This is a genomic window from Mesorhizobium sp. M7A.F.Ca.US.008.03.1.1, assembly GCF_003997495.1.
In the GTDB taxonomy this organism is placed as follows: Bacteria; Pseudomonadota; Alphaproteobacteria; order Rhizobiales; family Rhizobiaceae; genus Mesorhizobium.
In genome coordinates this window covers 110614-164631 of record NZ_RZRU01000013.1, presented here as the reverse complement: position 1 = coordinate 164631, position 54018 = coordinate 110614, and the positions used below count along the sequence as shown (strand labels likewise).

Here is a 54018-nt window from a genome sequence, read left to right as displayed (position 1 = left end):
CCGCTGGTCCAGCGTCATCAGCGATGAGCCGCCGGTGGTGATGTTGATCACCGCATCGGTCGCCTGTTTGATGCGCGGCAGGAACTGCATGTAGACGTCCGGATCGGCGGTCGGGCGGCCATCTCTGGGGTCACGCGCGTGCAGATGCAGGATCGAAGCGCCGGCTTCTGCCGCGGCGATCGCCTCAGTGGCGATCTGGTCCGGCGTCACCGGTAGATAGGGCGACATCGACGGCGTGTGCACCGAGCCGGTGACGGCGCAGGTGATGATGACTTTTCTCAGGCCCATTCTTTTGCCCCTCAGCCTTCGACCGGCAGGTCGAGTTCGGAGGCCAGAACCTCCAGCGAGTCGCCGATGATGGCGATGATCTCGCTGACCTGTTCGCGCGTGACGATCATCGGCGGCGCGACCATGAAATTGTCGCCATCGACGCCGCCCTTGACCCTGCGGCCATAGATGATCAGCCCGCGCTCATAGGCGAGGTCGAGCAGCCGCTGCGTGGCTTTCTTGTTCTGGTCGATCGGTTTTAGGGTCTCGGGATCGGCGACCATCTGGGCACCGGTGAGCAGGCCCTTGCCGCGCACGTCGGCGATGAACGGAAAGCGCTTCGCCAGCCCCTTCAGTCCGTCCATCAGCACGTCGCCCATGGCAGCCGCATTGGCGATCAGGTCGAGCCGGTCCATTTCACCGAGCACGGCCAGTCCGGCGGCGCAGGCCAGCGGGTTGCCGGCATAGGTGTGGCCGTGCTGGAAGCCGCCCGAGTCGAGCAGCGGTTGCACCAGGCGCATCGGGGCGGCCAGCGCGCCAAGCGGCGCATAGCCCGAGCCCAGCCCCTTGGATAGCGCGACGATGTCGGGCTTGCAGTTCCAGTGGTCGCCGCCGAGGAATTTGCCGGTACGGCCGGCCCCGCTCATCACTTCGTCATGGATGAGCAGGATGCCGTAGCGGTCGCAGATCTCGCGGATGCGCGCATAGTAGCTGTCGGGCGCTACCAGCGCCGCGGTCGCCGCACCCCCGATCGGCTCCATGATGAAGGCGACCACGCTCTCGGGGCCTTCGGCCAGGATCTTCTCCTCCAGCATGTCGGCATAGCGGATGCCGCGCTGTTCCATCGAAAGATTGTCGCGGTCGCGCCAGGCATTCGGCGCCGGCACGGTCGGCATCACCCGCATCATCGGCTCGAACGTTTCGGCCAGCGCATCGTCGCCGGTGATCGAGAGCGAACCCAGCGTGCCGCCATGATAGGAGGGAAAGCGCGTGATCACCTTCCAGCGGCTGGCCTGGCCGGTGGCGACCGCCCATTGCCGCGCCAGCTTGATGCAGGATTCCGTCGCTTCCGAGCCGCCCGAGACGAAGAAGATGCGGTCCATGCCTTCCGGCAGCTTGCCGGCAAGTTCCCGCGCAAGCTCCTCGGCCGGTTCGTTTTCGAAATGCAACCGGTAGGCAAAGGTGGCGCGGTCCATCTGCCGCTTCATGGCATCCAGCACATTGCGGTTGGAATGGCCGATATTGGCCACCATCGGGCCGCTCGAGCCGTCGATGAAGCGGCGGCCGTCCTGCGTCCACATATAGATGCCCTCGGCGCGGTCGATCAGCGGCCGGCGCAGGCTGGACAGATAGAACAGATGCGACTCTCGCCGGGCGTCAGTGTCTTGCGTGGCGGTCTGGACTTTCGACATGTCAGGGCTCTCCGAGGTAACGATCGAGGACATTCTTGGTGACGCGTTCGACCATCGGGTCTTGTCTTAGCAGGCCGGCGACCCATTCGCAGCTTCCGGCGTGGAACACCTCGCCCTTGCCACGTGGGAAATTGACGATCATGCCGTTACCGCGTTTGACCTTTTCCAGATTGGCGTCGCTCGCCTCGCCGAACAGCGTTTCGGCGGTGAAGCGGCCATCCTCGTCGGTGAGGAACTGGTCCTCGATCGGGATATCGGCGCTTTCCTCGACCTGGGATGCCATGCCGACCGCGAGAACCTGCAGGCCATCAGGCGCGCCGCTATCGGGCGTGGGGTAGGGCAGGCCGCCGCGTATCTCGAACTCGAGCCCGTCGACCTCGTAGCCATACACATGGCTGTCGGCGCCCAGCAGGTCGCCATAGTAGATGCCGGTGCCGGCAAAGGCCCAGTGCTCGGGCCGGTAGACCGGAAAGCCACGCACGCCGCGTGGTGCGCATCCGCCCCAGCCGGCATAGAGGCCGCGGGTCGCATTGAGCCCGAAGGTCGCCGAACCCGGCCGGCCGATTTCCGGTGCTTCCCAGGAATTGGTGGCGCGGGTGACGTCACCGCCTGGAAGATAGGCCGGGTCTTCGGCACGCGAGCGATATTTGTAACAGACCTGCCGGAGGCCCTCGTCCTCGAGCCGTGTCTGCCACATGAAATTGCCGGCAAAGCGCGCCGCATGGCCGCCGCGCTCGACATATCCGTCGACGGCATCGCGCATCTCCCAGGTCCAGTATTCATCATGGCCGACAAACACGGCACAGTCGTAGCCGTCGAGAATTTCGGGCGAAAAGTGCAGATCGTGCTGGCTGGCGAGATCGACTTCATAGCCGGCTCGTTCGGCGAAGCGGAAGAAGTGGCTGTCATAACTGGCCCAGCCCGACGAGGCGTATTTCTTCGAATGGCCGGTAGCGAGCGCCCACTCCATATGCGGGTAGCGCGGCACGGTCTTGGGCGGCACGGCGACTTCCAGCGGCACGCGCGGCGCATCCTTCGGCAGCACGACGAAGCCACGGCACCAGGGGCGCTGCGTCGACACGATGGGCGAATACTGGTTGCGGTCCGGCCCGGTGATGCCCTGGTAGTGGTTGGAACCGCCCCAGGTGTTGTAGGCCAGCCATGTGCCCGTCGCCGCCACCTGCAGCACGCGGCCAGGCTTCTTGCCGGGCAGGGGCGCCACGATGAACAGATGGTGGGATTGGATCGGCTTGCCGTCGCGGCCGTCGGCGGTCAGCGTCACCCGATAGGCTCCGGACGACCAATCGTTGCCGACACGGAATTCGAACGAGGCTTCCCAGCCGCAGCCTTGAGCCGAGCATTGGTCCGGACTGTCCTGCCAGCGCGCCGCGATGCCCGATTTCTCGAACACTTTGGTTTCGCTGCCGCCATCCCTGGTGATTGTCATGCCGAACGTCGGAGCCGTCGAACTGACATGCAACGCCACCGTTTCGCCGGCGCGATAGGAAAACCGGTCACTGTAGCACCAGATTTCGCCGCGCTCACCATCCATGCCAGGCCATTCGTAATAGTGGCCGCGCACCGCGTGCCGGCGCTGCTCCGGCGTCAGTCCGAAATCGGGGAATTCCGTGTTTGGTCTGGTCATGGTCATACTCAGGCGGAAAGATATTTCTTGAGGAAGCTGCGCGTGCGTTCCCTCTGCGGCGCGCGGAACATGTCGGCAGGCGGGCCTTCCTCGACGACAACGCCGCTATCCATGAACAGCACCCTGTCGGCCACTTCGCCGGCAAAGCGCATCTCATGCGTTACGATGAGCATGGTCATGTGTTCGGCGGCAAGCTGTTTCATCACCGCGTTGACCTCGTCGACCAGCTCCGGGTCGAGCGCCGAGGTGGCTTCGTCAAACAGCATCACCTTGGGCTGCATCGCCAGCGCACGGGCAATCGCCACACGCTGCTTCTGGCCGCCCGAAAGCCGCGAGGGATAGGCGTCCATCTTGTCGGCCAGCCCGACCTTGGACAAGAGGCTATGCGCCAGCGCATGCGCATCACTCTTGGTCATGCCTTTGAGGATGATCGGTCCCATGGAAATGTTCTCGAGCACGGTCAGATGCGGGAACAGATTGAAGTGCTGGAACACCATGCCCATCTGCTGGCGCACCTTGTTGATGTGCCGCTCGAAAGCCTGGCCGTGCAAGGGCTGGTTGACCTGCACGCCATCGAGCCAGACTTCTCCGCTGTTCAGGGATTCCAGATGGTTGATAGAGCGCAGCAGCGTGCTCTTGCCGGAGCCGCTCGGTCCGATGATCGCCACGATCTGCCCGCGGTCGACCGACAGATCGATACCCCTCAGGACCTCGACGGCGCCGAACGATTTGCGCGCGCCGCGAACCTCGACCATTGGCCGCTGCGTGCTCATCGGGAAGCCTCCACATGTCTTTCGAACAGGCGCAAGGCCGCCTCGAGCACAAGGTTGAGAATGTAATAGAGCGCCGCGGCCGTGATGTAGAACTCGAACGGGCGGAACGTTTCGCTGATCGCCAGCTGGGCCGAATGGACCAACTCCGCGATACCTATGACCGAGACGATTGAGGATTCCTTCAACAGCGCGATCAGATTGCCGCCGATCGGCGGCGCGGTGTTGCGGATGGCTTGCGGGATCACGACATGGCGCAGCGTCTGCCATTTGCCGAAGCCGATGCTGCGCGCGCCCTCCGTCTGGCCGACATCGACGGCCACGATGCCGGCGCGGATGATGTCGGCGTTGTAGACTGCAAAATGCAGGCCAAGTCCGACAATGCCGGCGGCAAGGGCGGGAATGTCGATGCCGATCTGCACCAGGCCGAAATAGATCAGGAACAGCTGCAACAGCAGCGGCGTGCCCATGAACACCCACATACAGGCGCGCACGGGATAGGCGACGATGTTCGGAGCGTAGAGCACGATGACCGCGAACAGGATGCCGCCGACGAAGCTGAGCGCGCCCGCCGAAACGGTCAGCACCGCGGTCCACCAGGCGCCGATCAGCAGAAGATCCCAGTACGGCGCGACGACGGTGAAAGCCAAACCTTGCATCGTGCTCTCCGGTCAGATGATGGCAAAGCGTTTGTCGAGCAGGTCGACGACCCGCGCCACCGCGTAGACCATGATCATGTAGAGCAGGGCTGCAACGCCGAATATCTCGAACGGCTTGTAGGTGGAGCCGATGAAGCGCTGGGCGGTGTAGGTCAGTTCGACCACCGAAATGGTCGACACCAGTGCGGACCCCTTCAGCAGAGCGACCGTATTGACCCCGAGCGGGCGGATCATCAGCCGTGCGGCCTGCGGCAGCACGACCTTTCGCAAGGTCTGGAAACGGCTGAAGCCGATTGTGCGGGCGGCCTCGGTCTGGCCCCGGTCGACCGCCACCAGCGCACCACGGATCGATTCCGCCATATAGGCGCCGATGTTGAGGCCAAGGCCGATGACGCCGGCGGTGAACGGCTCCAGATTGATGCCGATCTGCGGGCCGCCGAAATAGAGCACAAAGAGCTGGATCAGGCACGGCGTACCGCGAAACAGGCTGACATAAAGCGTGCCGATGGTCCGCAGGATTGCCGACCTCGACATCTTGGCGGCCGCGGCCAATGAAGCAGCTGCCAGACCCAGGATAAGAGCCAGCACCGTGATCTCGATCGTCACCGAAGCGGCTTCCACGAAGAACGGGAAGACACGCTGCATCAAGGAGAAGTCCATGAAACGGCCCAGCAGGAGTGAGGCCCGGCTTCAGGCGGCTTTAGCCGCCTGAAGCCGGGAGGGATCAACGGATGTCACTGCCGACCCATTTCGTCGAGATCTTTTCATAGCCGCCGTCGGCCAGCATGTCGTCCAGAGCCTTCTGCATGGCAGCCTTCAACTCCGGATTGTCCTTGCGGATGGCGATGCCTATGGCCACAGCGCCGCCTTCGATATCGGGCGTGTTGAGCTGGCGGACCTTTTCGCCCGTCTCCTTGACGGCAATCTTGACCGGAATGTTGTCGACGACGATGGCATCGACGCGGCCGGCACTCAGCTCCAGCAGCAATTCCGGCAGGCCCTTGTAGGTGCGGATGTCCCAGCCACCCTTTTCGCGCGCCCATTTCTCGTGCGTCTCCCCCAGCGTCACGCCGATGGTCTTGCCTTTGAGGTCGTCGAGGCTCTGCACCTTGGACGCCTCGTTGACGAAGACCGCGCGGCCGGCATGGTAGTAAGGCCCGACGAAATCGACCACTTTTTCGCGCTCGGGCGTGATCGTCATCGAGCCGACGACAGTGTCGTATTTGTTGGCGAGCAGCCCGGCGATGATGCCGTCCCAGGCGGTGGTGATGATGGTGCCCTTGACGCCGATGCGCTCGGCGATGGCCTTGCCGATATCGGCATCGAAGCCGACGACTTCGTTCTGGTCGTTGACGAAGTTGAAGGGCGGATACTGGCCGCTCATGGAAATCTTCAGCTCGCCCGCCGCCTTGATCTTCTCGAGGTCGTCGGCCCTGGCCGAAACGGCCGTGAAGGTCGACGCAAGCAGCAGGGCCGCAATGGCGATGCCGGAAAATGCTCTGTTCATCTGACTTCCTGTCCTCTGGATGGCGCAAAAGGTTTGTTCTTGGGAGGCGTGCAGACGCTTTCCTGTCATCAATGATTGCCTTTGCGGTATCATTGCGCAAATAGATAATGGGAATAGGGAGCATAGATATCAGGAATGGCTTTGCCGCGCCCCGAACGGCTGGTCTGGGATCTGGACTGGAACCTTCTGCGGACGTTCGTCGTCATCGCGGAAGTGAAAAGCATCACGCGCGCTGCCGAGCGGCTGAACCTCAAGCAGCCCAGCGTCAGCAATGCGCTGCGGCGGCTGGAAGACCGGGTCGGCCGACGGCTGGTCGAGCGCGATGCGACACGCTTCGAATTGACCGAGGTCGGGAGGCTTCTCTACGAGCAGAGCGTCGAGGTGTTCGGCACCATATCGCAGTTGCCGCTGCTGATGCGCGGCATCAGCGACGACGTCACCGGTCATGTGATGATCGCGACGGCGAGCCATGTCGTCTCGCCATTGTTCGATCGGGCGCTGGCGGAATTCCACCGCAACTACCCGCGCGCCAGCATCACCATTTCGGTCGCGGCAAGCACCGAAGTCGCCAAGCAGGTCAGGGAGCGGCGTGCCTCCTTCGGCATCTGCCTGGTCAGCCAGCGCGATCCGGCGCTGGAATATGCGATGGTCTACCGCGAGTTCTTCGGCTTCTTCTGCGGTCCGCAGCACAGGCTCTACGGGCGAGCCGGATTGACGCTGGCCGATCTTCGGGATGAACCTTCGGTATCGTTCCAGACCGACCATATTTCGGACGCGTTGCGGCCGGTCGCGCTGCTACGCAGCGAAGCCCGGCTGAACGCCGATGTCGTCGGCGTGTCCTCCAGCCTGGAAGAAGTGCGGCGCATGATCGTTGCCGGGCTCGGCATCGGCCCGCTGCCGCTGCACGTCGCGCGGCGCGATGTGGCGGACGGCACGCTTTGGCGGCTGCCGCCCTACGACGCGCCGCCGGCCATCGACATCTTCCTGCTGGTCAACCCGGACAAGACGATGAACCGCGCCGAGAACGCGCTGCTGTCGGGGCTGCAGACGTTGATCGCCGAGACACCGCTCGACGACCGCATCTACCAAGGCTGACCGGCCGAGACAGGCCTATTCGATCAGCAAGGCGGTCGCACGGTTTCGCATCGGCTCGTCCAGCGCCACCGAGGTGCGCGCGGCGAGGTCGAAGCGCACGCTGGTCGTCCGGCTCGATGCCCGGACGATGCCGTCGAGCGAGCCCGACGTCACCTGTTCGAAGGTGATGGAGGTGCGGCCGATCTTCACGACATGCGAGCGGATGGTGATGAGCGCACCGGCTTTCGTTTCATGGCGATAGTCGATTTCGGTGCGCACATCGGCCCATCCGATTTGCGATGCCTGGTTATCGTCCTGTCCGGCGATATGGCCGAGAAGCTGGAAGCTGGCATCGTCGAACATCGCCGCGTAGTGACGCACATTCACGTGCCCCATCACGTCGCACATCCAGGGATGAGCGACGCCGACAAAGGTGACGAGAGATTTGCTCATGGGGATTTGCTCCGTGGCCCTCGACGACTGCGCAGACGCAATATCGAAACGCGCGACGACAGGCAAACGCTCTGCTGTCCCTGGCATCTTCGAACCGAGAATAGCCTTCGGGCTTCGTATTCGTTAGCCGCGCCCTTGGCCGGCTCCATCAAACGGACTATCTCAGGGGAGGCGGCGTTTCCGCCACGGGGGTCGGCATGCTCAGAGTGCAAAAGGTCAAGGTCGACGAGATCTACGTGCCGACGGCGCGCAAGAAGACGCTGCATCCCGAGACCGTCCGCCATCTGGCCGAGGACATCCTGGAAAATGGCATGAAGACGCCGATCCAGGTCCGCCACGACGGCAAGCGCCATATCCTCGTCGAAGGCCTGCATCGGCTCGAAGCGGCAAAATGGCTTGGGGAGACCGAGATCGAGGCCTATCTGGTGCAAGCCAAGCGCCACTGACACGTCGACAGAACATCCAGCTTCTCGATCAGATATGCTGCTTTGATAAGCCGAATGCCTCGGCGTTTGGCGGAAACGCGCCCATCGCTTCGTCATCCTCGGGGCTGCGCCGCATCGCTGCGCTCCTGTTTCGCCCGTGGATGACGAAGGTGGGTGACGCCTCGGGCCGATCTACGGTGTCGACATTTTTTGCGGCCGGTGTCGGTTTGCGGCTCATCGGCTCGTCCTTGGGACGGAAGCCAGATCAAACGCAGGATGCCATCATGACCACCAAGCTCGACATCGCCCCCACCAACGACCGTGAACTGGTTCTCGCCCGCATCATCGATGCGCCGCGCGAAAACGTCTATCGCTGCTGGACCGACCCGAAACTGGTGACGCAGTGGTTTGCGCCAAAGCCGTGGACGACGCCGCGCGCCGAGATGGATGTGCGCGCCGGCGGCTCGAGCCTTGTCGTCATGGCTGGCCCGGACGGCAACGAGTTCCCCAACCCAGGTGTCTTCCTCGAAGTTGTTCCCGGCAGGAAGATCGTCTTCACCGACGCCTACACAGAGGCTTGGCAGCCTTCGGAAAAGCCGTTCATGACCGTCGCGCTGACCTTCGAGGACGAGGGCAACGGCAAGACCCGCTACATCGCTCGGGTCAGGCACTGGAGCGTCGCCGACCGCGAACAGCATGAGAAGATGGGGTTCCATGGGGGTTGGGGACAGTGCACCGATCAGCTCGAAGAACTGGCCAAAACGCTTTGATCCGCATGACGCTTTGATATCGACAGGAGAGGAGATCGATTTGTTCAAAACCCTGTTTTTTGCCATTTTTGCTTCGGCCGCAGCACTGCTTGCCTGCCCGGGCACCACCAATGCAGAGGAGACAAAACCTGCCATGACGACTGAAACGAACGCACTGCCGAAGCCGGAAAAGTCCGGCCTGCTGCCGATCGACGGCCTGAATTATTATTATGCAATCTATGGCAAGGGCGAGCCCCTGCTTCTGCTGCATGGCGGCCTTGGCACCACGGATATGTTCGCGCCGATCCTGCCGAAACTTGCCGAAAACCGCACCGTCGTCGGCGTCGACCTGCAGGGTCACGGCCGTACCGCGCTGGGTGACCGACCATTCACCGTGGAGGCGATGGGCGACGACATGGCCGCCATTGTCAAGGCGCTCGGCTACGACAAGGTCGATGTCATGGGCTATTCGCTGGGCGGCGGCGTCGCCTTCCGCATGGCCGTCCAGCATCCCGAAGCGGTGCGCCGCCTCGTCCTGCTATCGACCGGCTACGCCACGGACGGCTTCTATGACGAGATGCGTCCGCAGCAGGCACAGGTGAGCGCGGCCGCGGCTGAGTTCATGAAGGACACGCCGATGTACAAATCCTACGTCGCGGTGGCGCCGCATCCGGAGGAGTTCCCGAAGCTCCTCGATGCGCTGGGCGGCTTCATGCGTCAGAACCGCGACTACTCGGCCGACGTCGCCAAGCTGAAGATGCCTGTCATGCTGGTCTATGGCGACAGCGATATGTACAAGCCCGAACACGAGATCAAGTTCTATCAGATGCTCGGCGGCGGACTGAAGGACGCCGGCTGGATGCGCGAGAACCTGTCGCAGAACCGCCTGGCGATCCTGCCCAACCGCACCCACTACGATACCTTCTTCGCGCCGGAGCTGACGGCCGCGGCGCTACCGTTCCTCAACGGCCATACCAAGGTCAAGACCTGGGACGAGGTCGTCGGCGAAACGGAGTGAATGCCAAGGCCGCCGGCTGTTGGCGGGCAGCCGGCACTCCGTGGAAGCCATGACGGCTTTCGGCGTCATGGCTTCACCCCACTCGCATCAGCATAAGCGATGACGTTGCATCAAAGCTTTTCAATTGACCCAATCGGCCCCGCCGATACCCTGCGCGCCTATTCTCTCCCACCAGTGGATCCAGACAATGGCAAGATATGAGGGCGGATGCCTGTGCAAGGCGGTGCGCTACCGCGCGGACGCGGTCCCCATCAACGAACGCGTCTGCCACTGCCGGGTTTGCCAGAAGGCGATCGGCGCCGCCTTCAACGCGCGCGTCCTGTTTCGCATCGACGACGTGATGATCGACGGGCCGCTGGCGACTATAAACTCTTCGCCGGATCTCAAGCGCGGCTTTTGCCCGAGCTGCGGCACGACGATGTTTTCCCGGCGCGATTCCGCTGATATCATCGGCATCACCACCGGTTCGCTCGACGATCCCACGGTTTTCAAGCCGCAGATGCATATTTTCACGGCCTCGAAGCAGCCCTGGCTGGTGCTTGATGACGGCCTGCCGAAATACGAAGGCGCCCCTCCGCCAGGCTAATTTTTCCCTTCTCCCCTTGTTGTGGAAGAAAGTGGACCGACGCGCAGCGCCAAGGGCGGGCGAAGAGCGCAAGCATGGCCAAAATTTAATCCAAATCAACACGAGATAGCCGGCAAAGCGTCATTGGCGAGCCATCTTTGTCGTCCTATTTAAGGGTCGCGGGTACGGCATTCGAGGAGACGACGGATGAACGACAGCATCAGCACCCTGGACGAGCTTTTGAGCGATCCGATGGTCCTGCTTGTGATGGAGCGCGATCGTGTGCGTCCCGAACAGGTGCGCATGCTGCTCGAACGGGCTCGCCGGCCTTCGACGGATGAGCCCGAAGTGCCGCCGGCGCATGTGATCGCCAGGACATGCCAGAAACTCTGGCTCTGCCCGTAGTCGCTTTGCGATTTTCCCTGTGTCCTCAAGCCGGCCTCCAAGGAGCCGGTTTCGAACGGCGTGCACCTCGGCGCGCCAGCTTACAAATCCGTAAATTGATTATCCGGCCCATGACGATAAGGCTTGCCCGGGATTGACCGATGGTCGATCCACGCAACTCCGATCTCTCATGCACGGAATTCGATTTTGGCCGATATCTGCACACAAGGCCTGGATACGGGCTTCGTCGGCCTGGGGTTCGCCAAGGTGGCGTTCCTCGGCGTGGTGCAAGGCATCACCGAGCTGCTGCCAATTTCCTCGACCGCCCATATGCGCATCGTGCCGGCCGTGCTCGGCTGGCAGGATCCTGGCTCGGCCTTCTCCGCCGCCATGCAGCTCGCGGCCCTTGCCGCGGTGGTCAGCTATTTCTGGAGCGACGTCAGGGACATCCTGTTTGGGTCGCTCGACGCTTTGGCGCGACGCGATTTCGCCGACCGGCATTTCAAGGTGGCGCTCTGGATCGTGCTGGCGACGATCCCCATCGTCATTGCCGGCGTTGCCCTGTCGGGCCTGCTCAATGCCTGCAATTCGCCGCTACGCAGCCTGACGGTGATCGGCTGGGCCTGCATCGCAATGGCGATCCTGCTGGCGCTGGCCGAGATCTTTGCCCGTCACCGGCGCAACATGGGCGATGCGTCGCTGACCGATGCGCTGCTCGTCGGTATCGCCCAGATCGGCGCGCTTGTCCCCGGCGTCTCGCGCTCGGGCTCGACCCTGACGGCGGCACTGGGGCTCGGCTTCAAGCGGGCCGAGGCGGCGCGCTTCTCGTTCCTGCTCGGGTTGCCGGCGATTGCACTCGCCGGCCTCAAGGAACTCTGGGAACTGCATAAGGTCCATCTCGACGCCCATGGCTGGTCGGTCCTTGCCGTCGGGCTGGTCGTCGCCTCGATTTCCGCCTTCTTCGCCATATGGGGGCTGATGCACGTGCTGGAGCGTTTCTCGGCCTGGCCGTTCGTCATCTATCGCGGCCTGCTCGGTGTCGTTCTGCTGCTGGGCGTGGCGATGGGATGGCTCGTCTAAGGCAGTTCCACAGTATCGCTTGAAACGGGCTATATCCGTACCGAACTCGAACTTCGATTCCGGTACGCACATGGATTTTTTGACCTTCCTGCAATCACTGCCGTTGCTGCTGGCGTTGGCCAAGGGCGCACTGCCGTCGGTGGCGGCATTTGGCATGGGATTTGGCCAGTGGGCCGCTTCACTGCCGCCATGCCGGGACTTCACCTTCGAGGCGACCAGCTATCTCGTTTGCGAGGTCGATCCGAAACGATATCAGGTCGAGCTGTTCTGGAAGGATGCGGCGGGCAAGCCGTTTCAGTCGCTGCACAATCTGCATGCCGCGCAACAGGCGATCGGGCGCACGATGTTGTTCGGCATCAATGCCGGCATGTATCACCCGAACCTCGCGCCGGTCGGTCTCTATGTCGAGCGTGGCCAGGAGATGGCCTCGGCGAAAACGGGATCGGGAAGCGGTAATTTTTCCCTGCAGCCGAACGGCATTTTCTACATGCGCGACGGTAAGGCCGCGGTTCGTGCCACTCGGGATTTCGTGAAGAGGCGCCCGACCGTCGACTATGCGACGCAATCGGGGCCGATGCTGGTGATCGACGGCAAGCTGCATCCGAAATTCCAGGCTGACGGCACTTCGCGGAAAACCCGCGACGGTGTCGGGGTGCGAAAGGACGGCGTCGCGGTCTTTGCGATTTCGAACGGCACGGTGACCTTCCATGCCTTCGCCCGGCTTTTCCGCGACGCGCTTGGCTGCGACAACGCGCTGTTCCTCGACGGCACGATAGCAAGTTTGTTTGCGCCTGCCATCGGCCGCAAGGACGACTATTGGAATCTGGGGCCGATGATCGGCGTTTTCAGAAAATCCTAGCCGGTTTCCATCGCGCTTACCCGCACGCGGTATGGCCGAAAAAAACTTGATTCAAACTTTATTGGCAATTTCTCGTTCATAACTGATCCGGTTTGTCCGTCGGCTGTCGTTTTGCCCTCGGTCTGTTGTGTTTTGAGTACAGGTCCAGATGCGGATTCCGGGCGTCGTCAGTTTTTTGATAGCATCGCTATGCCTTGCCGGCTGCTCGTCGACGGCCGGCGTCGATGCGCTGGATTTGCAGAAACCGTCCAACGAGACCACCAGTTCCGTGATCCGGCCGCCGGCACCGATCGCCGCTGCTCCGGCGGCAAGGGGTAACAGGGCGGCAAGGGCCGGATTGGCTCCCATGTCTGACAACGGTCCGGGGGAAAAAACGCGCCCGTTCGGCTTGGCGGAGGAGGAAGAGACGGGGGTGTTTGCCGCGCCCGACGTGCCCGACCCCCAAGTGCCTGATGTCGGCGGACTGCCGGTCGAGCCGGCAGCCTTGGTGTCGCCGCCCAAGCTGTTGACCCGCGCGGCACCAGCCATGCTTGCCGGGCCGCTAACCCGTTACGGTTTTCGTGATGCCAAGCCTATCAATTTCGGCAAGGCTTCGCCTCGCCGCCTTGCAGTGCACGGCGTCGATGTCTCGCGTTGGCAAGGCAACGTGAACTGGGACAAGCTGCGCGCCCAGGGCGCCAACTTCGCCTACATCAAGGCGACCGACGGTGGCGACCACCTCGATCCGATGTTCATGAAAAACTGGCGCAACGCCGACGCCGCCGGCTTGAAGCGCGGCGCCTACCATTTCTTCTACTGGTGCCGCACGGCGGGCGAGCAGGCGGACTGGTTCATCCGCAACGTGCCCAGGGTCGAAGGCGCGCTGCCGCCGGTGATCGACGTCGAGTGGAACGGCGAGTCCAGCTGCAAGCGGCGGCCGTCGCGCGAAAAGGTGCTGGAAAAGATGCAGGTGTTCATGGACAAGCTGGAGCGCCATTACGGCCAGCGGCCCATCATCTACACCGCGCCCGATTTCTACCGCGACAATCTCAGGGGCGAATTCCTCGACTATCCGTTCTGGCTGCGTGCCGTGGCCCAGCATCCGTCAAAGGTCTATCCCGGCCGCAAATGGCTGTTCTGGCAGTATTCCGGCTCTGGCCTGTCGCACGGCGTTACCGGCCGCATCGATCTCAACGTCTTCCACGGCGACGAACGGCAATGGCGCGCCTGGGCCGGCGGACGGCAGACCGTAGCCGACGCCAACTGAGACAGCCGTCAGGTCCGGCGTGCTTCGCTCTCCCTGATGTCTGCCGTCTGGGCCAGCACCCAGTCTCGGAACACCTTGATCTTCGGTGTGTTGCGGCGGCTTTCCAGGTGCCTAGCCAATAGCCGTCGCCGTCCGAGCCGAGGACTTCGAATGGCTGTATCAGTTGACCCTTTACCAGCAAGGCACTGTAGATGTTGCGGCTGAGAATTATCGGACTGCTCGATGGACACGCTTCCTCCGGCAGCATTCGCTGAGCAAAGTGTAAGGCTCTTTGACCGACATGGACTCATGGGAGGAAAAGATGGGTGTGTCATCGGAGGCTCTGGCACAGGGCCGTCAAACGATCAGCGCTTACGAGAATTATGCGGAACAATATGATGCCATCGTGCGCCATGTTCCCAACGAGAGGGAGCAAGCATCGCTGAAGCGCCTGGTGGCGATCGCCGGCACAGGCGGCCAGATTTTGGAAGTCGGATCCGGAGCCGGATACGACGCGGATTTTCTGGAAAATTTGGGCGTCAAGGTTCGGCGCACCGACGCGACCAAGCGGTTTCTCGAGTTGCAGGCCGCGCGTGGCAAGCATGGCCAGCTGCTCGATCTCATCACCGATGATCTCGGCGGGAGGGGCCAGGTCTATGCCTTGACCGGCGGCGGCGCCGAGCAGTTGAATTCGCGCGAAGCGACACCGGCGCCGACAGGGCTGCTCTTGCCGGATTTCGGCGTGGCCTTTACCGAAGGAGCCGACTTCGCCAATGCCAATCCAGACGGCTCCGCATGGGACGCCTTTACCTTGACAGGATGCAGCGATGAATAGGGCGCGATCGATCGTCTGGGCCAGCGCCCTGCTTGCATCCGCGACGACATCCGCCGTGGCGGACGAACCGGCGCCGTCGCGCCCGCCCATCGATAAATGCGTCTGGGAAAGGCTGACGGACAAAAATGTCGGGCTGGCCGCCTGGGCGCAGCGCTGCGACTTCGGCTTCCGCCAGATCCATTTCGAATTCACTGGCAACACCCTTGCTGTCAAATACAGTGATGGCGGCGCGGCCGATCCTCTCGTCGAACTGTTCGACATCATATCAGGTGAAACCGCAGAGGCTGCCTTGCAGCGCCTGTTCCTGGAAAAGACCGACAAGGCCGTCAGCGCCCGCTGTGTGCTGACGCCTTACACGCAGGGCACGGAGCCTGCCGGCGTCAAACGCTACACATTCAGCCCTGACGCCGCCTATGCGAAAGAGCTGAAAGCGCTTGCCATCTCCGACGAGGTTCCCGAACCGCCCTGCGGCGACTGGGGTGAAATGCCTGACGGCATCCAGTATTTCGAGGTGCCGGCGGGTGAGGGGCACAGCCTGCTGTTTGTGCGCATCGGCCAGGACGAGCCATTGTTTGACGAGCAGACGCTACGCGTGTTGCCGAGGGGGTGAGAAGCGCTTTCTCGCCAGGTCAGGCGGATTCGGTCACGGCACCGATCCGCCGGTAGACGAATGTTTCTTCTCTCGAAGGAACTGCGGCAATGCGCTTGGCTTCGTCGATCAGCATTGCCATGCGAGCATGGATCGGCGATTTCGCGCAAGCCGGGTCCGTTGCAGCGGCATCGCCCGCGATCGCCATCGCCTGACAGCGGCAACCGCCCCAGTCGATCTCGCGCCGGTCACAGTTGCGGCACGGCTCCTGCATCCAGTCAGTGCCGCGAAAGGCATTGAACGCCGGCGAATCGGCCCAGATCGAGGACAGCCTGCGTGGTTCGAAACGCTCGAAGCTGAGCGACGGGATCGTCTGTGCGGCATGGCAGGGCAGTACGGTGCCGTCAGGCGTCACCATGAAGGCGTCACGCGCCCAGCCGCCCATGCACGGCTTGGGATAGGTCGCGAAATAGTCCGGCGTCACAAAATCGATGTTGATGATGCCGGCCAACCGCTCCTGTGCCTCCGCGACGATCTCCGCCTGCCTGTCGACCGCTTCACGCTCCGGCATCAGTTGATCGCGATTGGTCAACGCCCAGCCGGCATACTGCACATTGGCGATCTCGAGCCTCTCCGCGCCCAGCGAAAGGGCGAGATCGATGAATTCCGGCACTTCCTCGATGTTATGGCGATGGATCGGCGCGTTGATGGTAAGAGGCAGACCGGCAGCGCGCGCGCGGCGTGCCGTTTCCAGCTTCTTTTCGTGGGCGCCCTTGTGGTTGCCGATGCGATCGGTTGTTGCCGGCCGCGCGCCCTGAAAGCTCAGTTGCAGATGGTCGAGACCGGCTTCGGCAAATGCCTCGATACGGCCCTCGACGATGCCAACCCCCGCGGTAATCAGATTGGTGTAGACGCCGCGCCCCGCAAGCCCGGCGATCAATTGCTCAAGATCGCGGCGCAGTGTCGGCTCGCCTCCGGACAGATGAACCTGGAGCACTCCGAGATCGGCGGCCTCCGAGAACAGGGCGAGCCAGGTCTCTGTGTCGAGTTCGCGATTGGCCTTCAGCAGTTCGAGCGGATTGGAGCAATAAGGGCATTGCAGCGGGCAGCGATGCGTCAGTTCCGCCAGCATGCCGATTGGAGGGAGGAGGGGCGTGCTCATAGCCTCACCAGCAACTTGTCCGACCATTCCTGCAGGAAGGCGATGACGTCGGTCGCCACGGCCTCCTGTTCAGCCTCATAATCCGCGGCAAGGCCGGCAATGATGTCACCGACCGTGGACCGTCCATCGCAGCGGCGCAATATGTCGAGACTGACATCGTTCGGCCAGAATATCTTTTCCGGTGAAAGCACGGCGAATGCCTGCCGCACGGCGTCGTATTGTATGCGCACGTGCTTTGGCAGCGAAGGTGTCGACCGCGGCTGCACCACGGCTCTTTCGCGCAGCGCCATCATAGGGCTGCCTCGGGCTGGAAGGCGCCGGGCGGTATGTTTCCCTGCTCGCCATAGGCGTGTTGAAGCGCGTCAAGCATGGCCCAGAGTATATCGCATTTGAACACCAGTGCGTCGATTGCCTGCTGCTGGCGCTCCGCCGTATCGGCGTGGCTGAGCACGTAGGAGAGGGCGAAGCCGGCGTCACGCGAGGCCTGTTCGGGCCGTTGCCTGAAATAGGCCAGCGTATCCTCGGTGATGTAGTCGTATTTGGCCAGCATTGCCGGCACCCGCTCGCCGATGATGAGTGGCGAGAACATCTCGGTCAGCGAGGACGCGACCGCCTCGAACAGCGTCCGGTTTGTGCAAAAGGAGAGGTAAGCGCCCACCGCGAAGCGCGTCGCCGGCAGTGCCAGCCTTTCGCTCTTCACGGCCTCGGCGTCCAGGCCGAGCGAAGTTGCCAGATGCAGCCAGCGCGCGATACCGCCGCTCCAGCCGTCCTCGCCGTCATGATCCTCGATCCGCTTGCGCCACGCGGCGCGAAACGCTGGATCCTCGGCATGCGCGAGTATCATGGCATCCTTGCGCGGGATGACCGCCTGATAGCAATAGCGGTTCAGCGCCCAGGCCTTCATCTCCGCCTTCGACAACGCGCCGCTGGTCATCCTGTGGTGAAAGGGGTGGCGATTGTGATAGCGCTCGGCGCCAACCTGCCTCAATACGGCTTCGAGAGCGCTCGTGGAGAGTCCGCCTTTGGCTGCATCGCGGAAGTCGCTCAAAATTCCATCTCCATACCGTCGCTTGCGATTTCCCAGCCTGCCGCCTTGACCGCCGCGTGCTCGGCGGAATTCTCGTCAAGGATGGGATTGGTGTTGTTGATGTGGACGAAGACACGACGGCCGACCTTCACATCGGCCAAGCCGGCGATCGAACCCAATTCTCCCGAGATCGCCAGATGCCCCATGCGCGCGCCGGTTTTCTGACCGACGCCGGCGACGATCATCTCGTCGTTGGTATAGACCGTGCCGTCAAACAAAAGACAGGCGGCATCGGTGAGACGCGCGCGTAAGCGCGCATCGATGCGCGCGCAGCCTGGGATATAGAAGACGGAGCCGCGGCTGCCGATCCCGGCAATTCGGACTCCGATCGTGTCACCTGTGTCGGAGCTGAAATTGGCATCCGGATGGTCTCTATCCTCCAGATAGAGTGCTATCTTCCCGGGCACGGGAAAGGGCTCGATCACTACGCCGGTCTCGCGGCCTTCTGCGTCGCAGATGGCCAATTCTTTCGCCGGCGGCAGGATGCGCCGCGGCACAAGCGCTGGATCGAGAACGTTGAAAATCGAATTCGCCTCCAGCGTCGCCAGAACCTGCGCCGTTGCATAGATGGCGAAAGGCTGCCGCTCGCGCAGGCTGAGCAGTCCGGCGATATGATCGACATCGGCATTGGTCAGCACCACCGCGCGAATAGGCGTCGAGCGCAGCGGCGCATCGCGCGCGGGCTGCAATTCAGGTGTTGCAGCGATTTGCTGGCGGATGTCGGGCGAGGCATTGAAAAGAACCCAACCCAACCCATCCGGCGAGGCGGCGACACTTGACTGGGTCCGTGAATGCACGCTCGCCATGCCAGCGCGAGCCGCACGACTCAGACGGTAGTTGCAGTTCCATTGCGGAAAGCCGCCGCCCGCCGCCGATCCGATGATCCTCAAATGCATGAAAATGCCCGCGCGCCGGCTTCTCTGACCTGCAGGCACTTTGCAGTCACAAAAAACGCTTCGCGCGCTTTGCGTGCGTCAAAATCTTTCACGAAAATCCCATGCGGCGAGGGGATGCGCGCCCCTGTCGCCAGGGACGCGCACCTCTGCGGCCTACTTCTTGGGAGTAATTTCAGCAGGCAGATACCGTGAAATTTCGAAGCCAGCGGCAACCTGACACATGGTCGGTTTTTTCCAGTTCTTCTTCATGACATTTCTCCTCTTATACCAGCCCGAAGGGACCGATCCTGTCGTTAGTCAACCATTGCAGGGCACCGACGCAATGGCTCGTCCATCAAGTCTCAAAATGGACAAATGAAACAATAGGCTTTGAAAAATTGAAAACAAACTATCGAGAATAATTGCAGTCCTTATTTCAATTGTTCGTGGCGTAGGGTTTCTTTTCCTCCAGTGGAAGGTTTGCATCTTCCCACCCATCAGCGCCGAGCGGATACCAGATTACTGAACTGTAGCCCCACTGGACGGCCCGTTTCGCCGCATTCCACGACATCCAGCAATTCGTCATGCAGTAGAACAGAATCGCGCGCGACTTGTCCGTCCCGGCCTTGGCCGCGAGGCCTTGGCGAAAATAGCTGGCGGTCTCCTGCGAAATAGCGCCGTATCCCACATTGGCCAGCCATGTGCTGCCTGGAATGTCCTTTCTGACCTTGTCTCTCCATATCGTTCCTGCCGGCAAATTGGCCGGCTTGGGCGTGTTCGGCATCACGTCGAAGAAGATCGCCTTTTTCGCTCGCCACAACGCTTCCGCTTCCACCGTCGTCACCACTCTGGCGCCTTGCAGCGTCCGCGGCACCGGCGCCCGATAGTCGTCCATCCGGAAACCGCTGGGTTCGGCGACATCGCCGGCCCATGTCGGCTCGGTCAGACCCAGAAGGTTCGCGGCGACCAGCAAGAAAATAGTCTCCCTTCCATTCATTGGGTAATCAGGTTGTCGTGTTCGTCGATCAGCGGCACGTTGTAGCTCAGCAGGATCCTGGTGATCTCCGCCTGGTTTTCCCTGATCACCCGGTTGAGCGTCCGCTTCCATTCCTGGTCGGACGGACGTACGCCCATGGTGATGCGGTAAGACATGCGCGAGCCGGTTTTTTCCTTCACCAGTGGGACGATCGTCACGTCAGCTCCGAGTTCCTTGGCATAGTAACCTGCCATCGGTCCCCACAGCACCGCCGCATCGATCTTGTGTGCCAGCATGTCCTTGATCATGACCTCCCCCATGGATGGGGTGACGCGCGTATCCACCGCAAGCGGATAGATCTTGGCGGTCCGCAGAAGCTTGTTGGCGGCCATGTTGGCGGTTGGCGGCGTGCTTTCAACGACGCCGATCGTCTTGCCCGTGAGTCTGGGATCCTCGATCGTTTCCACCCCCTCCATATCGTTGCTTTTCGGATGCACCAGTACATAGGCGGAGCGATAGTAGGCGTTGGTGTTCTGCACCAGCTCGTCGCCTTGGGCATAGCCCATGATGATGTCGCATCGGTTGGCCCCCAGCGTATTGCGCACGAAGCCGGTGATCGTTGGAAACCAGGTGTAGGAGACGGACTTGCGCCCGGTTTTCGCGGCAACCAGCTCGGCCAGCTTGTTTTCGAAGCCTTCGCCGCTCTTGTCGGTGAAGGGCATATTCGAGGGATCGGCGCAGACGCGCAGAATGTCGGGGTCGACCAGTTCTCCCGCCGCGCCAAGGCCGGCGCCTTGCGCCTGCGCGTTCGACGGCAGCAAGGCGAGTGTGCCGAGGATCGGCAGAACGACGCGCAGCTTCAATGCATCGCGGCCAATCATGTCATCCACCCATGCAGGATGCTTCGGAATCCTTCGCCGCCTGGGCCTTGTCTTCGTGCTTGGGCGGCCGTCCGCGGGGCGCCGCGCCATCTGCGCGCGCGCGCAGATAGACGTAGAGATCGTCCAGGTAGCAATAGACGTTCTTGTTGTCGCCAAAGGCAGGCATGACGTTTTCCTTGCCGCCGCCGACATTCTTGCGGCCTTCGGCGACGATCGAGAGGAATGTGGCGTAATCCATGGTTTTCAGGCTGTTGACCAAAGCCGGCGCATAGCTCGAACCTGTCGCGTCCTGTCCGTGGCAGACATGGCAATCGGAGTGATACCGGCGGTAGCCGCTGAATGTGTACCAATCGACGGTTCCGTTTTCGATCTTGTAGGTCGGATTTCCATCCGCATCCAAATACTTGCCGCCTTCTTCCTTTACCGCCTTGGCTTTTTCCATGCTGTCGTCGGCCTGGGCGAGGCTTGAGCTTGCCAGAGGCAGCAGAGCCAGGACCAAAGCCGAAATTACAATGCGAACGGACATTCAAACGCTTCCTTCATTTGCCACTGGACACGGTTTTGCTGTCGCGACCGGCATTGATCGGTTTTTGGGTGCGTAACCGAATCGAGAGCCCGGCCATGGCTTCCGGATGATCCGGGCTCTCGTTCTTCAAGCCTTTGGTCTCACAAGACCCGAGGCGGGCTCAAGGTTCCCAGCGCATCAATCCGGGAGACCGAAGACAGTGAGCTGACCGCCCAGCGTCGTGTAGTCGGCAAGTGCCGCGTAGCCGCCGACGGCACCAAGACCAGCGGTGCCAACGACCGCGGCCTCGTCGCCTTGGGCACGGCCCTGATCGACGGCGCCATGCCAGGCAGCGGCGTTATCAGGCGAAAGCAGGCCGCCTGCCAGGCCGATACCTGCCCAGCCACCGACGCCGGACAGAACGGCGATGTACTGTTTGCCGCCCTGCTCGTAGGTCGTGATGTTGCCGATGATGCCGGACGGGGTCTTGAACTTGTAGAGTTCCTTGCCGTCCTTATCGACCGCCTTGATGTAGCCTTCGAGTGTACCGTAGAAGACGACGTCGCCATCTGTCGCCAATGCGCCCGACCACACCGAGAACTGCTCGGGCTTCGACCAGACGATCTCGCCCTTGGCCGCGTCCCAGGCAATGAAGTTGCCCATGCTGCCGTCGCCGCCAGGTGCGGGATACATCGACACGGTGGCGCCAACATAAGGCTGACCGGCGGTGTAGCTCACCTTGTAAGGCTCATAGTCCATGCAGACATGGTTGGTCGGGACATAAAACAGCCCGGTCTTCGGCGAATAGGCCGCCGGCTGCTGGTCCTTCGTTCCAAGCGCCGCCGGGCAGATGCCCGTCGAGTTGGTGTCTTCGCCGTTCTGCTGGGTCGAATATTTCGCCACGACCTGCGGGCGACCATATTGTTCGCTCTTGGGGTCCATGACGACTTCCGTCGCCCAGTTCACGGCCGGATCGTATTTCTTGGCGACGAGAAGGTCGCCGGTGGCGCGATCCATGGTGTAGGCAAAACCATTGCGATCAAAATGCACCAGCACGTCGTGCTTGGCGCCGTTGACCTCCATGCCATCGACGAGGATCATCTCGTTGATGCCGTCATAGTCCCATTCGTCATGCGGGGTCATCTGGTAGAGCCATTTGGCAACACCCGTATCCGCATCGCGGGCCATGATCGTCATCGACCAGCGATTGTCGCCGGGGCGTTGTACCGGGTTCCACGTCGAGGGATTGCCGGTGCCATAGTAGACCAGGTTCAGCTTGGGATCATAGGAATACCATCCCCATGTCGTGCCGCCGCCGGTCTTCCACTGCTCGCCTTCCCAGGTGTTGGTGCCGGAATCCTTGCCCACCGGCTTGCCGAGATGCGTGGTCTTCTCGGGATCGAGCAGGGTGTCTGCGTCCGGACCTTCCGAATAGGCTTTCCAGGCGAGTTTGCCATCTTTCAGATTGTAGGCGGCCAGCCAGCCGCGAACGCCGAATTCGGCGCCGGATACGCCGATGAGCACCTTGTCCTTGACGACGACGGGGGCAGCCGTACCGGATTCGCCTTTGCCGCCATCGGTTTGGTCGCCGTTCTTGACCGACCAGACGACCTTGCCGGTCTTCGCGTCGAGAGCGACGACCGTGGTGTCGGCCTGATTGAGAATGATCTTGCCGTCACCATAGGCAACGCCGCGATTGACCGTATCGCAACACATGATCGGAATGACGTTGGGATCCTGCTTGGGTTCATATTTCCAGAGGATCTTCCCGTCATTCTTGAGATCGAGCGCAAAGACATTGTTCGGGAAAGGCGTGTGAACATACATCACATCGCCGATGATAAGCGGTCCACCCTCGTGGCCTCGTAGCACGCCGGTGGAAAAGGTCCACTTGACCTGCAGGTTCTTCACATTGTCCGCAGTAATCTGGTTGAGTTTGGAATAGCGGGTGTTGGCGTAGTCACCCGTCTGCATTGCCCAGTTCTTCGAATCCGAAGCCAGCTTTGCAAGGTCCTCGTTAGCCGACGCCGTAAAGGCCGCGCCGAGCGACAGAAACGCCGCAGTGGTTAGAATATAGGTAGCTTTCGTAAGTACACGCATCCGAATTCCTCCCGAGGTTCATAGTGATGAATCATTTGCTGAGCCCACAAGGGCTTGCCCAAGCGATTCACGGGGGGGAAATATTTCCGGCAGCGTGTCACGACCTAAGCCAGATGTGCAGAGGGCACCGTTACTGCCCACCTCACCTTGGCCTACGAAAGACTGTCGCCGCTCCCTAATGACGGTGACGCCCTTGAAGCCGGAAACAGGGTGAGGCTATGTCATCGCAAAACGCTAGGCAAGCAAAAAAGCCCGGGTGTTTTTTTGCACCGCAATATCGTAAATGATGCGGTGCAATATAAGGAAATAAGTAGGGAAGTATTTGTTGGGCGAAGTATTTATTCTCGAGAAATAACGACGGGCCGCATAAAATTTGATTATTTTTTGAGTTTTACATTTCGCCTAAGTGTGAATTTTATTTGGAGGTATTCAATTCGATGTCTCGGCCTGGCCATGTACGCGCCCCATTGGGAATCGATAGTGAGCCAAGCATGAGATGATCGTTGGAGTTGGGGCATGGAGCGGGCCATGGGGCCGGCATGCGGAACCACGGTCGACCAGCACCGCATTCCTCCTTTGGTCGTATACGGAAGCCATGGGCGCTTGACTGACTCTTCGGCACGTTGCCAACTGCCACGGTGATCCGACTGGGCGCATTGCGCCCAGGCCAACCGGAGGTTTTCCCGTGATCAGATATGTTGGATTTTCGACTTTGCCGCTGCTCCTTGCCGCGCCGCTGGCCTTCGCAAACCCGGCGGGCGCCGCGGGAGATTACCCGACAGCAACGATTGCCGATTACGTGCTCGGCTGCATGCAGACGAACGGCCAGACACGTCAGGCGCTGGAAAGCTGTTCCTGCTCGATCGACGTCATCGCCTCGATCCTTCCCTACGACCACTATGAGAGAGCCGAGACTTTCAAGAGCATGTCTTTGACTACAGGGGAAAACGCGGGGCTGTTTCGCGAAAGCGCACCGGCGAAGGCAGCCCGTACCGAATTGAAGCGCGCGCAGTCGGAAGCCGACGTGCGCTGCTTTTAGAGCCTGCTCAATCCGGAAGCCGGATGGAGTTCCATCCTTTGTCTGGACAGTATCTTCCCGAAACAAGCTCCACTTTCGGGATCAAGCTGGCAAGCCCCCGGCAGTCCGGCGCAAGATATCGATACTTCAGAGTCCCGCGGTCTCCAGCGGCCACTGATTGCGAAACGTTTTGCCATCCGTATCGATCGCTTCAACCTGGATTTCGCCGTTGCCGTGCACGGTGAAATCGAATCGGAAATTGGGGTCTTCCGAAATCGATATTCCACCTTCCATGGAGAGGATCGGCTGGCCGGCTTGGGAGATCGACAGTTTCTGGACAAAATGCGCTGGTATGAAATACTGGGTCAGCGGATCCCGCTGCAGCCCCGAATTGTTAGGGTGCCGGATCATCAACTGCAGTTCCTCAGTCTTGGTCATCGTCTCTTTGGGCGGGAACTGGCGCAGCTTCATCTGACCCATCGTCGCGTTGGCCTCGTCCTGGTTCTTGACCGCAGGGGCGGAGCATCCGCCTGATGCCTTGACGAAGGTCTGCGCCATATGGAGTTGGCCGCCCTGCGTCTCAGCGATCGCACGCAGATAGGAATAGTCGTTGACGCGCACGCGCGTCGACAGATGCGTCACGCCGGCATCCTTGCCGAGCTGGAATGTTGCCGCCACCGGTGCAGGGTTGGCGTCGATGATCAGGGTAACGGATTTGATGCCGTCCGGCGCCTTGGCTGGATCGAGATAGATGTCAACGGGCACGATGGCGGCATCCTGCGCCCGCTTCGGCGCTTCGATCCGGACGACGCCGGTATCGACCAGAATTGCCCGATCGCCGAACACGTCGCCCTTCAAGTCATGCCAGATCCTGTCCGAGGACGCGGTTGTTTGCTGTGCGTTGGCGGCTCCCGAGGAGCCGAGCAACGTGCCGATGGTCAAGATGATCGCGGCGAAAACGGATGCGAGCGGCAAGGCGAGCTGCCGGCCCGAGTAAGCGTGGTTTTGCATTTCGATGCCTCCACCAATGCAAGAGAGGTGGTGCCCAGGCTGGCGTTGAGGATAAGCCTTTGGCGACGCCTTGGCAAATCGCCGTGCCTTACAGCTGTCTGGCGCATGTCGGCGTCGTCTATTCCCATTCGAGTTCGGCGAATGCGGCCGTTGCGTTGCGCTCGTTGTAGTCGTCGAACAGATGCCAATTGTCCCGTTCGCTTTCGCCAGCGGTTTTGACTGCTTCGCGCAGCGGCGTTCCGTCGACGATCGCCTTGCGGATATCGCGCGCCAGAACCTCGAAATAGCGTCGTTCCCCCGCCAGCGCCTGTGGCCAGTCAGCCGTTATAGGGCCATGACCTGGAACGACGCGCGCGGCGTCGATCGCGGTGAGCGCATCCATCTGGCGGAGCCATCCAAGCAGTGATCCGTCGAGCGTCGGCAAGGAGCCCATGAACACGAGATCGCCGGCAAAGAGCGTTCTGGTCACGGTATCGAATACGGTCAGGTCGTTGTCGGTGTGCGCCGCCTTCCATGCCCGCAGTTCGATCATGCGCCCGCCGAGGTCGAGTTGCAGGTGATCGTCGACAAGCATGGTCGGCGAGACGATCTCGACCCCCTCCATCAGCGCCTCGCCAAGCTGTTCGCGATAGTTGTGCAGATAGAACGCGCCACGCGCGTCGAGGGCGCGCGGCAGATTACGGTGACCGACGATGGTCGCGCCGATTTCCCGGAATGCCGCATTGCCGAAGATGTGGTCGGGGTGCATGTGGGTGTTGACCAGGAAGCGAACCGGCTTTGCTGTTACCTTTCCGATCGCGGCGAGAAAGGCCTGCGCCTCGATCAGGCTGCCACCGCTGTCGATGACGGCAACAGCATCGGTGCCGACGACGGCGCCCAGATTGCAGATCGCACCGTCGTTGGCGGCGGTCATCAATTCATCCGCCCCCTGGAAGGCGAAGAGGCCGTCGGCGATTTGCCTGAGCGAGAACCGAGAACTGCCGCCTGCGGCCAGAACGGCTCGTCCGAGGCAGCACGGCAGCAAGGCGGCGCTGGCGGCGGTACAGGCGAAGCCACTCACAAGCCTGCGTCTTAGCCGATCGATCGACATGAAGGCCTCCGATATGCATTTCGCCTGCAGGCGATCAGGTGACGTCCGGAAATCTATGATGGAACGACCGCAGAAGGTCGCTCATCACCTGCGAATTGCGCTGTTGCCGTGGCAACCGTACGTCGAACACGCCGAGCACATGGGTTGGCCGCGGCGCGAGCACGATGATGCGGTCCGACAGCATCAGTGCCTCGCGTAGATTGTGCGTCACCATCAAGGCGGTCGTTGGCCGTGCCGACCACACGGTCAAAAGCAGATGCCGAAGCCGCTCGGCGGTCTGTTCGTCGAGCGAGACAAAGGGTTCGTCCAGGAAAAGCACCGCCGGCTCCGTGGCGAAAGCCCTGGCAAGCGCTGCCCTGCGCGCAAGGCCGAGCGACAGTTCGGCAGGATAGAGCGAGCGCATGCCGGCGAGGCCGAGCGTGTCGAACAGCCCGTCGAGATTTTTTGCTCTCAAGCTTTTCGGCAACGCCAGCCTGACATTCTGCTCCACCGTTCGCCACGGCAGCAGAGTCGGTTCCTGGAATACGGCGGCGATGCGGTTCGAACCTCCTTGCGGCAACTGGAAGGAGCCGGAAAAGTCTTTGTCCAAGCCGAGCAGGATACGCAGCGTCGTGGTTTTGCCGCAGCCCGATGGTCCCAGCAAGCAGGCGAATTCGCCTTGCCGGACCTCGAAGGAAAGATCCTGAAGCGCCGTGATCGAGACGCCTCGCGCGGATCTGAAGATCTTTTCGGCGATGTCGACCTTAAGCGGGACGACGGCGCCAACGGGTTGCATGTCGTTCAACGGGCTGCACCAGGAGAAGTTCGATGACAAGCATCACCGCCACGAAAGCCAGCGTATAGGCAAGAATGGCGGCGACGTCGAAGAGCTGGAAATAGAGATGGATCTGGAAGCCGACACCGTTCGAGCGGCCGAGCAGTTCGACGACCAGGACGATCTTCCAGATGAGGGCGATTCCGGATCGCGACGCGGCGGCAAGATAGGGCTGCAATTGCGGCAGCAGGATATGGCGGATTCGATCAAGGCGGCCGAAGCGATAGACGGTGGCCATTTCGGCGTAACTTGGATCAAGCGTCCTGGCGCCTTCACGCATCGTCACCACGACATTCGGGATCTTGTTCACCGCCACCGCGCCGATCGCAGCCGCCTCGTTGAGGCCGAACCAGATGTAGCCGAGGACGATGACCACCAGCGCCGGGATGTTGAGGAACAGGATAACCCACGGGTTGAAAAAACGGTCGACACGACGATAGCTGCCGAGCAAAACGCCGATGACGGATCCTATGATCATTGCGACGATATATGCCGCGGCGACCCTGCCGAGGGTCACGCCGAGATGGTAAAAAAGGTCGCCGTTCGCAGCCTCCCTGAGAAGCACCTGCCAGACCTGCCCAGGTCCTGGAAAGGCACGGCTTGGCCAGACGCTTGCCGCAAGGTTCCACAGCAGGCAAAGCCCGAGCAGGGAAACCGATACGGTCAGCGCGGGCACCAGTGCCGTCGCCAGGCTGCGTCGGCCGGACATGCTCGGCGGGGCATCACGCGTGCCGCCGGTTTCCAATGCGGTCATTTCCGGGGTTCCTGCCAGAACGTGCCGGGCGCCATCTCCGGCGCGCTGCCGACCAGTTTCGCGCCGCCGATCGCCGCCAGCACATGGTATAGCCTGCCGGCGTCGGCCGCTTCCTCGGCGACCGACCGTCTGGGAATGCCCTGGCGGTAGCGATCGCGCAGTTTTTCCAGTTCCTTGCCTTCCGCGCGAATGATCGGCGCCAGGCGCAGCCATTCGTCATCGGATCTGGCCAGCAAGTCCTTGGCTTGCGCGGACGCCCTCACGAAACCCCTGACGGCGTCGGGGTTCTCGTTTGCCCATTGGTCATGGAAGACGTAACCGAGCGCCGACACGGGTCCCAGAGCCCCGAGCGTCTTTGCCGCGTCATTCACGCCGATCAATCGACGGAAGCCATTGGCCTCGAGACGGGCGCAAAAATGCCAGAAATTCAGCACTGCATCGAGTTCGCCCTGTATCGCCTTTTCCGAAATCAGCGGCGGCGCGCCAAAGACGATGTCGTTGGTTGCCGACAGGTCGACGCCGAGATCGCGCCTGGTCAGTGCTTGTATAAGCAGCCAACTCTTGTCGAGCGGACCGCCGGCGACGCCGATCTTCTTGTCCTTGAGATCGGCGACCGTCCGGATCGGCGAACCCTCCTTCACCATGATCGCCCCCACGGCGGTGGAATAGGGGGTCAATGTGAGGTCGCCGCCTTCGGAGCGCTGGCGCGAGACCCTCAGCCAGTCGGAGACGATCATGTCGATCCCGCCAGCCAACATCGCGACATTGGTTGCATCCTCGCCGGCAAAGTCGATGATCTCCAGATCGATCCCGTTCGCGGCATCGAATTTGTGCTGCCTTAGCGTATCGAGTTCCCAACTCACGGTTCCAAACTTCAGCACACCGAGGCGAATCCTGGCTGCCGCAACGGCCGGCCTGGTAGCAAGAACAGCGGCTGTCCCGAGAACCGCCAGACGCAGCGTCATGCGCCGTGAAACCATCATGACACCTCCTCCCCAGGGTTCCGCGCTGCCAAATCAGATGGCTCGTTCCTTGCTCGGAAATGCGCATTTCCAGCGCATGACCTTGAGCGTAGGGTGTTCTTGAGACCATTTGGCGATTTCGCTGGGAGCAAGGATCATGCATTGGAACAGAGTGCCGCGGCTCTCGAAATAGAGATGTTCGTCTCGGCAATTGCTCGGATTGGCGCTGAGGCAAACCGTCAATATGAGATCGACCATGTCCATTCAGCACCTCTTGCGCGTTCCCAAACGCCCATCTCGGCGAGTCCAGTCCAACCAGGAGCCAGGACAAATCGCCACTTGCCGGATTTCCCGAGGTGCCAATGGAGAAACCGGAATGAGGTCAAGCTACGCGCTCGCCGGATCACCGTCAACAAAGACGAATGGAGGGGTCTCTTGAGCACCCAGGCCTCTAAACCTTTGTACGATTGACTTTCACAACATGCCAATTAGCTTCCGAGTCACGCGGCGCGGCTCCACGGGAGAAGCGGAATTTCCACTCCACCGCGTAAGGCGCATGCCGACGGATCAAAGGATCGGCATGCGCAAATCGTCCAGGGCACCCAGACGATCAATGAGGAAATGCCATGCGCGCAATCGCATTTTTCGCAGTCATGTCCGTTGTGCCCTTCATCGCGAGCCAATCCCAGGCACAGGATGCGGCGGCGGGTGAGAAGGTCTTCGCCAAATGCAAGGTCTGCCATGTCGCCGACCAGGACAAGAACAAGGTCGGCCCGTCGTTGAACGGCGTCATCGGCCGAACGGCCGGCACGCACCCGGGGTTCAGCTATTCTCAGGCGATGGTCGCGGCAGGCAAGTCCGGCGTCAAATGGGATGAACAGACGCTGAAGACTTACCTTCACGATCCCAAGGCCATGGTCAAAGGAACAAAGATGACGTTTGCCGGCCTCAAACAGGACGAAGACATCGCCAATGTCATCGCCTATCTGAAGCAATTTTCGAAATAGGCCGCCGCCGGCCGTTCGAACTTGCGTTCGGCCGGCGTTCGCCTCGATCACGCATCGGCTTGCAGCCTCTGCATTGCTGAAGGCAGATCGAAAAGGCTGTCGCAAACAAGGTCGGCGCCAAGCTCTTCCACCGGAATGTGGCTGTAGCCGCCGCGCAACAGAATGACGGGCATGCCGGCGGCGCGTGCGGCACCCAGGTCAACACCACTGTCCCCGACCAGCAGCGCGTCACCCGGGTCGACACCAAGCTGTGCCAACGCCAGCAGCAGGGCATCTGGCGCCGGTTTCAGGTATGTCACCGCGTCTCCGCCAACGATCGCACCGAAATATTCCGTCAATCTGAAATGAAGCAGGATTTCGCGGGTCGCCAACTGCGGTTTGTTGGTTGCCACCCCCATGCTTACTCCGCCCAAATGAAAGTGGGTAAGAGCCTCCCTGACGCCAGGCATCAGCCTTGTCAGGCCGGTCAGATGCCGGCGGTAGATAGGCGCCATGACGCGGTTTGCCTCATCGAGAGCGTTGCCGAGCAGTGGCGCTCCCGACGCCGCGAAGGCTCGCTCGATCAATTTCCTGACACCGCCGCCGATCATGGCCTTGACCCGATCCAGGCGCAGCGGGGGCAGATCGCGGCTGGCCAGCAACTCGTTGACGGCGGCCGCTATGTCCGGTGCCGAGTCGACCAGTGTGCCGTCGAGGTCGAACAGGATCGCCTTCGGCGATCGAAGCGGCCTGCCTGCGCCGACGTTCATGCGGCATCCTTCCACTTGATCGAGCAGCCGATCGAGGCGACCTGGTCCAGCGGCCCGTCGCCGGTTCGGGCAACCTGCTTCATCGCCTCGAACAGATCGCGTCTCAGCCCGGGCGCTCCGGCTTCTCGTCGCGAGGCGTCCAGCCGACCGCGATATTGCAGTCCCAACTCGCTGTTGAACCCGAAGAAATCGGGAGTGCACACGGCTGAGTAATCGCGCGCTACAGTTTGGCGCTGGTCGTGCAGGTAAGGGAAGCTGAAGCCGTTTGTCGTGGCGAAGAGCTTCATTTGGTCGAAGGAATCCTCCCGGTAGGTGTCGGCATCGTTCGAGTTGATCGCGACAAAGCCGATACCTTCGGCCTTGAGGTCGTTGGCATCGCGCACGATACGTGAAATCACCGCCTTCACATAAGGGCAGTGATTGCAGATGAAGGCCACGACCAGGCCGTTCGGGCCGGCCTGGCTGAAGATCGAATGCGACCTGCCGTCGACGCCGGGCAAAACGGCATCGATGGCGCGCCAGCCGAAATCGCAGACAGGGGGGACGGCCGCCATGCTTGCCTCCGATGGAATGGTTTACGCGGCTTTCCGGATCGCACCGTCGGCCGCCTGTCGGATGGTTCCAATGTTGGCGCGATAGGCCGCCTCGGTGGCCCCCTTGAACACGGCCGACCCGGCGACCAGCACATTGGCGCCGGCCGCGGCGACCAGCGGGGCGGTTTCGGCCGTGACGCCGCCATCGATTTCGATGTCAATCGGGCGGCGGCCAACCAGTGCCTTGATTCGCCTGATCTTCTCGAGGACCGCGGAAATGAAAGCCTGGCCGCCGAAGCCTGGATTGACCGTCATCAGAAGCACCAGATCGAGCCTGTCGAGCACATATTCGATGACGCTCTCCGGCGTCGAAGGATTCAGCGATACGCCGGCCTTCTTGCCGAGGTTTTTGATCGCCTGCAGGGAACGATCGAGATGCGGCCCGGCCTCTGCATGCACCGTGATGATGTCGCAACCGGCGTCGGCGAAGGCGGCCAGATAGGGGTCGGCCGGCGCGATCATCAGATGGCAGTCGAAGATTTTGTCCGTTCGGTCGCGGATAGCCTTGATCACCGGCGGACCGAAGGTGATGTTGGGCACGAAGTGGCCGTCCATCACGTCGAGATGGATCCAGTCGGCACCAGCCCGCACGACAGCTTCGACCTCGTCGCCGAGCCGCGAGAAATCCGCGGAAAGCACGGAAGGTGCGATGATTGTCCTGGTGACCATGGTTGTCGTCTCCAATCCTGTCTGCGGTGTTGGTCTCTGCGCCAGCCGGTTTCATCCTGTCAGCGCATCTTCGTCTCCGGTTCGCCTTCGAGTTTGCCTTCCGCGAACACGCGGCTGCCGCGAATGTCGGATTCCTCGATGGTGATAAGATCGGCCTTGGTCAACACCCTGCTGCGCGATGCGAAAAGCCGGTTGGCCTGCCGCAGCCGCGCCCGATCGAGCCCATTGCGGACCGAACGCGCGTTGGAGAAATGCGGCAGCCTCATGCGGATCGGAAGATACTCTTCGAGCGCCTGGGACGCCGCCTCGCTGAGGCGATAATTCTGCTCCGCGAGCATAATCTCGGCGATCGATTTCAGTTCGCCGACGCCATAGTCGGGGAAATCGAGGTGATGGGCGATGCGCGAACGCATGCCGGGATTGCTGTCGAAGAAGCGGTCCATCTTGTTCTTGTAGCCGGCAAGGATCACAACCAGATCGTCACGATTGTTCTCCATGCACTGCAACAGGATTTCGATCGATTCCTGGCCGTAGTCGCGCTCGTTCTCGGGCTTGTAGAGATAGTAGGCCTCGTCGATGAAAAGCACGCCGCCCATGGCACGCTTGATCACCTCGCGGGTCTTGGGCGCGGTGTGGCCCACATACTGGCCGACGAGATCGTCGCGTGTCACGGCGACCATGTGGCCTTCGCGGACATAGCCGAGACGATGCAGGATTTCGGCCATCCTCAGCGCCACGGTGGTCTTTCCGGTGCCGGGATTTCCCGTGAAATTCATGTGCAGCGTCGGGGCGCCCGAGGTCAGCCCGAACTTGCGGCGAAGCCGGTCGACCAGAAGGAGAGCGGCGATCTCGCGGATGCGGGTCTTGACCGGCTTCAGGCCAACGAGTTCCCGGTCGAGCTTGTCCATCACCTCGTCGATATTGGACGCCTCGAACTCGGCCTGCAGATCAACCGTCGCGTCCTGTGCGGCAGCGTCCTTGGTCATCGCATTCAGCATGGTTCGGCTAGCTCCGCTCGCCTTCGGGCCTGTCGGTCGCATAAGGCACGATCGAATAACCCTGGCTGCGGCCGTCGCGCTCCTGGCGCAGCAGCCGGAACCCGGGTTCGCTGGGAGGCCGGTTGACAATGAACGACATGCGCGGCGCTTCCCAGCCCTTGGTCGAATCGAAGGCGGTTATCCGCACATACATGTTCGGACAGGCTTTCCGGCAAGCGTCGACCTCGAGCAGTATGCCCGCCGGATCTTTCAAGTCGAACATCGGGTTGCCGTACATTTCCCAATAGGTGTTTCGCGGATGCGGATCGTCCGTGTACTCGACGCTGACCGCCCAATGGTTCTTCAGCGCGTATTTGATCTGCGCCGAAATCTGCTCATCGGTCAGGTCGGGCAGGAACGAGAACTGTCCCTGCGTGACCTTGTTTCCCGGATTGGTCATCATGACGATGGTTCCTTTCGTCTAGAAGCTGGGCGTTGCGGTTGGCACGAAGTCGGCCGTGTCGGTCGATTCGTAGTTGAAGGTGACGTCCTTCCAGGTCTCCAGGGCAGCCTTCAGCGGCGTGCACCATCTGGCCGCCTGTTCGAGGATCTTGGTCCCTTCGCGCAAATAATCCCGCCCCTCGTTGCGGGCCAGGATCATCGCTTCCAAGGCGACGCGATTGGCCGTCGCGCCTGCCTGGATGCCGTCCGGATGGCCGATTGTGCCGCCGCCGAACTGAAGGATGACGTCCTCGCCGAGATAGTGGATCAACTGGTGCATCTGGCCGGCATGGATGCCGCCCGAGGCGACGGGCATCACCTTGTTGAGCGAGGCCCAGTCCTGATCGAAGAACAGCCCGGTTTCGAGGTTCTGCGGCGTGCGCTCCTCGCGCAGCGTGTCATAAAACCCCTTGATCATGAGCGGGTCGCCTTCCAGCTTGCCGACCACCGTGCCGGCATGGATGTGGTCGACGCCGGCCATGCGCATCCATTTGCAGATGACGCGGAAATTCATGCCGTGGTTCTTCTGGCGCGAATAGGTCGAGTTGCCGGCACGGTGCAGGTGCAGGATCATGTCGTTGCGGCGTGCCCACTTGGCCATCGACTGGATCGCCGTGTAGCCGATGACGAGGTCGATCATGACGATGCAGGAACCAAGCTGTTTTGCGAATTCGGCGCGCTCGTACATCTCCTCCATCGTGCCGGCGGTGACGTTGAGATAATGGCCCTTGACCTCGCCGGTGGCAGCCGACGCCTTGTTCACGGCCTCCATGCAGTAGAGGAAGCGGTCGCGCCAATGCATGAAGGGCTGCGAGTTGATGTTCTCGTCGTCCTTGACGAAGTCGAGGCCGCCCTTCAGCGCTTCGTAAACGACGCGGCCGTAATTGCGGCCCGACAGGCCGAGCTTCGGCTTCGTCGTCGCGCCGAGCAGCGGCCGGCCGAATTTGTCGAGCCGCTCACGCTCCACCACGATGCCGGTCGCCGGCCCCTGGAAAGTTTTGAGATACGCCACCGGGATACGCATGTCTTCCAGCCGCAGCGCCTTGACTGCCTTGAAGCCGAACACATTGCCGATGATCGATGCGGTCAGGTTGGCGATCGAGCCCGGCTCGAACAGGTCGAGGTCGTAGGCGATGTAGGCGAAGTACTGTTGCTCGGTCTTGGTTCCGGGACCGGTGTTCGGCACCGGCTCGGATCTGAACGCCTTGGCGCGATAGAGCTCGCAAGCTGTCAGCCGGTCGGTCCACACCACGGTCCACGTCGCGGTGGAGGATTCACCGGCGATGGCGGCCGCCGCCTCCTCGTGGTCGACACCGGGTTGCGGCGTGATCCGGAACATGGCGATCAGATCGGTTTCCTTGGGCCTGTAGTCAGGCTCCCAATAGCCCATCTTCTTGTAGGGGATGACCCCTGACTTGTAGCGTTCCTTGCCTTCCTTGAGCGTCCCCGCTGGCAGTATGTCGATCTTGTTCATGACAGGTCTCCTGTTTGTTGCTCAGGCGGCTTTCGCGGTTGCGATATGGGGATCGAGTTTTCCCGCGGCGTAACGTTTCGCCATCTCGTCCATGGCGATGACCTTGATCTTCGAGGCGTTGGACGCCGTACCGAAACGCTCGAAGCGGTCCCGGCAAAGGTCGCGCAAGGCATCCATGGCGGGTTTCAGGAATTTGCGGGGATCGAACTCGCGCGGGTTTTCCGTCGCGACGCGGCGGAACTGTCCGGCCATGGCCATGCGGCAATCGGTGTCGATGTTGACCTTGCGCACGCCGTAGCGGATGCCCCGCTCGATCTCCTCGACCGGAACGCCGAAAGTCTGGGGCATCTCGCCGCCATATCTGTTGATGATGTCCTGCAGCTCCTGCGGCACCGAGGAAGAGCCGTGCATGACCAGATGCGTATTGGGCAGCTTCTCGTGGATCGCCTCGATCACCTGCATGGCCAGGATGTCGCCGTCCGGCTTGCGGGTGAATTTGTAGGCGCCGTGCGAAGTGCCGCAGGCAATCGCCAGCGCGTCGACCTGGGTTGCAGTCACAAAATCGACCGCCTGATCTGGATCGGTCAAGAGTTGGTCGTGGGAGAGCGCGCCCTCGGCGCCGTGGCCATCCTCTGCCTCGCTTTGGCCGGTTTCCAGCGAGCCGAGCACGCCCAGTTCGCCTTCGACGGAAGCGCCGACCCAATGCGCCATGCGTGCGACGCGTTCGGTTATGGCAACGTTGTAGTCGTAGCTTGCCGGCGTCTTGGCGTCCGCCATCAAGGATCCGTCCATCATCACCGAGGTGAAGCCATGGCGGATCGCGGAAAGGCAGGTGGCCTCGCTGTTGCCGTGGTCCTGATGGATGCATAGCGGGATGGCCGGGTGGATTTCGGTCAATGCCTCCATCATCTTGGCCAGCATGATGTCGTTGGCATAGGACCGGGCGCCACGTGAGGCCTGGATGATGACAGGCGCGTCGCAGGCCTTGGCCGCCTCCATGATGGCGAGGCCTTGTTCCATGTTGTTGATGTTGAACGCCGGTACGCCGTAGCCGTGCTCGGCGGCATGGTCGAGAAGCTGGCGAAGGGTGATGCGAGCCATTGTGGATCCTCCTAGATGATGAGCTTCAGCGCCGCTGCAGCAACCGCTTCGGACGTGATGTTGAAATGCCGGTAGAGGTCGGGGGCAGGGGCGCTGGCGCCGAAGCCGGTCATGCCGACGAAAGCGCCGGTCTCGCCGATCCAGCGGTCCCAGCCCAGCCGGGCTGCCGCTTCGACCCCGACGCGCGGCGCCGAGCCGAGGACGGCCTTGCGGGTGGCGCTTTCCTGCTCCTCGAAAAGCTCCCAGCACGGCATCGACACGACGGCGGCGGCGACGCCATGCTCGGTCTCCAGCCTTTCGGCGGCAGCAACCGCGATCTCGACCTCCGAGCCGGTGGCGATCAGGGTGACGGCGCGGTGCTTTGGCGGCTCGCGCAGAATGTAAGCGCCCTGGCAGGAGCGGTTCTCGTCGCTGTGCGACCGACGCAGCATCGGCAGGTTCTGGCGCGACAGCACCAGGACGCTCGGCCGATCCTTGCTCTTTAGCGCGAGTTCCCAGCACTCCGCCGTTTCGATGACATCCGCCGGGCGGAAGACGTTGAGATTAGGCGTGGCCCGCAGCATCGCAAGGTGCTCGACCGGCTGGTGCGTCGGGCCGTCCTCGCCGAGGCCGATGGAATCGTGTGTCATCACATAGATGACGCGCTGTCCCATGAGCGCCGAGAGCCGTATCGCGCCGCGCGCATAATCGGCGAAGCACAGGAACGTACCGCCATAGGGCACGAAACCTCCATGCAGCGCGATGCCGTTCATGGCGGCCGCCATGCCGTGCTCACGAATGCCGTAGTGAATGTAGCGGCCGGCATAGTCACTCGGCGCAATGCGGTTCATGCCCTTGGTGATAGTCAGATTCGAGTGCGTCAGATCGGCCGAGCCGCCGAGGGTCAATTCCGTTGCGCCGTTGATGACCTCCAGCGCCATCTCGGAGGCTTTTCGCGTCGCCACCTTGGTTGCCTTCTCGACATGTTCGCGACGAAAGGCTTCGAGCGCGTCGAAGACCGTGTCGGGCAGTTCGGCGGCGACGGCGTTTTCAAAAGCCTCGCGCCGCGGCGAGGCGGCGAGCCGCGGCTCCCAGGCGCGCCGCATCGCTTCGCCGCGACCGGCAATCTCGCGCCAGGCGAAAAGGATATCATCCGGCACCTCGAACGGCGCGTGGGCCCAGCCGATGTTTTCGCGTGTCGCGGCGATCTCTGCTTCACCCAGCGGTGCGCCGTGCGTTTTCTCCGAACCGCCGAGATTGGGGGCACCCATGCCGATCACTGTGCGGCAGGCAATCAGCGATGGCCGATCCGACCGCCGCGCCGCCTCGATTGCCGCGGCGACTGCTTCCATGTCGTGCCCGGCGACACTTTGGACATCCCAGCCGGCGGCCTTGAAGCGCGCCGGCTGGTCCATCGACGTGGAGAGGGAGGTCGGCCCGTCAATGGAAATCGCATTATCGTCCCAGAAGACGATCAGGCGGGAAAGCTTCAGGTGACCAGCAAGGTCTATCGCCTCGTGACTGATTCCCTCCTGAAGGCAGCCGTCGCCCGCAATCACATAGGTATGATGATCGACCAGATCGGCACCGTAGCGGGCGGCAAGCATGCGTTCCGCCAGCGCCATGCCGACCGCCGTGGAAATGCCCTGTCCGAGCGGTCCGGTGGTGGTCTCCACGCCAAGCGCATGGCCGTATTCCGGATGCCCGGCGGTGCGGCTGCCCAACTGCCGAAATCGCTGCAATTCCTCGACCTGCATGTCTTCATAGCCGAGCAAATGATGCAGCGCGTATTGCAGCATCGAGCCGTGGCCGGCTGAAAGCACGAAACGGTCACGGTCGGGCCAATCCGGCCTCGACGGATCGATATTGATGAAGCGGTTGAACAGCACCGTTGCGACATCGGCCATGCCCATCGGCATGCCAGGGTGACCCGAATTCGCCTTTTGGACGCTGTCCATCGCCAGCGCGCGAATGGCGTTCGCCATGTCGCGCTCCGAGACGGGAGCGGTTGTGGTGACGGGCTTCAGTGCTGTTTGGCTGGTCATTGCATCCTCCTCACGACACACGGCTCTTGCGTTCAACCAATTGCAGGATGAGCGGCGTCAGGATCAGCTGCATGGCAAGATCGAGCTTGTTGCCTGGCACCACGATGGAATTTGGCCGCGACATGAACGAGTCGTGGATCATCGACAGCAGATACGGAAAATCGATGCCGCGCGGATTGGCGAAGCGGATAACCAGCATCGATTCGTCGGGCGTCGGGATCCAGCGCGCGATGAACGGGTTGGACGTGTCGACGATCGGCACGCGCTGGAAATTGATGGCGGTCTGCGAGAATTGCGGGACAATGTAGCGGACATAGTCGGGCATCCGGCGCAGGATCACGTCCATCACCGCCTCGGTGGAATAGCCGCGTGTCGAACGGTCGCGATGGATCTTCTGGATCCATTCGAGATTGATGACCGGCACGACGCCGATCTTGAGATCCGCATGCTTGGCCAAATTGATCGCGTCGGTGACGACACAGCCGTGCAGCCCCTCGTAGAAGAGCAGGTCGCTGGGAGCAAATTCGCGCCATTCGGTAAAGGTTCCCGGTGGCGTGCCGTGCTGCTTTTCCTCTTCCTCATCATGAATGTAGGTGCGGGTCTTGCCGGTTCCCCGGCGGCCATATTCCGCGAACACCTCTTCGAGAATTCCGAGTTCGTTGGCCGCGGCATTGAAATGGGTGAAGTTCGGGTTGCCGGCCTTTTCCTCCTCGGCCACCTTTGCCTTCATCGCCGCGCGGTCGTAGCGGTGGAATGCGTCGCCCTCGATGAAAGCGGCCTCGATGTTCTCGCGCCGGAAAATCAGCTCGAAGATGCGCTTGACCGAGGTCGTGCCGGCGCCCGACGACCCGGTGATGGTGATGATGGGGTGCTTGGCTGACATGGTGCTGCTCAGGCTCTGAACAGGCCGCGGCGGCTGAACAGCGGCGCACGCTCACCGATGTTGCTCGGCTCCGTGTGGTAGCGGGTGATGCGCGCGACTTCCCGCGCCGACCCGAAGATCATCGGCACGCGCTGATGCAGGCTCTCGGGTTCGATTTCCAGGATGCGGGTGATCGCGTCGGTGGCGGCACCACCAGCCTGTTCTATGAGATAGGCCATCGGGTTGGCCTCGTAGACGAGGCGCAGCCGTCCCTGACCATAGCCCTTGCGCCGATCGCCGGGGTAGAGAAAAACGCCGCCGCGCATCAATATGCGGTAACAGTCGGCGACCAGAGAGGCGATCCACCGCATGTTGAAATCCTTCTCGCGCGGACCTTCGGTGCCCTCCAGGCAGTCGTCGACATAGAGCCGCACCGCCTCGTCCCAGTGCCGGTAGTTGGCGGCGTTGATGGCGAATTCCTGAGTCCGTTGCGGAATGATCCGGCTTTCATAGGCCTGGACGAAGGTGCCTAGCCTTGTCGAGAAGACGAAGACATGCGTGCCGCTGCCGAGCGACAGGACGAGTGCCAGCTGCGGCCCATAGATGAAGAAACCGGCGCCTAGCTGGTTCACGCCCGCCTGCAAGAAAGAGGCGGCCGGATCAGCGTCCGGCGCGCCAGTTGCGGTCAGGAGCGAGAAGATCGTTCCGATCGACACGTTGGTGTCGATGTTGGAAGAGCCGTCGAGCGGGTCGATCGCAATGGCGAGTGGCGCTTGCCTGTCGAGCAGGACCGGCTGCTCCAGCTCCTCTGAGGCGTAAAGCGCGACCGGCGCGCGGCGCATGGCGTCGAGGAAGATGTCGTCGGAGAAGACGTCGAGATCCTTCTGGACGTCGCCGTCGGCATTGGCGCCACGGGTTTCGGCAAAGGCGGCGCCGAGTACCCCTTGGTTGATGGTGTTGCGGACCTTGATGGCGGCCTGTGTCAACTGACGGACGGTCGTCACAACTGCCGAGCGGAATTCGTCAGGCTGGCCGAGATAGGAGTTCAGAAAAGCGTCGAGCGTTGCCGCTGGCATCGTAACCTCCCGGTCCGGCCGCATCTCCTCGGAGCGGATGGACTGGAGGAATGGAAACAAAGGTCGGTAGATAAGTAAAATTCAATAACTTTACCGACTCATTAAAAATAATTTATTATGCGGCATGAGGAACCTCTCGCTCAAGCATTTCAAGACCGTCCAGGCAATCATCAAGTGCGGCAAAATTGTCAGCGCGGCCAAGATGTTAGGCCTGTCTCCTCCAGCGTTGACAATCCAACTGCGGCAAGTGGAGGAAGAATTCCAGCTGGCTCTGTTCGACCGAACATCAGACGGCATGCGTCCCACTGCCGCAGGTCTGGCTTTCTTCGAGACGGCGCAGGCTATCGAGGAGCATCTCGGTTTGCTCGAAGACAAGATGGATGCCATCAAGGGCGTACGCACCGGCAGCCTGAGGCTAGGTGTCGTTTCCACCGCCAAATATTTCGCGCCGCGGCTGATGGCTGCGTTCATGAAGGATCATCCCGACATCGATATGCGGCTTGCCATCGGCAATCGTGCCCAGACGATCGACAACCTCAGGAACCACGACATCGATATCGCGCTGATGGGGCGTCCGGCGAAAGAGGTTCCGGTGCGCGCTTCGGTCTTCGGCGATCATCCGCTGGTCATCATCGCGCCGCCCGACCATCCGTTGGTGGCGGCGCGCGATATCTCCAAGGAGCGGATCGCGGAGGAGCATTTCCTTATTCGTGAGCCCGGCTCTGGAACCCGCATCTCGTTGGAAATATTCCTGAGCGACGTGCCTGGACGCATCGACGACCTCGGTGTCGAGATGGCCTCGAACGAAACGATCAAGCAGGCTGTGATGGCTGGTCTGGGCATCGCCTTCATCTCTGCCCACACCATCGCTGCGGAAACCGAATCAGGCCGGCTTGTCATCCTCGACGTTGTCGGCATGCCGATCCGCCGGCAATGGTTCTCGGTGATGCGAACCGATCACGCAATCTCGCCGGCGATGGCTACGTTCAACGATTTCCTGATGCGCAAGGGCGCGATGTACCTGCCCCTTTTCGGAAAGCTGTATCCAGACAGGCGGGACGACATTGCACGAACGTAACGGCTGAAAGTCCGGTGGAGAACGCCCGCGATCGTTGGTGTTACATAAGCGATATGTTATGTTGCAGTGCGAAAGAGCGGGGGCCGCGTCCTTTCACACCCGTAGGCGATCTGTATGTGCAACCCCTGCAGACTGTTCGGAAACCTCCCGGGTAGGGTTCGGGAATTCGATGGGGAAAAGGGGTAATGCTTTACACACTCGTTATGATGGTCTGCCTGACGGATGTACCGCGGACCTGCGAACAACGCGAACAGATGGTAGACGGTCTGGCGATGAATCCCGGGACTGCCTTCATGCAGGCGCAGCCGCTGGTGGCGAGGTGGATCGAGACGCATCCCGGTTATTTCGTGCAGCGCTGGCGCGTGCTGCCTGGCAGGGAGTTATGATACAGGCGGCCAAGGTCTATTTCTTCACGACGAGCGTTTCCGAGACAGTCTTCGACAACTGGTAAAGCCGCTGCTCGATTATCGTCGGCACATCGCAGACATAAGTCAGCGACTGGACGCGTTCGTTGAAAATTCGCGTCGCGAAATTCAGCTGGTCGGTTCGCCGTTCGACTTCGTCGGGATCTGCATCGGCCTTGGCGCGCAGCGCGTCGACTTCGGATGCTTCCTTGCGCAACTGTGCCGCCATTTCCAGCTGTTTGTGGGCATAGCGGGAGATGCCGGAGATCACGTGCGAACGCTCGGCGTCCATGTGATCGAACATTCCCTGCACCAGCATCGTCATTTTTGGTGCGACCTGCTCGGGCGGCAGGGAAATCGCGAAATCCTTGATCTCCTTCTGAGCTTCGGCAATCGGCGTCCGCCGGGCCGCCACCGCATCGACAAGCGCCGACACGCCGGGATCCTTCGCCCAATCCTTCGCGGTCGCAGGAAGCTCCGGCCCATTCCAGATTTGGCCAAGCGAGAGCTGTGGCACCTTACGCTGCATGCAGGGCCAGTCGGGATCAGTGTTTGCCGCGCCGGCGCTCCCCATCGAGGCAAGCATGGCGACCAGAACCAGAGTGTGAGCAAGCCTCATTCGCGCCATCAGGCGTTTCCTCCCATGTCCTGTTTGCGGATCACCAAACCGCGCGAAGGGTCGTATGCGATGATGGCGCCGCCCAGAAACAGCAGCGTGCAGCCGGCGACGACGCCCAGCGACAGCCATTCGATCTGCCCGTAGAAGGCAAAGCGGATCAGTTCGACGGCATAGGTGAAGGGGTTACAGAGGCAGATCTTGTAGAGCAGGGGGCTCGCCTCCTGGATGCGCCACAAGGGATACAGCGCCGGAGACGCGAAATAGCCGGGAAAGATGACGAAGTTCATGATGCCGGCGAAGTTTTCGAGCTGCTTGATCAGCGAAGACAAGAGCATGCCGAGCGCGCAAAGCATCATGCCCGACAGGAACAGTGCCGGCAGCACGTAGAGATAGCCGAGTGGCGGCGCTTTGACGCCCCACAACCAGGCAACGATCAAGAACGCGTAGACCTGCACGATCGATACGGCCACACCGGCCAGCATCTTCGACACCAGCAGGAACCAACGCGGAAACGGGCTGACCAGCAGGATGCGCATGTTGCCCATCTCCCGGTCGTAGACCATCGACAGCGAAGACTGCATGCCGGAAAACAGCAGGATCATGCCGCAAAGACCCGGTGTGATATAGACCTCGTAGAGCACATAGGTCTTGTAGGGCGGGATGATCGACACGCCGAGCACCTGGCGAAAGCCGGCGGCGAAGATGAACAGCCAGACGAGCGGCCGGACCAGCGAGGAAATGAAGCGTTCGCGCTGGTGCAGGAAGCGCAGGCACTCGCGCAGGACGACGCCTTTCAGGCAAATGAGATAGTGGCGCAGGCCGAATGGCTCAGACCGCGCCGGCATGATGCCGGCGACCTTTCCGGGCATCGCAGGAGCGCTCATGGTGACGTCTCCGCCATGCCCGCCGCATCGACGCGGCTGAGCTTCGAAAAGGTTTCACGAAGCGAATTTCCGCCGTTCGCACGGATCACATCCGACACCTTGCCGCTCGCGACCAGGTCACCCCGCCGCAGTATGACGACATGGTCGGCATCTTCGACTTCGTCGATCAGATGCGTGGCCCAGAGCACGCCGATGCCCTCTGCCTGGACGAGCTTGCGGATGGTGGCGAGGATGCCCGCGCGCGACTCGATGTCGAGGCCGACGGTCGCCTCGTCAAGCAGGAGCAGGGGAGGTCGGTGAAGCAGCGCCCTGGCGATTTCGATGCGCCGCATCTGACCGCCGGAGAGGCTGCGTGCCTTGTCATGCTGGCGGCCCTGCATGTCGACCGTTTCAAGCAGCGCGGCAATGCGCTGGCGAGCTTCGCGTCCGCCAATGCCATGCAGCGAGGCGTGGTAGGAGAGATTCTGGTAGACGCTGAGGTCGAGGTCGAGCGTGCGTGCCTGGAACACGATGCCGACCCGTCTGAGTGCTTCGCCGGACGCGCGGCGAATGTCATGGCCGAAGATGCGGATCGATCCGTGACGCGTGTCGTAGAGGTGGCTTATCAGTGAGAACAGCGTAGTCTTGCCGGCCCCGTTGAGGCCGAGCAGAACGGTGAAAGTCGCCGGCGCGATCGAGAAGGAGACGTCGTTGAGCGCCCGCTTCTGGCCATAGGAATGGCTGACGGCGCCGACATCGAGCGCCGCCACCTCGTCCCCCGGTCCGCTTGTCCTCATATGCTGCATGCCGGGTCGCTCCTTCGGGACGCGTTGGCTATCTGCGCCCTGATCGCCTTTTGTCTCACTTGATCGTAATCTTGCCCTTCAGTCCCTTGTCGGCGAGGTCGGGAACCGACCAGGTATATTCGCCCGGGCGAACGGTATGGAACTGCACCTGGATCGTTCCCGCGTCGTCGAATTCCAGCCAGGCTGGCCCGCCATCCATATGCACTTCCAAATCGTTGATGACGATCTGGTCCATCCAGACATTGCGGAAGAGGTCGGTCACGAACTTGTATTCGAAACCGCCTTTGGAGGTAATCTTCCAGCGGTAGCCTTGGCCGGCGATCAGCTCGAAGTCCTTCTGATTGACGGCATAGGTGGAATCGGCCGAACCGATAATCAATTCCGGCAGGTTCTTGCTGGCACGCGACGGTTTTGGCGTTGCATCGTCGGCGTTTGCTCCGATCGGAGCAAGGACAAATCCGGCGAGCGCGGCGAAGAAAAACCTGCGGCAAAGTTTCATGTCTTGAGCCTCCCGATCATATGTCTGCTATTTGGGCGAAATGACCACACCCCAGGGCTGCTGGCCCACGGTGAGCGATTGGACCGGGTCGTCGGTGGCCGTGTCGATGAAGGTGATATCGTTGGAATTGCCATTCGTGCTGATCAGCGTTTTCTGGTCGGGCGTGAAGGCCAGATGCCAGACGCGCTGGCCGACAAGGATGTATTTCTCCACCTCGTAGGTGTCGGTATTGATCACCGCGACATGGTTCGCCGGGCCAAGCGCGACATAGGCTTTCTTGCCATCGGCGCTGATGGCGATGCCTACCGGCTGGATGGTTTCGGCCCGCAGTCCCTGAATCGCGAACTGGATCTTCTTCACCACTTCGCGTTTGGCGTTGTCGATGACGCTGACGGTGCCGCCGACCTCGGCGCTGACCCAGACCTGCGAGCCGTCGGGCTTGAATTCGGCGAAGCGCGGGCGCGTGTCGACCAGCACGTTGTCGGTCACCTCATGCGTGCCGGTGTCGATGAAATGCGCCATGCTGGTGGTTTCCGAGGTATTGACCATGGTCTTGCCATCGGGGCTGACACCCATGCCTTCCGGTTCCACGCCGACTGGAATCTCGGCCAGGACCTGCTTGCTTTCGACGTCGATGGCGGTGACGAGATTATCGTCCTCATTGGCGACATAAAGCGTCTTGCCGTCAGGCGAGAGGACGAACAATTCGGGATCGGGACCGGATGGCAGCGTGCCGACGATTTCAAGTGTCGCGGTATCGATGATCTGGACCGTATCGTCATCGCTGGCGCATAGATAGACGAGTTTGCCGTCATGCGAGATGGTGATGCCGCGCGGCCTCTGGCCGACTTCGACGGTCTTCATCACCTGCATCGTCGCCGTGTCGACGACGGTCATCGTGTTGTCCTTCTCGTTGGAAACGTAGGCCGTATAGGCCGATGCCGGGCTGCCTGTCAGGCCGGCCGCGAGAATGGCGAATGCGCAAGCTCGTTTCTGCACGCAAATTCCTCCCGATTGCTCTACTTGAGAGCGCATTTCGTTTCCGGCTGATCGACACCGAGCGTGTCGAGTTCGGAGACCTGGTGAAGATAGCCCTCTTGTGGCGATGTCGAGACGACCGACTTGGTGTCGCCAAGCAAGATCGGCTGGCGAAGCTGGAGGTTCCATTTGCGGAAGGTCAGCTTCTGCCCCTTGAAAGCAGCAACCGAAAAATCGTCCGAGCGTATATAGTCGCCGATCTTTTTCGCATCGTCGCCCTTGGTGCGCGTGGTGGCCTCGCCGACGGCACGCACCGCCGTCCAGGCCGACATGTCCTTGGAGAGCATCCGCCGGCTCGTCGTCTTCAGGAAGCGGCTCTGCATCTGGATGCCGCCCCATTGTTCGCTGGCGGGATGCCACGACGATGCAACCAGACCGGCCGTGCCGGCGACCAGCCGCGGCGTCCAGGTGCGATAGGGCACGTAGGTTCCGAAAACCTCGCTTTCGTCGGCGACAAGCACCACGTCATGCTCCGGCAGGTCTTGCGTAAACACGGAAATCTGCTGCTGTATCTGCGTGGCGCCGGTGTCGGTGCGCCTGGCTGTGCCGGTGTCCTTGAATTCCTTCTCGGCGACGATCTGGCCGCCGAAGCGGGTTGCCGCACGGCGCAACGCATCGGCATAGAGATGATCCTGCTCATGCGATCCATAGAGCAGCACCCAATTCGGCCACTTCTTCACCATGAGATACTGCGCCAGCGCATCGGCCAGCATGCTGCGCGTCGGCGCGATGTGGAAAACGTTGATGCGGCAGTCCTCCTCGCGAAGGCTGTCGTCGGTGGCGCCGACGTTGAAGATCAGCACGCCTTTGTCGCGGGCGATGTCGGCGATCGACAGCAATTGTCTGGCTGAAAGATCGGCGACCACATAGCGGTCGCCCTTGGCGATCAGGTCCTCGAATGCCCGAACCGCGTCGCCTTCGGGTTTGATCTCGGTCACGTCGAGGCTGAATTTCTGGTTGGTGAACTTTCCCGTCGTGTTGTTGTCGCCGATCGCCACCTCGGCGCCGGCGACACCTTCGTCACGTGGCGGCAGGTCGAGCATGGAAAGCGTCAATTGCGGTGCGTAGGCCCGCAAATAGCCTATCTTGATTTCAGTTGTCTCTTTTTCCGGCTTCGCCACCGTTTCCTGGCCTGTCGCGTCGGAAAAGTTGACGGTCAGGGAAAAAAAGCACAAAAAGGCAGCGAGAGTGCCTGGCACCGCGCTCGTCATCGATAGTAATTACCCATTCTTGCGCAAAGGTCCGACGGTTGCCGGCCCCGCGCCAAGTCAAGGTGCCCATGATCAGCTTAGCCGACCCGCAAAATTTATCAAACCCTATCGGGGGACTTTTCGCGCCTGCCGGAACGGTGCGGAAGGTCGCCGGCGTCAATTCGCGTGGCAACACCGACGTGACGTGGCGCAGGGTTATCGACCGCCTCTATAAAAACGTCTTGTCCTCCAAACTGGAGAAACTGTTCAAATGACCAGAATGCTGGCAAGCGTCACCGGCATCGAAGAGGCGGAGATCGCTCTTTCTGGAGGTGTCGATATCGTCGACCTGAAGGACCCGAAGGCGGGAGCCCTGGGCGCGGTGTCCACGGAAACCATGCGCCGAACGATTTCGTTCATCGCTGGTCGGGCTCCGGTCAGCGCGGTCTGCGGCGACCTGCCGATGGAACCTGAAACGATCCGCATCAAGGCCGAAGAGATCGCGGCGACCGGCGTCGATTATGTGAAGATCGGATTTTTTCCTTCGGCAAATATCTCTGCCTGCGCACAGGCGCTCGAACCGCTCGCCGCACGAACGAAGCTGATTGCCGTGCTGTTTGCCGATTTGGCGCCGGACTTCGAGCTTCTGCCGATGTTCGCCAGGCATCGATTCCATGGCGTGATGGTCGATACCGCGCAAAAGGGGAAGGGCCGGCTGCTCGATCATCTGCCGCCGGAGCGCATTCCGGGATTCGTCGATCGAACGAAATCGCTCGGTCTGATGGTCGGCCTGAGTGGATCGCTGGAAGCTCCGGATATTCCGCGTCTCTTGCCTTTCGCTCCCGATTTTCTCGGCTTTCGGGGGGCGCTGTGTGGCCATTCCGGTCGCACCAGTTCGATCAGCGCCGAGGCGGTCTCGCAGATTCGCGAGTTGGTCCCGGCGGAATCCGCGACCGGCGGTCAATCGAGTATCGACTATCGCCTGTTGGCGGCGAGAGGCTATTCGCCGGACACCGATTCGGCACTGGGCACGGACAGGATTTTTGTGCGGGATTTTGTACTGCCGGTTCAGATCGGTGCCTACAGCTTCGAGCATGGCCATACTCAAAAAGTGCGCTTTGATGTGACCGCCGACGTGCTGCAAATCACCGACCATCCCGAGGACATGCGCCATGTGTTGTCCTACGACATCATCATGGACGGCATTCGCACCATCGTCGCGCGGGGCCATATCCAGCTCAGCGAGGCTTTGGCCGAGCAGGTGGCAGCGCACGTCCTGGAGAACCAGCGTGTCGTGCGCGTCACGGTAAGGGTGGAAAAGCTCGAGCTCGGTCCCGGCGGCGTCGGCGTCGAGATCGAACGCAAGCGCCAATCGGCGGGACGCGGCGCGGCCTCCGGCACTGCTGGCCGAAAAGACCGAAGCGTTGTTTTCCGGCCGCGCCAGGAACGCCCCGAAATGCTCCGAAGGGCCATCGTCAAGCTTGGCGGCAGCACGGCCCATGCGGCGGAGATGAAGAGCTGGATCGCAGCGCTGGCGGGTTCCAGGCTGCCGATCGTCATCGTGCCCGGCGGCGGGCTCTTTGCCGATCATGTGCGCGAGACGCAGACCCGCATGGATTTTTCCGACACCGCCGCTCATGCCATGGCGATCCTGGCCATGGAGCAGTTCGGCCATGTCATCCTCGACCGGGACCAAAGGCTGACGCCGGCCCGGTCGCTGGACGAGATCGGGCGAGCGTTGGAGGCGGGGAAGGTTCCGGTGTGGCTGCCGTCGTCACTGGCACTGCCGGCGCTGGATGTTCCGGCCTCGTGGGACATTACCTCCGATTCTCTGGCCGCCTGGCTTGCCGGCAAGCTTGGCGCGAACGCGCTGTTGCTTATCAAGCAGACCGGTGCGTTCTTCGACGGCGATACCGCTGACAGCCTGAGGACCCGAGGCATTGTCGACCCAGGCTTTGCCGCCATGCTGCCCGACGGCGTCGATTTCCATCTCGCCGGTCCGAAGGATGCTGCCGAGGCCGGCGCGATGCTCGCGTTGGGCAAGTTGCCCGGCATCCGGATCGTGGCTTCAACAGGGTCGTCGGCAAAGAAGGCGGGATAGCCGATGGTGAAGCTGCATGTGCCGCGCTGGGCGTGGGTTCTGACGGGTTCCGGGCATTTTTTTACGGAGAGCTTCGCACTTGTTCGCCAACTCGAACATTGCGATGTCTTCGTGTCGAAGGCCGCCAACGAAGTGCTGCGCATGTACAAGCTTAAACTTGATTTCCCGGAGACGACGCGCGTGCTGCACGACAAGACCGCGAGCGCGATCCCGGTCGGCGAATTCTACCACGGTGTCTATCACACGGTCGTGGTGGCGCCGGCCACGTCCAACACGGTCGCCAAATGCGTGCATGGCATTTCCGACACGCTCGCCACCAATGTCTTTGCCCAAGCGGGAAAGTGCCGTGTGCCAGCCATCGTCTTTGCTTGCGACACCGCGCCGGAACTCGAGACCCAGGCACCGCACGGGCTGGTCAAGGTCTATCCGCGCAGGATCGACCTGGAAAATACCAAGCAGTTGAAGAATTTCGAGCGGACCCAGGTGGTCGAGTCGCTCGCTGATCTCGAAGCCTCGCTCGTACGGCGCCAGGCCGAACTCGCAAGCGATGGCTGAGCGGCTGGTTTTTCTTACCGGCCATCTGGCCAAGGCGCGGCTGGAACGGCTGCTGGCCGGGCTGGGCAGAACCGAATTCGCGTGGGAAATCGTCGACGTCGGCGTCAAGGTCGCCGCGCTGATGAGCGAGGACATTGTGAAGCGTCGGCTCACGCTGACAGGAGACGTCGACCGCATCATCCTGCCCGGACGCTATCGGGGAATCATCGAGCACCTGTCGGAGCATTTCGGCGTGCCATTTGTGCGCGGCCCCGACGAGATCGCTGACCTTCCAGCCTTCCTTGGCCGGGCGGGCAAGCCGCCGGATCTGACGCGTCACGATATGCGCATCTTCGCCGAGATCGTCGATGCGCCGATGCTGTCGGTCGAGGCGCTGATGGCGAGGGCCTCGATGTTGGCTGCGGCCGGCGCCGATGTCATCGATCTGGGCTGCCTGCCGGAGACGCCGTTTCCGTTGCTGGCGGAGGCTGTGCGGGCGCTCAAGGCACGGGGATTTATGGTCAGCGTCGATTCGGCGAGCGTGGACGAACTGGCGATCGGGGCGCGCGCCGGCGCGGACTATCTTCTCAGCCTCGATGAGAACACGCTCCCGTTGATCTTCGATCACAGGGCTACGGCGGTGTTGATACCGTCCACGCCTGGCGATCTGGATTCGCTCGGCCGGGCCATCGAAGCCGCGCAAAAGGCCGGTGTCGACTTCATTGCCGATCCCGTGCTCGACCCGATCCATTTCGGCTTCGCCGTTTCACTCGGGCGCTTCATCGAGGCACGGCGCCGCTGGCCGGACGTCGAATTGCTGATGGGCACCGGCAATCTCACCGAATTGACCGACGCGGACAGTTCCGGCGTGACCGCCGTTTTAACGGGACTCTGCTCGGAACTCCGGATCCGAAACGTGCTGGCGGTGCATGTCAGCCCACACACGGTGCGGACGATCGAGGAGCACGATATCGCCCGCCGCGTCATGTTGGCTGCTTGCACGGACGGCGCGTTGCCGCGCGGCTATCACCCAGGGCTGTTGCAGATCCACGATCGCAAGCCCTTCACAGCCTCCACCGACGATATCGAGGCATTGGCGGCCCAGGTGCGCGACGCCAACTTCCGGATCGCGGTAGCGGAGGACGGCATCCATGTTTTCAATAGCAAAGGGCATGCGGTTGCCACGGATACGTTCGAACTTTTTGCCGGGCTGGATGTCAACGCCGATGGTGCACATGCTTTTTACCTCGGCGCGGAACTGATGAAAGCGGAGATCGCGTGGCGCCTCGGCAAGCGTTATGTGCAGGACGAGCCGCTCGCATGGGGCGTTGCCGCGCCGGCTCCCGAAACCGACCGTACCCGTCTTGCCGAGCCGGGCCAGACGCTCCGCGCGAGGAAAGAGCGCTAGGATCATGCCCTACATTCGCGAATCGATCATCACGACGGTCAACAAGGCAGGCAACGTCCACATCGCGCCGATCGGCATCATTGCCGAGAATGACGGTTGGGTGATCGCGCCTTTCCGGCCGTCGGTCACGCTCGACAATCTTGCCGAAGTGCCGTTCGCCATCGCCAATTATACCGACGATGTGCGTGTCTTTGCCGGCTGCCTGACAGGCCGCAAGCATTGGCCAACCGTTCCGGTTGACGGGTTTCCGGTGCCGAGGCTCGAGTCGGCGCTGGCGTATTCGGGCCTCGAAGTCCAAGCGGTCGATGACAATGGCGTGCGTCCTCGCTATTTCTGCCGCGTGGTGCGGGAGGAAGCGCTTGCGCCGTTCACCGGCCTCAACCGAGCCAAGGCGGCGGTGCTTGAGCTGGCCATTCTGGTCAGCCGGCTCGGCATGCTGCCGCGCGACAAGATCGAGGCGGAAATCGCCTACCTTTCGATCGCCATCGAAAAGACAGCAGGCGACGGTGAAAAGGAAGCCTGGGGCTGGCTGATGCAGCGTGTCAGCGATCACTTGACCGCCAAAGGTTCCGGTAGCGAGGACGCGCGAGCATAGGCGCGAGCGCCGCAACCTACTTACGAAGGATATCCAGCCAACTGCTTACGAAGGATATCCAGCCAAAAGTGCCACCGCGGACGCGGGTGCCGCGCTGCTCGCTTGTCTGCGAACGGTGTCATCGGCGGGGATGATGTCGGCGAAATCGACGTAACTGCGTTCCATGCGTTCGGCCAGTCGCCTGATCTGCCAGCGGCCGATTCCGGCGCCGACGATCGGGACATCCCGAGGCAGGGTTCCGGCAACCAGCGCCGCTGCATCGTGCACTTTGCGCAGTTGCTGCTCGCTGAACCAGCGCGCGACTTCACCCCATTCCGGCGGGGTCAGGTCAGTGGCGTCGCGCCCGACCATGCGCGCCAGCCGCGCGATCGAGCCGTCCACGGTCTTTTCCTTGCCGTCGGCGGGAGGGTGCCTGTCGTCCTCCTCGTCGAGCACGCCCAGGATGCGGTGAGCGTCGGCGATCGAGGCGAAATACTCGTTCATCAGCGGCGTTAGCCTGCCATGGACGGGAGCCGACGAGGCTACGCCGAACAGGAATGTCCTAGTAAAGCCGGTATAGACCAATTCGCCGGTTAGAAGCCGTCCGGCATCGGTGTAGCCGTCATTGGCCACGGCGCCGTTCTTGATGGCGATAATATCCGTGGTGGTGGAGCCCATGTCGACGAACAGGGCATCGCCGGCGAGTTTTGCCACCAACAAGGCTGTCGCGTGCCAATTGGCGGAAGCCACATCGGCGGCTAGCTGCGCTGCCCGCTCGACCCCGACGAAGCCGGATGGTCCAGCATAGACCAGCTTTTTGTCTGTGGGGAAATGGGTGGAAATCTGACCCAGCAGAGCCGCTACGCCGACATCGCGGGACGGAAAGATGTCCGACAGTTCGCCTGTCATGGTGAATGCGTTGAGATCCGCACCCGCGTAGATCGGAGCCGTTTCGTCGAGGGCTGAAGCCAGCTTGTGCAGCCCTTGCCACAGCGGCGTTGCGATCGTTACCGCCTCGACGATGCGACCGTCTTGTGCGCGGGTCACCTTCAGATGCGCGCCGCCAATGTCGAAACCGGCAATGATGCCCTTTCTTTTTTCCACGCTTCAAGCTTTCATGACGGAGGCAATTGGTCGGTGAGTAAAGCGTTGCGTATCATTCCGGTTCTCGACCTGAAAGATGGCGTGGTGGTTCGCGCCCAGCAGGGAAAACGCGATCGCTACAGGCCGATCGTTACGCCGCTCAGCCGAAGCCCTGATGTCGTCGCGGTCGCTGAAGGACTGCGTGGGCTTTATCCTTTTTCGACCTTCTACATCGCAGATCTGGACGCTATCGAAGGCGGTGCGCCAAACAGCGACGCACTCGCCCGGCTGAGGACGATGGCGGAGCCGCCGGAACTTTGGGTCGATGCCGGCGTGGCCGACGAAAAGACACTTTTGGCGGCGCTTGCCGAACGCTCGCTGTCTCCTGTTCTGGGCTCTGAATCGCAGCAGGACGACATGTTGCTGCGGCGTTTTCGCGATCATCCCGATCTCATCCTGTCGCTTGATTTCGTCGGCGATAGTTTTTGCGGACCGCGTTCTCTTCTCGATGAGCCCGAGCTTTGGCCGCAAAAGGTGATTGTCATGACGCTGGCCAAGGTCGGTGCGGCCGCCGGTCCCGACTTCGGGCGGTTGCAGGAGGTCAAGGCCAAGGCCGGAAATCGCGCCGTCATCGCGGCCGGCGGCGTCCGCGATGAGAACGATATCAGGGCCTTGTCCGCAATGGGCGTCGCCGCGGCGCTGGTCGCAACCTCATTGCACAACGCTACGCTCACGCCCGGCCGCCTCGCGTCACTCGGCGCCTGATCATCGTTGCTCGTCAACTCCCGAAGGGCGTGCGCCCTTCGGGAGTTGACGTTTCAAAAGCCCAGAACTTTTTTCAGCCGACGCAACAGACCATCCGTCTCAGAAGAGGGTTTTTCCTGTGCGGGGCTGTCTCTTGTCTAGGCTGCGAACGGATGCTTGACCTTGTCGCGCTGGGCCGTGGCTTCGGCGGCGGTCGGGGTTCCTGCCACGGCGCGCTGGATAGCTTCCTTTGTCGCCTCGTAATTGTATTTCTGGATCTTGGCGTCGTCCGCCGCGTCCCAATGGATGAATACCCCGACGCAGATGAACACGTCGTCTGCTTCGTTGGCCGGAATGGTCCCGTCCGCAACGCTGTCCTGCACGGCCTTTGCCACGGCGTGCTGCGCCGGACCGAACATCTGGACCGCCTGTTTGGCGCCCTTGATCGTGACCTTGTTGAACATCACGGTGTTGGGTTTGCATTGAAGATTGGGCGCGATCACCGCCAAAAGCGAAGTAAAGCCGTCCTTGTTGTTGGTAAGCGCGTTGCAAAATGCCGTTTCGACCGCGCTCCCCCGCGGGCCGATGAGCAGGTCGACATGCGCGACCTCGTTGCCGTCTCCCACCAGCGATTCACCGACCATAACCTTTGAGATTTTTGCCATGCCAATTTCCTCCAAGACACAATTATGATGTCCACGGACGCTGCAACCGAGCAGGCGCTCGATGGACAGCTATCCTTGTTGGCAGCGTCCGGATTTGCCCGGACCGGTTGGCTAGATAGCCGCGGAAGCACAGCTTCCGCTTTTGGAAGTCAAGCACCAACGCCGCGATTATGCAAGGTGAGGGCGAGGGTGTGGACTAAAAGAGTAGCCACGGTGAGGTCGGCCGAGGTGCCGGGGTTGATGTTGTCGGCCTTCAGCCGGCGGTCGAACTCCATGAGCAGACGAATGCGCGACGGTTCGTCGCCCTCGGCATGGAGCGCAGCCTGAACGGCAACGGCTTCCTGCCGCGCCTGATTTGCGACGTCAACGCCGTGCTTGCGCATCACATGGCTGTCGGGGAAGCCGGAGAGAAACGCCATGTATACGAATACCGTCGGCCACATGCCGGTTTCTCCATGTGCCAACGCTCCATCCAGCGCCGCGAGCCCGACCCCGAACACGTCGCCGAAACAGCTGCCGTACTGGCGGGCGATCATGTCGCGGTCAGCGGCCTCTCGCATCGCGTCCAGCAAATGAACCTTCGGCTCCTGCCGCACGTCGTTGGCGGCTTCTCCGAGGCCGCCTGGCG

Annotated in this window: 64 protein-coding genes (2 of these 64 cut by a window edge); 21 read left to right on the top strand and 43 right to left on the bottom strand. The window is 61.6% G+C overall.

Features of this window, described 5'->3' with window-relative positions; translation table 11 throughout:
* The 7 genes from EOA16_RS19545 to EOA16_RS19515 form a co-directional block, all read right to left on the bottom strand.
* A protein-coding gene (locus EOA16_RS19545) for a 3-keto-5-aminohexanoate cleavage protein (RefSeq protein WP_127259739.1) crosses the window boundary here: on the bottom strand, positions 1-288 show its start. It extends 642 nt beyond the left edge of the window; 288 of the gene's 930 nt are visible here — the first part of the coding sequence; it begins with the start codon at positions 286-288; the stop codon falls past the left edge of the window.
* Between the two features lie 11 nt (positions 289-299).
* The gene (locus EOA16_RS19540) at positions 300-1679 is read right to left on the bottom strand and encodes an aspartate aminotransferase family protein (RefSeq protein WP_127259738.1); all 1380 of its coding nucleotides are present in this window, start codon (positions 1677-1679) and stop codon (positions 300-302) included.
* A 1-nt stretch (position 1680) separates the two neighbouring features.
* A complete protein-coding gene (locus tag EOA16_RS19535; protein ID WP_127259737.1) occupies positions 1681-3324 on the bottom strand; it encodes a N,N-dimethylformamidase beta subunit family domain-containing protein in 1644 nt (547 codons plus the stop codon).
* Between the two features lie 8 nt (positions 3325-3332).
* Positions 3333-4097, bottom strand: a complete 765-nt coding sequence (locus EOA16_RS19530; protein WP_127259736.1) for an amino acid ABC transporter ATP-binding protein — start codon at positions 4095-4097, stop codon at positions 3333-3335.
* Positions 4094-4753 carry an amino acid ABC transporter permease gene (locus tag EOA16_RS19525; protein WP_127259735.1) on the bottom strand — a complete coding sequence of 220 codons (660 nt, stop codon included), beginning with the start codon at positions 4751-4753 and terminating at the stop codon, positions 4094-4096. Before EOA16_RS19525 ends, EOA16_RS19530 begins: the two co-directional genes overlap by 4 nt.
* Before the next feature lie 12 nt (positions 4754-4765).
* Positions 4766-5413 (bottom strand): amino acid ABC transporter permease, encoded by a 648-nt coding sequence (locus EOA16_RS19520; protein WP_127259734.1) that lies wholly within the window; start codon positions 5411-5413, stop codon positions 4766-4768.
* Between the two features lie 64 nt (positions 5414-5477).
* A complete protein-coding gene (locus EOA16_RS19515) occupies positions 5478-6260 on the bottom strand; it encodes an ABC transporter substrate-binding protein (protein WP_127259733.1) in 783 nt (260 codons plus the stop codon).
* Between the two features lie 135 nt (positions 6261-6395).
* On the opposite strand from EOA16_RS19515, the gene EOA16_RS19510 reads away from it, so the two are divergent.
* Positions 6396-7355: a LysR family transcriptional regulator gene (locus EOA16_RS19510; protein WP_127259732.1), complete on the top strand. Its 960-nt coding sequence runs from the start codon at positions 6396-6398 to the stop codon at positions 7353-7355.
* A gap of 15 nt (positions 7356-7370) precedes the next feature.
* Here EOA16_RS19510 and EOA16_RS19505 read toward each other — a convergent pair whose 3' ends face one another.
* A complete protein-coding gene (locus EOA16_RS19505) occupies positions 7371-7787 on the bottom strand; it encodes an acyl-CoA thioesterase (protein WP_127259731.1) in 417 nt (138 codons plus the stop codon).
* Positions 7788-7984: 197 nt separating this feature from the next.
* Here EOA16_RS19505 and EOA16_RS19500 point away from each other — a divergent pair, with 197 nt between their 5' ends.
* Positions 7985-8233, top strand: coding sequence for a ParB N-terminal domain-containing protein (locus EOA16_RS19500; RefSeq protein WP_013532091.1), 249 nt, complete (start codon positions 7985-7987; stop codon positions 8231-8233).
* A gap of 28 nt (positions 8234-8261) precedes the next feature.
* Here EOA16_RS19500 and EOA16_RS19495 read toward each other — a convergent pair whose 3' ends face one another.
* Positions 8262-8450 (bottom strand): hypothetical protein, encoded by a 189-nt coding sequence (locus tag EOA16_RS19495; RefSeq protein WP_127259730.1) that lies wholly within the window; start codon positions 8448-8450, stop codon positions 8262-8264.
* Between the two features lie 46 nt (positions 8451-8496).
* Between EOA16_RS19495 and EOA16_RS19490 the strand changes: the two genes are divergently transcribed.
* The 6 genes from EOA16_RS19490 to EOA16_RS19465 all read left to right on the top strand — a co-directional run bounded on the left by EOA16_RS19490 (position 8497) and on the right by EOA16_RS19465 (position 12867).
* The gene (locus EOA16_RS19490) at positions 8497-8982 is read left to right on the top strand and encodes an SRPBCC family protein (RefSeq protein WP_127259729.1); all 486 of its coding nucleotides are present in this window, start codon (positions 8497-8499) and stop codon (positions 8980-8982) included.
* A gap of 40 nt (positions 8983-9022) precedes the next feature.
* Complete coding sequence (locus EOA16_RS19485; RefSeq protein ID WP_127259728.1) at positions 9023-9979, top strand: alpha/beta hydrolase; 957 nt, start codon at positions 9023-9025, stop codon at positions 9977-9979.
* A 187-nt stretch (positions 9980-10166) separates the two neighbouring features.
* The gene (locus EOA16_RS19480; RefSeq protein ID WP_127259727.1) at positions 10167-10565 is read left to right on the top strand and encodes a GFA family protein; all 399 of its coding nucleotides are present in this window, start codon (positions 10167-10169) and stop codon (positions 10563-10565) included.
* Positions 10566-10751: 186 nt separating this feature from the next.
* On the top strand, positions 10752-10949 hold the full coding sequence (locus EOA16_RS19475) for a hypothetical protein (RefSeq protein WP_013532087.1): 198 nt from the start codon (positions 10752-10754) through the stop codon (positions 10947-10949).
* Between the two features lie 186 nt (positions 10950-11135).
* Positions 11136-12008: an undecaprenyl-diphosphate phosphatase gene (locus EOA16_RS19470; protein ID WP_127259726.1), complete on the top strand. Its 873-nt coding sequence runs from the start codon at positions 11136-11138 to the stop codon at positions 12006-12008.
* Positions 12009-12078: 70 nt separating this feature from the next.
* Positions 12079-12867, top strand: coding sequence for a phosphodiester glycosidase family protein (locus EOA16_RS19465; RefSeq protein ID WP_127259725.1), 789 nt, complete (start codon positions 12079-12081; stop codon positions 12865-12867).
* Between the two features lie 51 nt (positions 12868-12918).
* Here EOA16_RS19465 and EOA16_RS33250 read toward each other — a convergent pair whose 3' ends face one another.
* The gene (locus EOA16_RS33250) at positions 12919-13215 is read right to left on the bottom strand and encodes a hypothetical protein (RefSeq protein ID WP_245455979.1); all 297 of its coding nucleotides are present in this window, start codon (positions 13213-13215) and stop codon (positions 12919-12921) included.
* On the opposite strand from EOA16_RS33250, the gene EOA16_RS19460 reads away from it, so the two are divergent.
* The 3 genes from EOA16_RS19460 to EOA16_RS19440 all read left to right on the top strand — a co-directional run bounded on the left by EOA16_RS19460 (position 13214) and on the right by EOA16_RS19440 (position 15537).
* Positions 13214-14113: a glycoside hydrolase family 25 protein gene (locus EOA16_RS19460; protein ID WP_245270317.1), complete on the top strand. Its 900-nt coding sequence runs from the start codon at positions 13214-13216 to the stop codon at positions 14111-14113. The genes EOA16_RS33250 and EOA16_RS19460 overlap by 2 nt on opposite strands.
* A 280-nt stretch (positions 14114-14393) precedes the next feature.
* A complete protein-coding gene (locus EOA16_RS33245) occupies positions 14394-14927 on the top strand; it encodes a methyltransferase type 12 (protein WP_245455980.1) in 534 nt (177 codons plus the stop codon).
* A complete protein-coding gene (locus EOA16_RS19440; RefSeq protein WP_127259723.1) occupies positions 14920-15537 on the top strand; it encodes a hypothetical protein in 618 nt (205 codons plus the stop codon). The genes EOA16_RS33245 and EOA16_RS19440 overlap by 8 nt, the downstream gene beginning before the upstream one ends.
* Before the next feature lie 19 nt (positions 15538-15556).
* Here EOA16_RS19440 and pqqE read toward each other — a convergent pair whose 3' ends face one another.
* From pqqE to EOA16_RS19395, 8 genes are all read right to left on the bottom strand, one after another.
* Positions 15557-16678, bottom strand: coding sequence for a pyrroloquinoline quinone biosynthesis protein PqqE (gene pqqE / locus EOA16_RS19435; protein ID WP_127259722.1), 1122 nt, complete (start codon positions 16676-16678; stop codon positions 15557-15559).
* On the bottom strand, positions 16675-16968 hold the full coding sequence (pqqD, locus tag EOA16_RS19430) for a pyrroloquinoline quinone biosynthesis peptide chaperone PqqD (RefSeq protein WP_245455978.1): 294 nt from the start codon (positions 16966-16968) through the stop codon (positions 16675-16677). The genes pqqE and pqqD overlap by 4 nt, the downstream gene beginning before the upstream one ends.
* Positions 16968-17726 carry a pyrroloquinoline-quinone synthase PqqC gene (gene pqqC, locus EOA16_RS19425; protein WP_127259720.1) on the bottom strand — a complete coding sequence of 253 codons (759 nt, stop codon included), beginning with the start codon at positions 17724-17726 and terminating at the stop codon, positions 16968-16970. Before pqqC ends, pqqD begins: the two co-directional genes overlap by 1 nt.
* The gene (gene pqqB, locus EOA16_RS19420; protein WP_127259719.1) at positions 17723-18661 is read right to left on the bottom strand and encodes a pyrroloquinoline quinone biosynthesis protein PqqB; all 939 of its coding nucleotides are present in this window, start codon (positions 18659-18661) and stop codon (positions 17723-17725) included. The genes pqqC and pqqB overlap by 4 nt, the downstream gene beginning before the upstream one ends.
* A 415-nt stretch (positions 18662-19076) precedes the next feature.
* Positions 19077-19637: a PQQ-dependent catabolism-associated CXXCW motif protein gene (locus EOA16_RS19410; protein ID WP_127259718.1), complete on the bottom strand. Its 561-nt coding sequence runs from the start codon at positions 19635-19637 to the stop codon at positions 19077-19079.
* The gene (locus EOA16_RS19405; protein WP_164754330.1) at positions 19634-20497 is read right to left on the bottom strand and encodes a substrate-binding domain-containing protein; all 864 of its coding nucleotides are present in this window, start codon (positions 20495-20497) and stop codon (positions 19634-19636) included. The genes EOA16_RS19410 and EOA16_RS19405 overlap by 4 nt, the downstream gene beginning before the upstream one ends.
* 1 nt (position 20498) lies before the next feature.
* Positions 20499-21023 carry a c-type cytochrome, methanol metabolism-related gene (locus tag EOA16_RS19400; RefSeq protein ID WP_127259717.1) on the bottom strand — a complete coding sequence of 175 codons (525 nt, stop codon included), beginning with the start codon at positions 21021-21023 and terminating at the stop codon, positions 20499-20501.
* A 177-nt stretch (positions 21024-21200) separates the two neighbouring features.
* On the bottom strand, positions 21201-23102 hold the full coding sequence (locus EOA16_RS19395; RefSeq protein ID WP_127259716.1) for a methanol/ethanol family PQQ-dependent dehydrogenase: 1902 nt from the start codon (positions 23100-23102) through the stop codon (positions 21201-21203).
* Positions 23103-23814: 712 nt separating this feature from the next.
* On the opposite strand from EOA16_RS19395, the gene EOA16_RS19390 reads away from it, so the two are divergent.
* The gene (locus tag EOA16_RS19390; protein WP_224695691.1) at positions 23815-24141 is read left to right on the top strand and encodes a hypothetical protein; all 327 of its coding nucleotides are present in this window, start codon (positions 23815-23817) and stop codon (positions 24139-24141) included.
* A gap of 126 nt (positions 24142-24267) precedes the next feature.
* Here EOA16_RS19390 and EOA16_RS19385 read toward each other — a convergent pair whose 3' ends face one another.
* The 6 genes from EOA16_RS19385 to EOA16_RS19360 form a co-directional block, all read right to left on the bottom strand.
* Entirely contained in the window at positions 24268-25131 is an 864-nt protein-coding gene (locus tag EOA16_RS19385) for a quinoprotein dehydrogenase-associated SoxYZ-like carrier (RefSeq protein WP_127259715.1), read from the bottom strand.
* Between the two features lie 118 nt (positions 25132-25249).
* On the bottom strand, positions 25250-26221 hold the full coding sequence (locus tag EOA16_RS19380) for a quinoprotein relay system zinc metallohydrolase 2 (RefSeq protein ID WP_127259714.1): 972 nt from the start codon (positions 26219-26221) through the stop codon (positions 25250-25252).
* 34 nt (positions 26222-26255) lie between these two features.
* Complete coding sequence (locus EOA16_RS19375; protein ID WP_127259749.1) at positions 26256-26996, bottom strand: ATP-binding cassette domain-containing protein; 741 nt, start codon at positions 26994-26996, stop codon at positions 26256-26258.
* Positions 26965-27789, bottom strand: a complete 825-nt coding sequence (locus EOA16_RS19370; protein ID WP_127259713.1) for an ABC transporter permease — start codon at positions 27787-27789, stop codon at positions 26965-26967. The genes EOA16_RS19375 and EOA16_RS19370 overlap by 32 nt, the downstream gene beginning before the upstream one ends.
* Positions 27786-28772, bottom strand: coding sequence for an ABC transporter substrate-binding protein (locus EOA16_RS19365; protein WP_127259712.1), 987 nt, complete (start codon positions 28770-28772; stop codon positions 27786-27788). The genes EOA16_RS19370 and EOA16_RS19365 overlap by 4 nt, the downstream gene beginning before the upstream one ends.
* A gap of 33 nt (positions 28773-28805) precedes the next feature.
* Entirely contained in the window at positions 28806-29015 is a 210-nt protein-coding gene (locus EOA16_RS19360) for a hypothetical protein (RefSeq protein WP_027036925.1), read from the bottom strand.
* A 362-nt stretch (positions 29016-29377) separates the two neighbouring features.
* Here EOA16_RS19360 and EOA16_RS19355 point away from each other — a divergent pair, with 362 nt between their 5' ends.
* Positions 29378-29758, top strand: coding sequence for a cytochrome c family protein (locus tag EOA16_RS19355; protein ID WP_127259711.1), 381 nt, complete (start codon positions 29378-29380; stop codon positions 29756-29758).
* Between the two features lie 47 nt (positions 29759-29805).
* On the opposite strand, the gene gph is transcribed toward EOA16_RS19355, so the two are convergent.
* The 10 genes from gph to EOA16_RS19305 are packed head-to-tail and all read right to left on the bottom strand — an operon-like array spanning position 29806 to position 39784.
* Complete coding sequence (gene gph, locus EOA16_RS19350; RefSeq protein ID WP_127259710.1) at positions 29806-30507, bottom strand: phosphoglycolate phosphatase; 702 nt, start codon at positions 30505-30507, stop codon at positions 29806-29808.
* Positions 30504-31061: a thioredoxin family protein gene (locus EOA16_RS19345; protein ID WP_127259709.1), complete on the bottom strand. Its 558-nt coding sequence runs from the start codon at positions 31059-31061 to the stop codon at positions 30504-30506. Before EOA16_RS19345 ends, gph begins: the two co-directional genes overlap by 4 nt.
* 21 nt (positions 31062-31082) lie before the next feature.
* Positions 31083-31769, bottom strand: a complete 687-nt coding sequence (gene rpe / locus EOA16_RS19340) for a ribulose-phosphate 3-epimerase (protein WP_127259708.1) — start codon at positions 31767-31769, stop codon at positions 31083-31085.
* Between the two features lie 59 nt (positions 31770-31828).
* The gene (gene cbbX, locus EOA16_RS19335; RefSeq protein WP_127259707.1) at positions 31829-32767 is read right to left on the bottom strand and encodes a CbbX protein; all 939 of its coding nucleotides are present in this window, start codon (positions 32765-32767) and stop codon (positions 31829-31831) included.
* Between the two features lie 7 nt (positions 32768-32774).
* The gene (locus tag EOA16_RS19330) at positions 32775-33209 is read right to left on the bottom strand and encodes a ribulose bisphosphate carboxylase small subunit (RefSeq protein ID WP_127259706.1); all 435 of its coding nucleotides are present in this window, start codon (positions 33207-33209) and stop codon (positions 32775-32777) included.
* Between the two features lie 18 nt (positions 33210-33227).
* Positions 33228-34721, bottom strand: coding sequence for a ribulose-bisphosphate carboxylase large subunit (locus tag EOA16_RS19325; RefSeq protein WP_127259705.1), 1494 nt, complete (start codon positions 34719-34721; stop codon positions 33228-33230).
* 21 nt (positions 34722-34742) lie between these two features.
* Positions 34743-35822 (bottom strand): class II fructose-bisphosphate aldolase, encoded by a 1080-nt coding sequence (fba, locus tag EOA16_RS19320; RefSeq protein WP_127259704.1) that lies wholly within the window; start codon positions 35820-35822, stop codon positions 34743-34745.
* An 11-nt stretch (positions 35823-35833) separates the two neighbouring features.
* On the bottom strand, positions 35834-37846 hold the full coding sequence (tkt, locus tag EOA16_RS19315; RefSeq protein WP_127259703.1) for a transketolase: 2013 nt from the start codon (positions 37844-37846) through the stop codon (positions 35834-35836).
* 10 nt (positions 37847-37856) lie between these two features.
* The gene (locus EOA16_RS19310) at positions 37857-38729 is read right to left on the bottom strand and encodes a phosphoribulokinase (RefSeq protein ID WP_127259702.1); all 873 of its coding nucleotides are present in this window, start codon (positions 38727-38729) and stop codon (positions 37857-37859) included.
* An 8-nt stretch (positions 38730-38737) separates the two neighbouring features.
* Positions 38738-39784 (bottom strand): class 1 fructose-bisphosphatase, encoded by a 1047-nt coding sequence (locus tag EOA16_RS19305; RefSeq protein WP_127259701.1) that lies wholly within the window; start codon positions 39782-39784, stop codon positions 38738-38740.
* A 124-nt stretch (positions 39785-39908) separates the two neighbouring features.
* Here EOA16_RS19305 and EOA16_RS19300 point away from each other — a divergent pair, with 124 nt between their 5' ends.
* A complete protein-coding gene (locus EOA16_RS19300; protein ID WP_127259700.1) occupies positions 39909-40862 on the top strand; it encodes a LysR family transcriptional regulator in 954 nt (317 codons plus the stop codon).
* Between the two features lie 185 nt (positions 40863-41047).
* Positions 41048-41248 (top strand): hypothetical protein, encoded by a 201-nt coding sequence (locus EOA16_RS19295; RefSeq protein ID WP_127259699.1) that lies wholly within the window; start codon positions 41048-41050, stop codon positions 41246-41248.
* Between the two features lie 16 nt (positions 41249-41264).
* Here EOA16_RS19295 and EOA16_RS19290 read toward each other — a convergent pair whose 3' ends face one another.
* The 6 genes from EOA16_RS19290 to EOA16_RS19265 are packed head-to-tail and all read right to left on the bottom strand — an operon-like array spanning position 41265 to position 46302.
* The gene (locus tag EOA16_RS19290; protein ID WP_127259698.1) at positions 41265-41894 is read right to left on the bottom strand and encodes a hypothetical protein; all 630 of its coding nucleotides are present in this window, start codon (positions 41892-41894) and stop codon (positions 41265-41267) included.
* On the bottom strand, positions 41894-42730 hold the full coding sequence (locus EOA16_RS19285; protein WP_164754327.1) for an ABC transporter permease: 837 nt from the start codon (positions 42728-42730) through the stop codon (positions 41894-41896). Before EOA16_RS19285 ends, EOA16_RS19290 begins: the two co-directional genes overlap by 1 nt.
* A 35-nt stretch (positions 42731-42765) precedes the next feature.
* Complete coding sequence (locus EOA16_RS19280) at positions 42766-43554, bottom strand: ATP-binding cassette domain-containing protein (protein WP_127259696.1); 789 nt, start codon at positions 43552-43554, stop codon at positions 42766-42768.
* A 55-nt stretch (positions 43555-43609) separates the two neighbouring features.
* Positions 43610-44053 carry a hypothetical protein gene (locus tag EOA16_RS19275; RefSeq protein WP_127259695.1) on the bottom strand — a complete coding sequence of 148 codons (444 nt, stop codon included), beginning with the start codon at positions 44051-44053 and terminating at the stop codon, positions 43610-43612.
* Positions 44054-44080: 27 nt separating this feature from the next.
* A complete protein-coding gene (locus tag EOA16_RS19270) occupies positions 44081-45052 on the bottom strand; it encodes a YVTN family beta-propeller repeat protein (protein WP_127259694.1) in 972 nt (323 codons plus the stop codon).
* A gap of 20 nt (positions 45053-45072) precedes the next feature.
* Positions 45073-46302 (bottom strand): ABC transporter substrate-binding protein, encoded by a 1230-nt coding sequence (locus EOA16_RS19265; RefSeq protein WP_127259693.1) that lies wholly within the window; start codon positions 46300-46302, stop codon positions 45073-45075.
* Between the two features lie 68 nt (positions 46303-46370).
* On the opposite strand from EOA16_RS19265, the gene EOA16_RS19260 reads away from it, so the two are divergent.
* From EOA16_RS19260 to EOA16_RS19240, 5 genes are read left to right on the top strand one after another with little or no spacing between them, the layout of a single operon-like run.
* A complete protein-coding gene (locus EOA16_RS19260) occupies positions 46371-46556 on the top strand; it encodes a hypothetical protein (protein ID WP_164754323.1) in 186 nt (61 codons plus the stop codon).
* Positions 46553-48382, top strand: a complete 1830-nt coding sequence (locus EOA16_RS33240) for a (5-formylfuran-3-yl)methyl phosphate synthase (protein WP_127259691.1) — start codon at positions 46553-46555, stop codon at positions 48380-48382. Before EOA16_RS19260 ends, EOA16_RS33240 begins: the two co-directional genes overlap by 4 nt.
* A 3-nt stretch (positions 48383-48385) precedes the next feature.
* Complete coding sequence (locus tag EOA16_RS19250; RefSeq protein WP_127259690.1) at positions 48386-48937, top strand: flavoprotein; 552 nt, start codon at positions 48386-48388, stop codon at positions 48935-48937.
* A complete protein-coding gene (locus tag EOA16_RS19245) occupies positions 48930-50324 on the top strand; it encodes a DUF6513 domain-containing protein (RefSeq protein ID WP_127259689.1) in 1395 nt (464 codons plus the stop codon). Before EOA16_RS19250 ends, EOA16_RS19245 begins: the two co-directional genes overlap by 8 nt.
* Before the next feature lie 4 nt (positions 50325-50328).
* Positions 50329-50919, top strand: a complete 591-nt coding sequence (locus EOA16_RS19240) for a DUF447 domain-containing protein (protein WP_127259688.1) — start codon at positions 50329-50331, stop codon at positions 50917-50919.
* Positions 50920-50964: 45 nt separating this feature from the next.
* Here the strand turns inward: EOA16_RS19240 and EOA16_RS19235 are convergent, their stop codons facing one another.
* Positions 50965-52002 (bottom strand): hydantoinase/oxoprolinase family protein, encoded by a 1038-nt coding sequence (locus EOA16_RS19235; protein ID WP_127259687.1) that lies wholly within the window; start codon positions 52000-52002, stop codon positions 50965-50967.
* 33 nt (positions 52003-52035) lie between these two features.
* On the opposite strand from EOA16_RS19235, the gene EOA16_RS19230 reads away from it, so the two are divergent.
* On the top strand, positions 52036-52746 hold the full coding sequence (locus EOA16_RS19230) for a HisA/HisF-related TIM barrel protein (protein ID WP_127259686.1): 711 nt from the start codon (positions 52036-52038) through the stop codon (positions 52744-52746).
* Positions 52747-52883: 137 nt separating this feature from the next.
* Here EOA16_RS19230 and fae read toward each other — a convergent pair whose 3' ends face one another.
* Entirely contained in the window at positions 52884-53390 is a 507-nt protein-coding gene (fae, locus tag EOA16_RS19225) for a formaldehyde-activating enzyme (protein ID WP_013532036.1), read from the bottom strand.
* Between the two features lie 149 nt (positions 53391-53539).
* On the bottom strand, positions 53540-54018 hold the 3' portion of the coding sequence (locus EOA16_RS19220; RefSeq protein WP_127259685.1) for a triphosphoribosyl-dephospho-CoA synthase. Its footprint extends 382 nt past the window's final position; only the last 479 of its 861 coding nucleotides appear in the window; the start codon falls outside the window, past its right edge; it ends in the stop codon at positions 53540-53542.

Coding starts and splice junctions, on each gene's coding strand:
- EOA16_RS19540 (WP_127259738.1), bottom strand. CDS start 1,679: ATGTCGAAAGTCCAGACCGCCACGCAAGACACTGACGCCCGGCGAGAG.
- EOA16_RS19535 (WP_127259737.1), bottom strand. CDS start 3,324: ATGACCAGACCAAACACGGAATTCCCCGATTTCGGACTGACGCCGGAG.
- EOA16_RS19530 (WP_127259736.1), bottom strand. CDS start 4,097: ATGAGCACGCAGCGGCCAATGGTCGAGGTTCGCGGCGCGCGCAAATCG.
- EOA16_RS19525 (WP_127259735.1), bottom strand. CDS start 4,753: ATGCAAGGTTTGGCTTTCACCGTCGTCGCGCCGTACTGGGATCTTCTG.
- EOA16_RS19520 (WP_127259734.1), bottom strand. CDS start 5,413: ATGGACTTCTCCTTGATGCAGCGTGTCTTCCCGTTCTTCGTGGAAGCC.
- EOA16_RS19515 (WP_127259733.1), bottom strand. CDS start 6,260: ATGAACAGAGCATTTTCCGGCATCGCCATTGCGGCCCTGCTGCTTGCG.
- EOA16_RS19510 (WP_127259732.1), top strand. CDS start 6,396: ATGGCTTTGCCGCGCCCCGAACGGCTGGTCTGGGATCTGGACTGGAAC.
- EOA16_RS19505 (WP_127259731.1), bottom strand. CDS start 7,787: ATGAGCAAATCTCTCGTCACCTTTGTCGGCGTCGCTCATCCCTGGATG.
- EOA16_RS19500 (WP_013532091.1), top strand. CDS start 7,985: ATGCTCAGAGTGCAAAAGGTCAAGGTCGACGAGATCTACGTGCCGACG.
- EOA16_RS19495 (WP_127259730.1), bottom strand. CDS start 8,450: ATGAGCCGCAAACCGACACCGGCCGCAAAAAATGTCGACACCGTAGAT.
- EOA16_RS19490 (WP_127259729.1), top strand. CDS start 8,497: ATGACCACCAAGCTCGACATCGCCCCCACCAACGACCGTGAACTGGTT.
- EOA16_RS19480 (WP_127259727.1), top strand. CDS start 10,167: ATGGCAAGATATGAGGGCGGATGCCTGTGCAAGGCGGTGCGCTACCGC.
- EOA16_RS19475 (WP_013532087.1), top strand. CDS start 10,752: ATGAACGACAGCATCAGCACCCTGGACGAGCTTTTGAGCGATCCGATG.
- EOA16_RS19465 (WP_127259725.1), top strand. CDS start 12,079: ATGGATTTTTTGACCTTCCTGCAATCACTGCCGTTGCTGCTGGCGTTG.
- EOA16_RS19460 (WP_245270317.1), top strand. CDS start 13,214: ATGTCTGACAACGGTCCGGGGGAAAAAACGCGCCCGTTCGGCTTGGCG.
- EOA16_RS33250 (WP_245455979.1), bottom strand. CDS start 13,215: ATGGGAGCCAATCCGGCCCTTGCCGCCCTGTTACCCCTTGCCGCCGGA.
- EOA16_RS33245 (WP_245455980.1), top strand. CDS start 14,394: ATGGACTCATGGGAGGAAAAGATGGGTGTGTCATCGGAGGCTCTGGCA.
- EOA16_RS19440 (WP_127259723.1), top strand. CDS start 14,920: ATGAATAGGGCGCGATCGATCGTCTGGGCCAGCGCCCTGCTTGCATCC.
- pqqE (WP_127259722.1), bottom strand. CDS start 16,678: ATGAGCACGCCCCTCCTCCCTCCAATCGGCATGCTGGCGGAACTGACG.
- pqqD (WP_245455978.1), bottom strand. CDS start 16,968: ATGGCGCTGCGCGAAAGAGCCGTGGTGCAGCCGCGGTCGACACCTTCG.
- pqqB (WP_127259719.1), bottom strand. CDS start 18,661: ATGCATTTGAGGATCATCGGATCGGCGGCGGGCGGCGGCTTTCCGCAA.
- EOA16_RS19410 (WP_127259718.1), bottom strand. CDS start 19,637: ATGAATGGAAGGGAGACTATTTTCTTGCTGGTCGCCGCGAACCTTCTG.
- EOA16_RS19405 (WP_164754330.1), bottom strand. CDS start 20,497: ATGATTGGCCGCGATGCATTGAAGCTGCGCGTCGTTCTGCCGATCCTC.
- EOA16_RS19400 (WP_127259717.1), bottom strand. CDS start 21,023: ATGTCCGTTCGCATTGTAATTTCGGCTTTGGTCCTGGCTCTGCTGCCT.
- EOA16_RS19395 (WP_127259716.1), bottom strand. CDS start 23,102: ATGCGTGTACTTACGAAAGCTACCTATATTCTAACCACTGCGGCGTTT.
- EOA16_RS19385 (WP_127259715.1), bottom strand. CDS start 25,131: ATGCAAAACCACGCTTACTCGGGCCGGCAGCTCGCCTTGCCGCTCGCA.
- EOA16_RS19380 (WP_127259714.1), bottom strand. CDS start 26,221: ATGTCGATCGATCGGCTAAGACGCAGGCTTGTGAGTGGCTTCGCCTGT.
- EOA16_RS19375 (WP_127259749.1), bottom strand. CDS start 26,996: ATGCAACCCGTTGGCGCCGTCGTCCCGCTTAAGGTCGACATCGCCGAA.
- EOA16_RS19370 (WP_127259713.1), bottom strand. CDS start 27,789: ATGACCGCATTGGAAACCGGCGGCACGCGTGATGCCCCGCCGAGCATG.
- EOA16_RS19365 (WP_127259712.1), bottom strand. CDS start 28,772: ATGATGGTTTCACGGCGCATGACGCTGCGTCTGGCGGTTCTCGGGACA.
- EOA16_RS19360 (WP_027036925.1), bottom strand. CDS start 29,015: ATGGACATGGTCGATCTCATATTGACGGTTTGCCTCAGCGCCAATCCG.
- EOA16_RS19355 (WP_127259711.1), top strand. CDS start 29,378: ATGCGCGCAATCGCATTTTTCGCAGTCATGTCCGTTGTGCCCTTCATC.
- gph (WP_127259710.1), bottom strand. CDS start 30,507: ATGAACGTCGGCGCAGGCAGGCCGCTTCGATCGCCGAAGGCGATCCTG.
- EOA16_RS19345 (WP_127259709.1), bottom strand. CDS start 31,061: ATGGCGGCCGTCCCCCCTGTCTGCGATTTCGGCTGGCGCGCCATCGAT.
- rpe (WP_127259708.1), bottom strand. CDS start 31,769: ATGGTCACCAGGACAATCATCGCACCTTCCGTGCTTTCCGCGGATTTC.
- cbbX (WP_127259707.1), bottom strand. CDS start 32,767: ATGCTGAATGCGATGACCAAGGACGCTGCCGCACAGGACGCGACGGTT.
- EOA16_RS19330 (WP_127259706.1), bottom strand. CDS start 33,209: ATGATGACCAATCCGGGAAACAAGGTCACGCAGGGACAGTTCTCGTTC.
- EOA16_RS19325 (WP_127259705.1), bottom strand. CDS start 34,721: ATGAACAAGATCGACATACTGCCAGCGGGGACGCTCAAGGAAGGCAAG.
- fba (WP_127259704.1), bottom strand. CDS start 35,822: ATGGCTCGCATCACCCTTCGCCAGCTTCTCGACCATGCCGCCGAGCAC.
- tkt (WP_127259703.1), bottom strand. CDS start 37,846: ATGACCAGCCAAACAGCACTGAAGCCCGTCACCACAACCGCTCCCGTC.
- EOA16_RS19310 (WP_127259702.1), bottom strand. CDS start 38,729: ATGTCAGCCAAGCACCCCATCATCACCATCACCGGGTCGTCGGGCGCC.
- EOA16_RS19305 (WP_127259701.1), bottom strand. CDS start 39,784: ATGCCAGCGGCAACGCTCGACGCTTTTCTGAACTCCTATCTCGGCCAG.
- EOA16_RS19300 (WP_127259700.1), top strand. CDS start 39,909: ATGAGGAACCTCTCGCTCAAGCATTTCAAGACCGTCCAGGCAATCATC.
- EOA16_RS19295 (WP_127259699.1), top strand. CDS start 41,048: ATGCTTTACACACTCGTTATGATGGTCTGCCTGACGGATGTACCGCGG.
- EOA16_RS19290 (WP_127259698.1), bottom strand. CDS start 41,894: ATGGCGCGAATGAGGCTTGCTCACACTCTGGTTCTGGTCGCCATGCTT.
- EOA16_RS19285 (WP_164754327.1), bottom strand. CDS start 42,730: ATGCCGGCGCGGTCTGAGCCATTCGGCCTGCGCCACTATCTCATTTGC.
- EOA16_RS19280 (WP_127259696.1), bottom strand. CDS start 43,554: ATGCAGCATATGAGGACAAGCGGACCGGGGGACGAGGTGGCGGCGCTC.
- EOA16_RS19275 (WP_127259695.1), bottom strand. CDS start 44,053: ATGAAACTTTGCCGCAGGTTTTTCTTCGCCGCGCTCGCCGGATTTGTC.
- EOA16_RS19265 (WP_127259693.1), bottom strand. CDS start 46,302: ATGACGAGCGCGGTGCCAGGCACTCTCGCTGCCTTTTTGTGCTTTTTT.
- EOA16_RS19260 (WP_164754323.1), top strand. CDS start 46,371: ATGATCAGCTTAGCCGACCCGCAAAATTTATCAAACCCTATCGGGGGA.
- EOA16_RS33240 (WP_127259691.1), top strand. CDS start 46,553: ATGACCAGAATGCTGGCAAGCGTCACCGGCATCGAAGAGGCGGAGATC.
- EOA16_RS19250 (WP_127259690.1), top strand. CDS start 48,386: ATGGTGAAGCTGCATGTGCCGCGCTGGGCGTGGGTTCTGACGGGTTCC.
- EOA16_RS19245 (WP_127259689.1), top strand. CDS start 48,930: ATGGCTGAGCGGCTGGTTTTTCTTACCGGCCATCTGGCCAAGGCGCGG.
- EOA16_RS19240 (WP_127259688.1), top strand. CDS start 50,329: ATGCCCTACATTCGCGAATCGATCATCACGACGGTCAACAAGGCAGGC.
- fae (WP_013532036.1), bottom strand. CDS start 53,390: ATGGCAAAAATCTCAAAGGTTATGGTCGGTGAATCGCTGGTGGGAGAC.